The 56,728-nt window shown below is 61.4% G+C and carries 55 protein-coding genes, 1 tRNA gene and 2 pseudogenes (1 of these 58 cut by a window edge); 35 read left to right on the top strand and 23 right to left on the bottom strand.

The annotated features are described in order from the left end of the window. The 4 genes from GWG67_RS04025 to hemB form a co-directional block, all read right to left on the bottom strand. Nucleotides 1-276, bottom strand: partial view of a hypothetical protein gene (locus tag GWG67_RS04025; protein ID WP_275167865.1) — the 5' portion only. It extends 81 nt beyond the left edge of the window; the window shows 276 of its 357 coding nt (coding positions 1-276); it begins with the start codon at nt 274-276; the stop codon falls past the left edge of the window. A gap of 66 nt (nt 277-342) precedes the next feature. Next, entirely contained in the window at nt 343-1,119 is a 777-nt protein-coding gene (locus tag GWG67_RS04020; RefSeq protein WP_007603416.1) for an arginyltransferase, read from the bottom strand. A gap of 149 nt (nt 1,120-1,268) precedes the next feature. Further along, nucleotides 1,269-1,802 carry an RDD family protein gene (locus GWG67_RS04015; RefSeq protein ID WP_275167864.1) on the bottom strand — a complete coding sequence of 178 codons (534 nt, stop codon included), beginning with the start codon at nt 1,800-1,802 and terminating at the stop codon, nt 1,269-1,271. 297 nt (nt 1,803-2,099) lie between these two features. Continuing rightward, nucleotides 2,100-3,161, bottom strand: coding sequence for a porphobilinogen synthase (hemB, locus tag GWG67_RS04010; protein WP_275167863.1), 1,062 nt, complete (start codon nt 3,159-3,161; stop codon nt 2,100-2,102). Between the two features lie 135 nt (nt 3,162-3,296). On the opposite strand from hemB, the gene GWG67_RS04005 reads away from it, so the two are divergent. The 12 genes from GWG67_RS04005 (at nt 3,297) to GWG67_RS03950 (ending at nt 13,936) form a co-directional block, all read left to right on the top strand. After that, entirely contained in the window at nt 3,297-3,794 is a 498-nt protein-coding gene (locus GWG67_RS04005) for a DUF6163 family protein (protein ID WP_275167862.1), read from the top strand. Between the two features lie 498 nt (nt 3,795-4,292). Next, on the top strand, nt 4,293-4,811 hold the full coding sequence (locus GWG67_RS04000; protein WP_007603420.1) for a transcriptional regulator LdtR: 519 nt from the start codon (nt 4,293-4,295) through the stop codon (nt 4,809-4,811). Nucleotides 4,812-5,013: 202 nt separating this feature from the next. Beyond that, nucleotides 5,014-5,250 (top strand): hypothetical protein, encoded by a 237-nt coding sequence (locus GWG67_RS03995; protein WP_275167861.1) that lies wholly within the window; start codon nt 5,014-5,016, stop codon nt 5,248-5,250. Between the two features lie 37 nt (nt 5,251-5,287). Then, entirely contained in the window at nt 5,288-5,509 is a 222-nt protein-coding gene (locus GWG67_RS03990; protein WP_007603423.1) for a hypothetical protein, read from the top strand. 271 nt (nt 5,510-5,780) lie between these two features. Further along, entirely contained in the window at nt 5,781-7,079 is a 1,299-nt protein-coding gene (gene glyA / locus GWG67_RS03985; RefSeq protein WP_275167860.1) for a serine hydroxymethyltransferase, read from the top strand. Nucleotides 7,080-7,108: 29 nt separating this feature from the next. Further along, nucleotides 7,109-7,591 (top strand): transcriptional regulator NrdR, encoded by a 483-nt coding sequence (gene nrdR, locus GWG67_RS03980; protein WP_007603426.1) that lies wholly within the window; start codon nt 7,109-7,111, stop codon nt 7,589-7,591. Beyond that, nucleotides 7,588-8,736, top strand: a complete 1,149-nt coding sequence (ribD, locus tag GWG67_RS03975; protein ID WP_275167859.1) for a bifunctional diaminohydroxyphosphoribosylaminopyrimidine deaminase/5-amino-6-(5-phosphoribosylamino)uracil reductase RibD — start codon at nt 7,588-7,590, stop codon at nt 8,734-8,736. The genes nrdR and ribD overlap by 4 nt, the downstream gene beginning before the upstream one ends. Then, a complete protein-coding gene (locus GWG67_RS03970) occupies nt 8,736-9,359 on the top strand; it encodes a riboflavin synthase (protein ID WP_275167858.1) in 624 nt (207 codons plus the stop codon). Before ribD ends, GWG67_RS03970 begins: the two co-directional genes overlap by 1 nt. A 110-nt stretch (nt 9,360-9,469) precedes the next feature. Next, nucleotides 9,470-9,961 (top strand): 6,7-dimethyl-8-ribityllumazine synthase, encoded by a 492-nt coding sequence (gene ribH, locus GWG67_RS03965; RefSeq protein WP_275168397.1) that lies wholly within the window; start codon nt 9,470-9,472, stop codon nt 9,959-9,961. Between the two features lie 2 nt (nt 9,962-9,963). Then, entirely contained in the window at nt 9,964-10,461 is a 498-nt protein-coding gene (nusB, locus tag GWG67_RS03960; protein WP_007611091.1) for a transcription antitermination factor NusB, read from the top strand. A 119-nt stretch (nt 10,462-10,580) separates the two neighbouring features. Further along, nucleotides 10,581-11,579, top strand: coding sequence for a thiamine-phosphate kinase (gene thiL, locus GWG67_RS03955; RefSeq protein WP_275167857.1), 999 nt, complete (start codon nt 10,581-10,583; stop codon nt 11,577-11,579). A gap of 236 nt (nt 11,580-11,815) precedes the next feature. Next, complete coding sequence (locus GWG67_RS03950) at nt 11,816-13,936, top strand: sodium-translocating pyrophosphatase (protein ID WP_275167856.1); 2,121 nt, start codon at nt 11,816-11,818, stop codon at nt 13,934-13,936. Between the two features lie 207 nt (nt 13,937-14,143). On the opposite strand, the gene GWG67_RS03945 is transcribed toward GWG67_RS03950, so the two are convergent. Both GWG67_RS03945 and GWG67_RS03940 read right to left on the bottom strand, forming a co-directional pair. Beyond that, nucleotides 14,144-15,145: a tripartite tricarboxylate transporter substrate binding protein gene (locus GWG67_RS03945; protein WP_275167855.1), complete on the bottom strand. Its 1,002-nt coding sequence runs from the start codon at nt 15,143-15,145 to the stop codon at nt 14,144-14,146. A 78-nt stretch (nt 15,146-15,223) separates the two neighbouring features. Then, complete coding sequence (locus tag GWG67_RS03940; protein ID WP_275167854.1) at nt 15,224-15,709, bottom strand: outer membrane protein assembly factor BamE; 486 nt, start codon at nt 15,707-15,709, stop codon at nt 15,224-15,226. A 98-nt stretch (nt 15,710-15,807) separates the two neighbouring features. On the opposite strand from GWG67_RS03940, the gene GWG67_RS03935 reads away from it, so the two are divergent. The 9 genes from GWG67_RS03935 to GWG67_RS03895 all read left to right on the top strand — a co-directional run bounded on the left by GWG67_RS03935 (nt 15,808) and on the right by GWG67_RS03895 (nt 22,452). Next, nucleotides 15,808-16,359, top strand: coding sequence for a ubiquinol-cytochrome C chaperone family protein (locus GWG67_RS03935; protein WP_275167853.1), 552 nt, complete (start codon nt 15,808-15,810; stop codon nt 16,357-16,359). Beyond that, a complete protein-coding gene (locus GWG67_RS03930) occupies nt 16,356-16,919 on the top strand; it encodes a DUF177 domain-containing protein (RefSeq protein ID WP_275167852.1) in 564 nt (187 codons plus the stop codon). Before GWG67_RS03935 ends, GWG67_RS03930 begins: the two co-directional genes overlap by 4 nt. A gap of 298 nt (nt 16,920-17,217) precedes the next feature. Further along, nucleotides 17,218-18,279 carry a phosphate acyltransferase PlsX gene (plsX, locus tag GWG67_RS03925; protein ID WP_275167851.1) on the top strand — a complete coding sequence of 354 codons (1,062 nt, stop codon included), beginning with the start codon at nt 17,218-17,220 and terminating at the stop codon, nt 18,277-18,279. Beyond that, entirely contained in the window at nt 18,276-19,256 is a 981-nt protein-coding gene (locus GWG67_RS03920; RefSeq protein WP_026233249.1) for a beta-ketoacyl-ACP synthase III, read from the top strand. Before plsX ends, GWG67_RS03920 begins: the two co-directional genes overlap by 4 nt. A 133-nt stretch (nt 19,257-19,389) precedes the next feature. After that, nucleotides 19,390-19,731: an integration host factor subunit alpha gene (locus GWG67_RS03915; protein WP_018456841.1), complete on the top strand. Its 342-nt coding sequence runs from the start codon at nt 19,390-19,392 to the stop codon at nt 19,729-19,731. 27 nt (nt 19,732-19,758) lie between these two features. After that, complete coding sequence (locus GWG67_RS03910; RefSeq protein WP_275167850.1) at nt 19,759-20,337, top strand: MerR family transcriptional regulator; 579 nt, start codon at nt 19,759-19,761, stop codon at nt 20,335-20,337. A 109-nt stretch (nt 20,338-20,446) separates the two neighbouring features. Next, nucleotides 20,447-20,524: transfer RNA gene (locus GWG67_RS03905), tRNA-Pro, on the top strand. A 466-nt stretch (nt 20,525-20,990) separates the two neighbouring features. Next, a complete protein-coding gene (locus GWG67_RS03900; protein ID WP_275167849.1) occupies nt 20,991-21,245 on the top strand; it encodes a hypothetical protein in 255 nt (84 codons plus the stop codon). A 70-nt stretch (nt 21,246-21,315) separates the two neighbouring features. Beyond that, nucleotides 21,316-22,452, top strand: a complete 1,137-nt coding sequence (locus GWG67_RS03895; protein WP_275167848.1) for a hypothetical protein — start codon at nt 21,316-21,318, stop codon at nt 22,450-22,452. Between the two features lie 1,228 nt (nt 22,453-23,680). Here GWG67_RS03895 and GWG67_RS03890 read toward each other — a convergent pair. The 3 genes from GWG67_RS03890 to GWG67_RS39075 all read right to left on the bottom strand — a co-directional run bounded on the left by GWG67_RS03890 (nt 23,681) and on the right by GWG67_RS39075 (nt 24,695). Further along, complete coding sequence (locus tag GWG67_RS03890) at nt 23,681-23,848, bottom strand: hypothetical protein (protein ID WP_275167847.1); 168 nt, start codon at nt 23,846-23,848, stop codon at nt 23,681-23,683. Nucleotides 23,849-24,051: 203 nt separating this feature from the next. After that, nucleotides 24,052-24,276, bottom strand: coding sequence for a hypothetical protein (locus GWG67_RS03885; RefSeq protein ID WP_275167846.1), 225 nt, complete (start codon nt 24,274-24,276; stop codon nt 24,052-24,054). Nucleotides 24,277-24,284: 8 nt separating this feature from the next. Further along, nucleotides 24,285-24,695: a phosphatase PAP2 family protein gene (locus GWG67_RS39075; RefSeq protein ID WP_369335500.1), complete on the bottom strand. Its 411-nt coding sequence runs from the start codon at nt 24,693-24,695 to the stop codon at nt 24,285-24,287. A gap of 786 nt (nt 24,696-25,481) precedes the next feature. On the opposite strand from GWG67_RS39075, the gene GWG67_RS03880 reads away from it, so the two are divergent. After that, a complete protein-coding gene (locus tag GWG67_RS03880; protein WP_275167845.1) occupies nt 25,482-26,447 on the top strand; it encodes a TIGR03885 family FMN-dependent LLM class oxidoreductase in 966 nt (321 codons plus the stop codon). A gap of 535 nt (nt 26,448-26,982) precedes the next feature. Here GWG67_RS03880 and GWG67_RS03875 read toward each other — a convergent pair. After that, nucleotides 26,983-27,216: a hypothetical protein gene (locus tag GWG67_RS03875; protein WP_275167844.1), complete on the bottom strand. Its 234-nt coding sequence runs from the start codon at nt 27,214-27,216 to the stop codon at nt 26,983-26,985. A 407-nt stretch (nt 27,217-27,623) separates the two neighbouring features. Here GWG67_RS03875 and GWG67_RS03870 point away from each other — a divergent pair, with 407 nt between their 5' ends. Both GWG67_RS03870 and GWG67_RS03865 read left to right on the top strand, forming a co-directional pair. Next, complete coding sequence (locus tag GWG67_RS03870) at nt 27,624-28,475, top strand: RNA ligase family protein (RefSeq protein WP_275167843.1); 852 nt, start codon at nt 27,624-27,626, stop codon at nt 28,473-28,475. 1,667 nt (nt 28,476-30,142) lie between these two features. After that, entirely contained in the window at nt 30,143-31,786 is a 1,644-nt protein-coding gene (locus GWG67_RS03865) for a winged helix-turn-helix domain-containing tetratricopeptide repeat protein (protein WP_275167842.1), read from the top strand. Nucleotides 31,787-31,927: 141 nt separating this feature from the next. Here the strand turns inward: GWG67_RS03865 and GWG67_RS03860 are convergent, their stop codons facing one another. The 10 genes from GWG67_RS03860 to GWG67_RS03815 form a co-directional block, all read right to left on the bottom strand. After that, nucleotides 31,928-33,190 (bottom strand): MFS transporter, encoded by a 1,263-nt coding sequence (locus GWG67_RS03860; protein ID WP_275167841.1) that lies wholly within the window; start codon nt 33,188-33,190, stop codon nt 31,928-31,930. Between the two features lie 99 nt (nt 33,191-33,289). After that, nucleotides 33,290-33,757, bottom strand: coding sequence for a MaoC family dehydratase (locus GWG67_RS03855; protein WP_275167840.1), 468 nt, complete (start codon nt 33,755-33,757; stop codon nt 33,290-33,292). Nucleotides 33,758-33,765: 8 nt separating this feature from the next. After that, entirely contained in the window at nt 33,766-34,935 is a 1,170-nt protein-coding gene (locus tag GWG67_RS03850) for an NAD(P)/FAD-dependent oxidoreductase (RefSeq protein ID WP_275167839.1), read from the bottom strand. Between the two features lie 9 nt (nt 34,936-34,944). Beyond that, a complete protein-coding gene (locus tag GWG67_RS03845; protein WP_275167838.1) occupies nt 34,945-36,189 on the bottom strand; it encodes an NAD(P)-binding domain-containing protein in 1,245 nt (414 codons plus the stop codon). Between the two features lie 27 nt (nt 36,190-36,216). Then, the gene (locus GWG67_RS03840) at nt 36,217-36,789 is read right to left on the bottom strand and encodes an OsmC family protein (protein ID WP_275167837.1); all 573 of its coding nucleotides are present in this window, start codon (nt 36,787-36,789) and stop codon (nt 36,217-36,219) included. A gap of 876 nt (nt 36,790-37,665) precedes the next feature. Next, nucleotides 37,666-38,865: an adenylate/guanylate cyclase domain-containing protein gene (locus GWG67_RS03835; RefSeq protein WP_275167836.1), complete on the bottom strand. Its 1,200-nt coding sequence runs from the start codon at nt 38,863-38,865 to the stop codon at nt 37,666-37,668. After that, nucleotides 38,826-39,560, bottom strand: a complete 735-nt coding sequence (locus tag GWG67_RS03830; RefSeq protein WP_275167835.1) for a cache domain-containing protein — start codon at nt 39,558-39,560, stop codon at nt 38,826-38,828. The genes GWG67_RS03835 and GWG67_RS03830 overlap by 40 nt, the downstream gene beginning before the upstream one ends. Further along, nucleotides 39,557-40,429 carry an ABC transporter substrate-binding protein gene (locus GWG67_RS03825; RefSeq protein WP_275167834.1) on the bottom strand — a complete coding sequence of 291 codons (873 nt, stop codon included), beginning with the start codon at nt 40,427-40,429 and terminating at the stop codon, nt 39,557-39,559. Before GWG67_RS03825 ends, GWG67_RS03830 begins: the two co-directional genes overlap by 4 nt. Before the next feature lie 616 nt (nt 40,430-41,045). After that, nucleotides 41,046-41,822: a YsnF/AvaK domain-containing protein gene (locus GWG67_RS03820; protein ID WP_275167833.1), complete on the bottom strand. Its 777-nt coding sequence runs from the start codon at nt 41,820-41,822 to the stop codon at nt 41,046-41,048. Between the two features lie 36 nt (nt 41,823-41,858). Beyond that, a complete protein-coding gene (locus tag GWG67_RS03815) occupies nt 41,859-42,191 on the bottom strand; it encodes a hypothetical protein (protein WP_275167832.1) in 333 nt (110 codons plus the stop codon). 434 nt (nt 42,192-42,625) lie between these two features. Here GWG67_RS03815 and GWG67_RS03810 point away from each other — a divergent pair, with 434 nt between their 5' ends. The 4 genes and pseudogenes from GWG67_RS03810 (at nt 42,626) to GWG67_RS03795 (ending at nt 49,376) form a co-directional block, all read left to right on the top strand. Beyond that, nucleotides 42,626-42,829, top strand: coding sequence for a CsbD family protein (locus tag GWG67_RS03810; protein WP_275167831.1), 204 nt, complete (start codon nt 42,626-42,628; stop codon nt 42,827-42,829). 865 nt (nt 42,830-43,694) lie between these two features. Beyond that, a pseudogene (locus tag GWG67_RS03805) lies at nt 43,695-44,726 on the top strand (IS110 family transposase). A 389-nt stretch (nt 44,727-45,115) separates the two neighbouring features. Further along, the gene (locus GWG67_RS03800; RefSeq protein ID WP_275167830.1) at nt 45,116-48,469 is read left to right on the top strand and encodes an adenylate/guanylate cyclase domain-containing protein; all 3,354 of its coding nucleotides are present in this window, start codon (nt 45,116-45,118) and stop codon (nt 48,467-48,469) included. A gap of 478 nt (nt 48,470-48,947) precedes the next feature. Beyond that, nucleotides 48,948-49,376 carry a hypothetical protein gene (locus GWG67_RS03795; protein WP_275168396.1) on the top strand — a complete coding sequence of 143 codons (429 nt, stop codon included), beginning with the start codon at nt 48,948-48,950 and terminating at the stop codon, nt 49,374-49,376. Between the two features lie 192 nt (nt 49,377-49,568). Here GWG67_RS03795 and GWG67_RS39070 read toward each other — a convergent pair whose 3' ends face one another. Then, the gene (locus tag GWG67_RS39070; RefSeq protein ID WP_369335501.1) at nt 49,569-49,910 is read right to left on the bottom strand and encodes a c-type cytochrome; all 342 of its coding nucleotides are present in this window, start codon (nt 49,908-49,910) and stop codon (nt 49,569-49,571) included. Nucleotides 49,911-50,776: 866 nt separating this feature from the next. Here GWG67_RS39070 and GWG67_RS03790 point away from each other — a divergent pair. Beyond that, a complete protein-coding gene (locus GWG67_RS03790; protein ID WP_275167829.1) occupies nt 50,777-51,397 on the top strand; it encodes a hypothetical protein in 621 nt (206 codons plus the stop codon). A gap of 70 nt (nt 51,398-51,467) precedes the next feature. After that, entirely contained in the window at nt 51,468-52,226 is a 759-nt protein-coding gene (locus GWG67_RS03785; protein WP_275167828.1) for a tetratricopeptide repeat protein, read from the top strand. 128 nt (nt 52,227-52,354) lie between these two features. Here the strand turns inward: GWG67_RS03785 and GWG67_RS03780 are convergent, their stop codons facing one another. Next, nucleotides 52,355-52,789, bottom strand: a complete 435-nt coding sequence (locus tag GWG67_RS03780; RefSeq protein ID WP_275167827.1) for a hypothetical protein — start codon at nt 52,787-52,789, stop codon at nt 52,355-52,357. A gap of 193 nt (nt 52,790-52,982) precedes the next feature. Here GWG67_RS03780 and GWG67_RS03775 point away from each other — a divergent pair. The 4 genes and pseudogenes from GWG67_RS03775 to GWG67_RS03760 form a co-directional block, all read left to right on the top strand. Next, a pseudogene (locus tag GWG67_RS03775) lies at nt 52,983-53,138 on the top strand (transposase); the annotation flags it as partial. Between the two features lie 236 nt (nt 53,139-53,374). Next, on the top strand, nt 53,375-53,722 hold the full coding sequence (tnpB, locus tag GWG67_RS03770) for an IS66 family insertion sequence element accessory protein TnpB (RefSeq protein WP_275167826.1): 348 nt from the start codon (nt 53,375-53,377) through the stop codon (nt 53,720-53,722). A 68-nt stretch (nt 53,723-53,790) separates the two neighbouring features. Beyond that, nucleotides 53,791-55,443 (top strand): IS66 family transposase, encoded by a 1,653-nt coding sequence (locus tag GWG67_RS03765; protein WP_275167825.1) that lies wholly within the window; start codon nt 53,791-53,793, stop codon nt 55,441-55,443. Next, a complete protein-coding gene (locus tag GWG67_RS03760) occupies nt 55,440-55,679 on the top strand; it encodes a hypothetical protein (RefSeq protein WP_275167824.1) in 240 nt (79 codons plus the stop codon). The genes GWG67_RS03765 and GWG67_RS03760 overlap by 4 nt, the downstream gene beginning before the upstream one ends. A 202-nt stretch (nt 55,680-55,881) precedes the next feature. Here the strand turns inward: GWG67_RS03760 and GWG67_RS03755 are convergent, their stop codons facing one another. Next, complete coding sequence (locus GWG67_RS03755; RefSeq protein WP_275167823.1) at nt 55,882-56,070, bottom strand: hypothetical protein; 189 nt, start codon at nt 56,068-56,070, stop codon at nt 55,882-55,884. Nucleotides 56,071-56,483: 413 nt separating this feature from the next. Here GWG67_RS03755 and GWG67_RS03750 point away from each other — a divergent pair. Continuing rightward, the coding region (locus GWG67_RS03750; RefSeq protein ID WP_275167822.1) for a hypothetical protein at nt 56,484-56,728 on the top strand (245 nt) is incomplete at its 3' end.

Raw genomic sequence — 56,728 nt, 5'->3', positions numbered from 1 at the left:
GCATTGTTGGCGCTTGCGATGTCTCGAGCCCGCGTGCCATTTCCCCCTCTGAAGCGCGACCTTCGTCATCTCCGCCAGCTTAAAGCACTTCCAGGCCCCTCCGGGCGCCAAGCCTTTGCTGGAACTGCCGCCAAACTGGAAGGCGAGCGTTCGTTCCTCGCCATCGGTATGGCCCAGTATTGCGGGGCAAACTGAACGCGGGTGCCCTTGATAGAAACAGAGCACCTGCTGGCGCTCGACCATGCCCCGCGCGATCAGATCATAGATACTCGACAAGCAAAACCTCCGGCGCTGGTCCCATCTCGCAGTACGAACTGCCGGCTTATTAGATCGGCGCGCCGATCAATCCTGCGGCTCGGACGCCGCATCGCCTTGCGCGTCGATGCGCAGCCAACCTGACGGCGCGAGGCGCTGCTGCGGCAGGAAGCGGGCCTTGTAGTCCATCTTCTTGGAGCCCTCGATCCAGTAGCCGAGATAGACGTAAGGCAACCCTTGCCGGCGGGCGCGGGCGATGTGGTCGAGGATCATGAAGGTGCCCATCGAGCGGCTGACTTCGCCGGGCTCGAAGAACGAATAGACCATCGACAGGCCGTCGCTGAGCACGTCGGTCAGCGCGACCGCGATCAGCTCTTCGCCCCGGCCGGTGATGCCGCTGTCGGGGCCGCGCTTGCGGTACTCGATGATGCGGGTTTCGACGTGGCTGTCCTCGACCATCATGGCGTAGTCGAGCACGGTCATATCGGCCATGCCGCCGTGGCGGTGACGGGAATCGAGATAGGCGCGGAACACCGAATATTGCTCGGAGGTCGGCACTGCGCTGCGCTGCTCGCCGATGATGTCGGCGTTGCGCGCGATCACCTTGCGGAAGTTGCGGGAGGGGCGGAACTCGTTGGCGATCACCCGGACCGAGACGCAGGCGCGACACTGGTCGCAGGCGGGACGGTAGGCGATCGATTGGCTACGACGGAAGCCGCCATGGGTCAGGAGGTCGTTGAGATCACCGGCGCGCTCACCTACGAGGTGCGTAAACACCTTGCGCTCGTGCCGGCCCGGCAGATAGGGGCAGGGGGAGGGCGCCGTGAGGTAAAATTGTGGGGTATCGCGCGAGTGCTGGGTCAAGGGACGTCGTGGGCCTCCAAAATGTGCATCAGCATCGCGCTACGAAAGCCCCCGGTCAATCGGTCTACTCGGCAGGTCAGGTCGGACAGCATAGCGGGTCCAGGTTGATAGGTTCTTGATCCAGGTTGGTTGATCAGTAGGTCCTTTGATCAGTAGGTCCTGGCGCCTTGAGGCACCGGCGCACGAACGGAATTGTTGATCACGACCGTTCCCAGCACGAAATCGTGCAGCAAGCGCCTGCGGCCGTTGAACAGGCCGACCAGGACCACGAAGGGCGACAGGAACGAGAACGTCACCCAGAACAGCACCGCGTGGGTGGCGCCCAGCACGAAATACCCGGGCGCGCCGTACCAGGTGCGGAGCTCCAGATCCATCACGCGCATTCCGATGGTCGCGGACGACGGACCGCCGATGCAGGCGCCGTAATAGACGATGGCCCAGATCACGGAGGCAGGCCAGGCCAGCCAGAACAGCGCCCAGCCGATGCCGAGCGTGACCACGCCGAACACCGCAATGAAGAGGTAGCCGAGGATCACCGGCACCGAGATCACGACCATGTCGATCAGGAAGGCGAACACCCGTCGCGTCGCAACGCCGCGGAACAGTTCCGGGTGCAGATAGGGATCGTAGGCGTGAGCCGCACCATCACTGCGCCAGGCATTGCCCGAGTCTGAATACGACATGACCGTCCTCCCGAGGGGAAACTCCCGTGGCAGCACATGGGAATAGGCCGTCCGCGTGCCAAGGGTGCCGGGATTAACAAGCCGAAATATTCCGGCGATTCGGGGGCGGCGGTAGCCGCGAGGAGAGGGAGCTGACGCCACAGCAACAGTGTCGTCCCGGCGAAGGCCGGGACCCATAACCACGCAGAGCAGTTTGGCGAAGACTTAGGGGTTGATCGCTTCCCCGGTACCAATACTGCGCGCTCTCGTTGGATCACGCGGTATGGGTCCCGGCCTTCGCCGGGACGACATTGGGGCCTACACCTGCGTCCGCAGCTTCTCCGCGGCCTTCGGTGCAAAGTAGCTCAGCACACCGTCGGCGCCGGCGCGCTTGAACGCGAGCAGGCTCTCCATCATGGCGCGCTCGCCGTCGAGCCAGCCGTTGTTGGCGGCTGCGGCGATCATCGCGTATTCGCCGGACACCTGGTAGGCGAAGGTCGGCATCGCGAACGTGTCCTTCACGCGGCGGACGACGTCGAGATAGGGCATGCCGGGCTTGACCATCACCATGTCGGCGCCCTCGGCGATGTCGAGCTCGACCTCGCGCAGCGCCTCGTCGGTGTTGGCGCTGTCCATCTGGTAGGTGCGCTTGTCGCCGGTGAGCGTCTTGGCCGAGCCAATGGCATCGCGGAACGGGCCGTAGAAGGCGGAAGCGTATTTTGCGGCATAGGCCATGATCTGCACGTCGAGCAGGCCGGTACGATCCAGGCCCTCGCGGATCGCGGCGACGCGGCCGTCCATCATGTCGGAGGGCGCGATGATGTCGCAGCCGGCTTCGGCCTGCACCAGGGCCTGACGCACCAGCACAGCGACCGTCTCGTCATTCAGGATCTTGCCGTCGGAGATCAGGCCGTCATGGCCGTGGCTGGTGAAAGGATCGAGCGCGACGTCGCAGAGAATGCCGATCTCCGGAAACTCCTTCTTGATCGCGCGCACCGCCTGGCAGACCAGATTGTTCGGGTTGGTGGCTTCCGAGCCCTCCTCGTCGCGCAGGGACGGATCGGTGTAGGGAAACAGCGCGAGGCAGGGGATGGTGAGCTTCATCGCGCGTTCGGCGTCGCGCACGGCCTGGTCGACGCTGAGACGCTCGACGCCCGGCATCGAGGCGATCTGCTCGCGCTTGTTGTTGCCGTCGATCAGAAACAGCGGCCAGATCAGATCGTCCGTCGTGAGCACGTTCTCGCGTACCATGCGCCGGGCCCATTCGGCCTTGCGGTTGCGGCGCGGGCGGACGGTCAGATCGAGGGCAGGGGAGGCCGCAGTGCCATCCCGGCGCGAGACCTCGCGCAATTCGATCGGACGTCCGTATTTGATCGCCATCACTCTTCCTCCGGCTGGAATTATTCTTATACCAGCTCGCATGGTTCCCGTCACCGCGGCTTGAGCTGCCGCAAGGCAATGAACTGATTGGGCGCAGCCGATTGATTTTACGGGGCAAAGCAGCCAGAAGGGGGCATGTCCGAGATATCCACCCGCGATGCGGCCCGCGACAGTGCCAGGGACGCCATCCGAGACAATGCCAGAGACAGTGCAATGTCGGTGGCGGCGATCTCGTCGGAGCGGGCTGAGTCCGACGACAATGTCTGGACGCGCCGGCTCGTGCTGTTCCTGCGGGTGATGGCGCTGCTCTCGATCCTCAAGGGCCTTTATCATTGGGCGCAGGTGACGGGCTTCGTCGGCGGCGAGGACGAAGCCTTCGAGAACCAGTCGATGGCCTGGCAGGCCTCGACCATCTACTTCGCCGTGATCGAACTCGTTGCCGCGGTTGGGCTGTGGCTGGCGACGCCCTGGGGCGCCGTGGTGTGGCTGACGACCGTGGTGTCGATGGCGGTGATCGAGCTGATGTTCCCAGGCATCTACGGCGGCAGCCTGATTGTGGTCGGCGTCGAAGCCTTCATGCTGGCCGCCTATCTCGCGCTCGCCTGGATGGCCGCACGCGAACGGCCGCCATAGCAAACTCTCGTGCCCCGGACGCAATGCAGCGCGCCGCACGCGCGGCGTGATGCGTTGCAGAGCCGGGGCCCATTTCTCCGCGATCTCGTCTCTGGCCTTCTGGGTCCCGGCTCTGCGCTCCGCTTCGCTGTGCTGGTCCGGGACACGAGAATGTCGTGCTTGGTTGACGGTTGGTTGCGTAAAATTCGACGTAAGTTTTCGCTAACCAGCGTGTTCCGCCACAGCTCTTACGCGGCCGTTTCGAAACGGGGCGGGGTTGTTCTGGAATGCGACAATCGCGGCGGACGGAGGGTGAACAGGACCTTGCGAGAGTCAACAGACTATTGCGAAAAGTGCTTGTGGCACAGGCTTAATCCGCAATTCACTGTCTTAAATTCATGATCTCTTTATTCTCTTATTTAAGCCGATCTTCAAACGAGCCCCTTAAGTTGCACCTATCAGACGGGACACAAGTTTCGTCGAATGAGTGTCGATAAAAACGACAACAGGGGAAGTGTCATGATGAAAGCCGTCGCAACTGCGGCAGATACCGCAGAGCGCGTCTCCGGCCAGCAGGGTTCGGTGCAGACGCTCTATCTGGAAGCTTTGACTCTGGTGGAGCGGCTGCATCGCCGGCTGCTCGACGTCATCAAGGACGAGTTCGATCGCCGCGGCCGTGCGGACATCAACTCGGTGCAGGCGCTGCTGCTCTACAACATCGGCGACAAGGAGCTGACCGCGGGCGAACTGCGCACGCGCGGTTATTACCTCGGCTCCAACGTCTCCTACAATCTGAAGAAGCTCGTCGAGCTCGGCTTCCTCGATCATCAGCGCTCGCGCGTCGATCGCCGCTCGGTGCGCATCCGCCTGACGCCGCAGGGCCAGGAAGTTCGTCGCATCGTCGACTCGCTCTACCAGAAGCACGTCAAGACGGTCGAGCAGGTCGGCGGCATCTCGGGCGAGGAGTTCTCGACCCTCAACAAGTCGCTGCACCGCCTCGAGCGGTTCTGGACCGACCAGATCCTGTATCGTCTCTGAGCTCTTTCGACGGGATTTGGCCAAGCCGGCCCACAACAAGACCGGCAAGCCTCCCGAACGTGCCTGAGCTTCCCCAAGCGCGCCGGCCCGGCTGTGTCCGGACCGGTGCGTTTTTTCCATTTCGCGGTTGCGAAAAAAATCCCCAGGCGCAGGGAACGAGTTCCCGGTTCGGTGCTTATCCCCTTCGATCGGAGGGCGGACGATGCTGGTCGAGCGTGGCGTGGGGGTGATGAACGTGGAACTCGTGAGCGAGGCCTATGCCATCGCCGCGAACTATCTTCGCCGCTCCGGCGCGATCCGGGACACCCTCGTCACCGACGAACGTCTGCTCGAGATCGTCATCAAGCTGCTCCAGCGCGGCGAATTCAACAAGATCAGGCTGGCCAACAAGGCCATCGTCAGGTTCGAGGCGCAGTCCGAGGCCAAAGCAGTTGCCTGATCTCAACTCCCAAACGCGGCAAGAACCAGAGGGTGCCATGGAAGCTGCCATCGACCGGATCATGCATACCTACGATTTGCTCGCCAACCGCACGTCTGCGGCGAGCGCGGAGGCGCGGGAAAAGGTCACCAACTATCTCAATACGTTGATGGAAGCCGGCGAGAAGGACACCCACAGGTTGACCGTCTGCGGCCTGACATATCTGCGGCAGCTCGACGGCAGCGTGGATCCCGTGAAGGCGGGGTATACCGGCCTGTGAGGGGCCGCTGGCCTCGGCCAGCGGGTCCAGCCGGAAGTTTGAGGCCCAAAGCGGCCTTATTCCTGAGGGTCGAATACGGGGCGATTCCATAGAACCGCCCCGGTGTCGAAAATCTTCGATCCCCACCATATCTTGCATAAATCTCAGGCCCGACCCGCAAACCCTTGGCCTGTTGCGGGCGATGTGGTAGATCGCGCTCGCCGCTTCCGATCGCCACACCAGACCCGCCCGTAGCCCGCCAAAAGGCTGCGGCGGTGGAGATATTCGCAAGATGACCTTCGCCAAAACCGCCTCCGCGCCCGATTCGTTTTTCACCGCCTCGCTCGAGCAGGCTGACCCGGAAATCGCAGCCGCCATCAAGGGCGAGCTCGGCCGCCAGCGTCATGAGGTCGAGCTGATCGCTTCCGAGAACATCGTCAGCCGTGCCGTGCTGGAAGCGCAGGGTTCGGTGATGACCAACAAATATGCCGAAGGCTATCCCGGCGCGCGCTACTACGGCGGTTGTGAGTGGGTCGACGTTGCGGAGAACCTCGCGATCGATCGCGCCAAGAAGCTGTTCGGCGCCAACTTCGCCAACGTGCAGCCGAACTCCGGCAGCCAGATGAACCAGGCGGTGTTTCTGGCGCTGCTTCAGCCGGGCGACACCTTCATGGGCCTCGATCTTGCGGCCGGCGGCCATCTCACCCACGGCTCCCCCGTCAACATGAGCGGCAAATGGTTCAAGGCCGCGCACTACACCGTGCGCCGCGAGGACCAGATCATCGACATGGACGCCGTCGCCAAGCAGGCCGCGGAGGTCAAGCCGAAGCTGATCGTGGCCGGCGGCTCGGCTTATTCGCGCGCCTGGGACTTCAAGCGCTTCCGCGAGATCGCGGACAGCGTCGGTGCGTACCTCCTGGTCGACATGGCGCATTTCGCCGGTCTCGTCGCCGGCGGCGTGCATGCCTCGCCGGTACCGTATGCCCACATCACCACCACCACGACCCACAAATCGCTGCGCGGTCCGCGTGGCGGCCTGATGCTGTGGAATGACGAGGCGCTGACCAAGAAATTTAACTCGGCGATCTTCCCGGGCCTGCAGGGCGGCCCCCTGATGCATGTGATCGCGGCGAAGGCGGTCGCCTTCGCCGAGGCGCTGCGGCCGGACTTCAAGGTCTATGCGAAGAACGTCGTCGAGAACGCCAAGGCGTTGGCCGAGACGATGAAGAGCCACGGCTTCGATATCGTCTCCGGCGGCACCGATAACCATCTGATGCTCGTTGACCTCCGGCCGAAGGGCCTGAAGGGCAATGCTTCGGAGAAGGCGCTGGTCCGCGCCGCCATCACCTGCAACAAGAACGGCATTCCTTTCGATCCCGAGTCGCCGTTCGTCACCTCCGGGATCCGGCTCGGCACCCCGGCTGCGACCACGCGCGGCTTTGGTGTCGCTGAATTCCAGCAGGTCGGCGGCATGATCGCCGAGGTGCTGAACGCGATCGCGCAGTCCGACGACGGCAAGGCGCCGCTGGTGGAAGCCGCGATCAAGGAACGGGTCAAGGCGCTCACCGACCGTTTCCCGATCTATCAGTAAGGCTCAAGAAAACCGATCAAGGTCCACGGATGCGCTGCCCGAACTGCAACAGTCTCGATACGCAGGTGAAGGACTCGCGTCCGACCGAGGACTCTTCCGTGATCCGCAGGCGGCGCGTGTGCGTCGCCTGCAATTTCCGCTTCACCACCTTCGAGCGGGTGCAGCTGCGCGAGCTCACGGTGATCAAGCGCAACGGCCGGCGCGTGCCGTTCGACCGCGACAAGCTGATGCGCTCGGTCTCGATCAGCTTGCGCAAGCGGCAGGTCGAGCCGGAACGGGTGGAGAAGATGGTCTCCACCATCGTGCGCGAGCTCGAGACCGGGGGCGAGGCCGAAATCTCCTCGGAGGTGATCGGCGAGACCGTGATGGAGCATCTGCGCACGCTCGACGACGTCGCCTATGTCCGCTTCGCCTCGGTCTACCGCAATTTCCGCGAGGCCAAGGATTTCGCCGACGTGCTCGGTGAGCTCTCCGGTGAGGAGGAAGCGCGGCTCGCCGCGATCCGCAAATGATCTTCCGCATCCTGGAAGATCAATTCGCGCAAAAGGCGCGCGAGTCCAGGGATGCCGACCGGCGCTTCATGGAGCTTGCGCTGGCGCTCGGCAGGCGCGGGCAGGGACGCACCTGGCCCAATCCCGCCGTCGGCGCCGTCATCGTCAAGGACGGCATGATCGTCGGCCGCGGCTGGACCCAACCGGGCGGACGGCCGCATGGCGAGCCTGAAGCGCTGCGGCGCGCAGGCGAGGCCGCACGCGGCGCCACGCTCTACGTCACGCTGGAGCCGTGCTCGCATTTCGGCAAGTCGCCACCGTGCGCCGACGCAGTGATCGCTGCCGGCATCAAGCGCGTGGTGGCCGCGATCGAGGATCCCAATCCGGAAGTCGCCGGTCAGGGCCATGCGCGCCTGCGCGCCGCCGGCATCATGGTGGATGTGGGTCTGTGCGCGCGCGAAGCCGCCTTCGACCACGCCGGGCATTTCCGCCGCATCAGGGATCACCGCCCGCATGTGATCCTGAAGCTCGCGGTCTCGCCCGACGGCAAGATCGGCGCGGCCGGAGGCAAGCCGGTCGCGATCACTGGCGAGGCAGCGCGCGACCGAGTGCATCTCCTGCGGGCGCAAAGCGACGCCATCCTGGTCGGCATCGGCACGGTGCTGGCGGACGATCCGCAGCTCGACTGCCGCCTGCCGGGCATGGCGGCGCGCTCGCCGGTGCGCGTGGTGCTCGATCAGAGCCTGCGCATTCCCGGCGCGAGCAGGCTCGTGGGCTCCGCGCGCGAGATTCCGCTGTGGGTCATGGGTTCTGAGCTCGCGGAGGCCGCGGCCGCCACGCGGCTCGGTGCTGCCGGCGCGCAGGTGATCCGCGTGCCGCCCGGCAACGCCTCGGGACTCGATCTTGCGGCCGTGCTGCATGCATTGGCCGCCAAGGGCATCACGCGGCTGATGGTCGAGGGCGGCAGCCGCGTTGCGGCGTCCTTTATCGCCGCCGACCTCGTTGACGAGATCTGGCTGTTCCGCGGCGCGGAGGCGGTGGGCACCGACGGGGTGGATGCGCTCGCTGCATTGCCCCTGTCGAAAATCACGCAGTCGCAGGCCTACAAGGTTCATGCTAGCGAAACCTTCGACAAGGATACTCTCACCATCTACGAGCGCGCGTAATGTTCACCGGCATTGTCACCGATATCGGCGAGATCGTCGGCTTCACGCCGACGGCGCAGGGCCAGTTGCACCGGCTGCGCATCGCCTGCCGCTACGACCAGACCACCATTGCGGACGGCGCCTCGATCGCCTGCAACGGCGTCTGCCTGACCGTGGTTGCTTCCGGCGTCGAAGCCGGCAAAGACTCTGCTCAAAGGACCTGGTTCGACGTCGATGCCGCGGCCGAGACGCTGGCGCTGACGACGGCCAAGCACTGGAGGGTCGGCACCAGGCTCAATCTCGAGCGTGCGCTCAAGATCGGCGACGAGCTTGGCGGGCATATCGTCGCCGGCCATGCCGACGGCATCGCGACCCTCGTCAGCCGCGAGGACCTGCCCGACATGGCGCGGTTCGAGCTCTCCACGACCCGGGAGCTGGCGCGGTTCATCGCGACCAAGGGCTCGATCACGCTCGACGGCGTCTCGCTGACGGTTAATACGGTGAAGGACGTGACCTTTTCGGTGCTGATCATTCCGCACACCCTGACGGTCACGACGATCGGCGGCTGGAAGGCGGGGAACGAGGTCAATATCGAGGTCGATCTGATGGCCCGCTACGCGGCGCGGCTGACGGAAATGAAGTGACGGTGATGAAACTTCGTCATGCGCGGGCTTGACCCGCGCATCCATGCTCTTAAGAGGTCCTGACCCAGGGATTGCCGGGTCAAGTCCGGCAATGACACAGTAGGCTTATGATGGCAGACGCGCGGCGCGCACCCCTGAAGGACCAGACCGACATCTCCGGCGCACGCGCGCTGATTGTCGAGGCACGGTTTTATGACGATCTCCAGGACGCCATGCTCGAAGGCGCGGTGGCCGAGCTGAAGGCGGCCGGTCTGACCCACGACGTCATCACGGTTCCCGGCGCACTGGAGATTCCTGCGGCGATCGCCATCGCGGTTGATGCCGCGGCCGCCAATGGCAGGCCCTATGACGCCGCGATCGCGCTCGGCTGCGTGATCCGTGGCGACACCATCCATTTCGAGATCGTCTCGCAGGAATCTTCGCGCGCGCTGATGGATCTGTCGGTGGCGCGAAAGCTGCCGCTCGGCAACGGCATCCTCACCGTCAACACCGAGGCGCAGGCCTGGGCGCGGGCGCGCGCCAGCGAGCTGAACAAGGGCGGCGATGCCGCGCGGGCCGCGATTGCGATGCTGCGCATAAAGCGCCGGCTGGCGCGGGCTTGATCATGGCCGATAACAACAAGAAGCCGCCGGCCGGCACGGAGAAGAAAGCGAACCGGCGCGGTGCGGCGCGGCTCGCAGCCGTGCAGGCGCTGTATCAGATGGATATCGGCGGAGCAGGCATCAACGACATTTTTGCGGAGTTCGAGAGCCACTGGCTCGGCAACGAGGTCGAGGGCGACACATATCTCCCGGCGGAAGCGGCGTTCTTCCGCGATGTCGTCTCCGGTGTCGTGCGCGACCAGAAGAAGCTCGATCCGCTGATCGACGAGGCGCTGTCGAAGGGCTGGCCGTTGAAGCGCATCGAAGCGATCCTGCGCGCGGTGCTGCGGGCAGGGGCCTACGAATTGGAACACCGCAAGGACGTGCCGGGCCGCGTCGTCGTTTCCGAATATGTCGACGTCGCCAATGCCTTCGTCGACCGCGAGGAGACCGGCATGGTCAACGCGGTGCTCGACCAGATCGGCCGGCAGTTTCGCGGTGACGAGTTCGGGCGGGGGTAGTTATGGGATCGTCATTGCGAGGAGCGTAGCGACGAAGCAATCCAGACTGTATCTCCGGAGGCAGTCTGGATTGCTTCGCTTCGCTCGCAATGACGGCGGGGAGATTACGGATCGAGCTAATGACCAGCCCGCACAATCCCTCCCCCGAAGACTCGCTCATCGCGCGCTATTTCAAGCCGCTGGCGACTGATCCCGGCGCGCTGGGGCTGGTGGACGATGCCGCCATCCTGCAGGCACTCGGCGGCGACATCGTCGTCACCACCGACGCGGTGGTGGAGGGCGTGCATTATCTTGCCAGCGATCCGCCCGATACCATCGCGCGCAAGGCGCTGCGGGTGAACCTGTCCGATCTCGCTGCCAAGGGGGCCATGCCGGCCGGGTTCGTGCTGACACTGGCGCTGCGCAGCCAGGAAGACGCCTGGCTCAGGCCGTTCGCGAACGCGCTCGGCGAGGATGCGAAAACCTTCGCCTGTCCGCTGCTCGGCGGCGATACGGTGTCGACGCCGGGGCCGCAGATGATCTCGATCACCGCCTTTGGCCGCGTACCGCAGGGGCGGATGGTCGGCCGCACCGGCGCCAAGCCGGGCGACCGTATCCTGGTCACCGGGACGATTGGCGACGCCGCGCTTGGCCTCGATGTGCTCACGGGCGGCGCGGTGGCGAATGCGCTGGCCTCCGATCCGCACGCGCGCGAGACGCTGATCTCGCGCTATCGCGTGCCGCAGCCGCGCAATGTTCTCGCGCAGGCCGTGCGTGACCATGCGACGGCTGCGATGGATGTCTCCGACGGCCTTGCCGGAGATCTGACCAAGCTCTGTGCGGCATCAGGCGTCTCGGCCACGATCGACGTGATGAGCGTGCCGCTCTCGGCCGCTGCGGCCGGCCTGATCGCGGGCAACGTCGTTTCCCTTGAAACGTTGTTTGCCGGGGGTGACGATTACGAGGTGCTGTGCACCGTTCCGCCGGCGCAAAGCGACGCGCTGATTGCCTTGGGGCGGGCGGCAGGCCTTGCCGTCACGGCCATCGGCACGATCGTCGCGGGCCATGAGCGGCCGCGCTTCCTGGACGGGCAGGGCCAGGAGCTGGTCTTGAAGCGGCTCTCCTACAGCCACTTCTAGGAAATGCTCCAAACCGGCGTCGGGACTCCCAGACCAGCCTAAATACCTGCCGAGATCGGCCTTTTCGGCCTCATCTGGCGTTGCACCCTCAATTTGATTTTGGCAAGGTCGTGACCGACTAGGGCCGCGCCTTCGGGCAAGGGGCGGCCTTTTTCAAATCAAGGCGCCGCACCGCACGACGGAAAAACAAAAGGCGCCGGGGGTACGTTCATCAAGGATCTGAGGCAAAAAATCACATGACAGCATTATGGTTGATTGTGCTCTGCGGAGTGCTTTCCGTCGTCTACGCGATCTGGGCGACGTCTTCGGTGTTGAGCGCGGATGCGGGGTCTCCGCGCATGCAGGAAATCGCGGCAGCGGTGCGCGAAGGCGCACAGGCCTACCTGCGGCGTCAGTACACCACGATCGGGATGGTCGGCATCGTCATCTTCGTGCTGCTTGCCTATTTCCTTGGGCTCTATGTCGCGATCGGTTTTGCCATCGGCGCGATCCTGTCGGGGGCGGCCGGCTTCATCGGCATGAACGTCTCGGTCCGCGCCAATGTGCGCACCGCCCAGGCGGCGACGACGTCGCTCGCAGGTGGTCTCGAGCTTGCCTTCAAGGCGGGTGCGATCACCGGCATGCTGGTTGCGGGTCTCGCGCTGCTCGGCGTGACCCTCTATTTCGGCTTCCTGGTCCATTCGCTGAAGCTTGCGCCTGACAGCCGGGTCGTCATCGACGCCATGGTGGCGCTCGGCTTCGGCGCCTCGCTGATCTCGATCTTCGCCCGTCTCGGCGGCGGCATCTTCACCAAGGGTGCGGACGTCGGCGGCGACCTCGTCGGCAAGGTCGAGGCCGGCATTCCCGAGGACGATCCGCGCAACCCGGCCACCATCGCCGACAACGTGGGCGACAATGTCGGCGACTGCGCCGGCATGGCCGCCGACCTGTTCGAAACCTATGCGGTGACCGCGGTCGCCACCATGGTCCTGGCGGCGATCTTCTTCGCCAAGACGCCGATCCTCGCCGACATGATGACGTTGCCGCTCGCCATCGGCGGCATCTGCATCATCACCTCGATCATCGGCACCTTCTTCGTGAAGCTGGGACCGAGCCAGTCGATCATGGGCGCGCTGTACAAGGGTCTGATCGCAACCGGCGTCCTGTCGCTGGTCGGCATCGCCGGCGTGATCTATTACCTGATCGGCTTCGGCAAGCTCGCCGGCGTCGATTATACCGGCATGGCGCTGTTCGAGTGCGGCGTGGTCGGCCTCGCCGTCACCGCGCTGATCATCTGGATCACCGAATACTACACCGGCACCGACTATCGTCCGGTGAAGTCGATCGCCCAGGCCTCGGTGACCGGCCACGGCACCAACGTGATCCAGGGCCTCGCCATCTCGATGGAATCGACCGCGCTTCCCGCGATCGTCATCATCGCCGGCATCCTGGTCACCCACAGCCTCGCCGGCCTGTTCGGCATCGCGATCGCGACCGCCACGATGCTTGCGCTCGCCGGCATGGTCGTCGCGCTCGACGCGTTCGGCCCAGTGACCGACAACGCGGGCGGCATTGCCGAGATGGCGGGCCTGCCGAAGGAGGTTCGCAAGTCGACCGACGCGCTCGATGCGGTCGGCAACACCACCAAGGCGGTGACCAAGGGCTACGCGATCGGCTCCGCCGGTCTCGGCGCCCTGGTGCTGTTCGCGGCCTACAATGAGGATCTCAAGTTCTTCATTGCGGACTCCGCGCACCACGCCTACTTCGCCGGCGTCAAACCGGACTTCTCGCTCAACAACCCCTACGTCGTGGTGGGCCTGTTGTTCGGCGGTCTCTTGCCGTATCTGTTCGGCGCGATGGGCATGACCGCCGTGGGCCGCGCGGCGAGCGCGATCGTCGAGGAGGTCCGCCGCCAATTCCGCGAGAAGCCGGGCATCATGCAAGGCACCGACAAGCCGGATTACGGCAAGGCGGTCGACCTTTTGACCAAGGCGGCGATCAAGGAAATGATCATCCCCTCGCTGCTTCCGGTGCTGTCACCGATCTTCGTCTACTTCGTGATCTATGCGATCGCGGGGGGCGGGGCGGCCGGCAAGTCGGCGGCGTTCTCGGCCGTGGGCGCGATGCTGCTCGGCGTGATCGTGACGGGCCTGTTCGTCGCGATCTCCATGACCTCGGGCGGCGGCGCTTGGGACAACGCCAAGAAGTACATCGAGGACGGTCATTTCGGCGGCAAGGGCAGTGACGCCCACAAGGCGGCCGTGACCGGCGACACGGTCGGCGATCCCTACAAGGACACGGCAGGTCCCGCGGTGAACCCGATGATCAAGATTACGAACATCGTGGCGCTGCTGCTGCTCGCGGTGCTCGCGCACTGAGGAGCGTCGGCCCGAAACACAAAACCCCGCGGCGAAAGCCGCGGGGTTTTTGTTTGGTGGGTTGGACGCCCTCACCACGTCATTGCGAGGAGCTCTCGCGACGACGCAATCCAGGGTCGTTCCACTAAGGAATTCTGGATTGCTTCGCTTCCGCCGTCGCTCTTCGAGCTATGGCGGACAAGTCGCTCGCAATGACGGAAGTAGCGCCTACTGCACGTCCATCTGCAGCCCTTCCTTCTGGATGATGCCGGCGAACTTCTTCGTCTCGGCGTCCACGAAGGCGGCAAACTGGTCGGGCGTACCGTAGTCGGCACGGGCGCCCATGGCCATGATGTTCTTCTTGATGTCGTCGCGCTCGAGCATCGCCTTCACTTGAAGGTTGAGCGCTTCGAGAACGGCGGGCTGCACACCCTTCGGCAGGAACACCGAGAACCACGACGAGACGTCGAAAGCCGCAAGCTCCGGCGCGCTCTCGCGCATGGTCGGCAGGTTCGGTGCGAGGTCGCTGCGCTCCGTCGTGGTGACGCAAAGGCCGGTGAGGGTGCCGTTCTGCACCTGCGGCAGGCTCGGATAGAGATTGTCGAACAGGATCTGGATGTCGCCTGCGAGCGCCGCCTGGAGCGCGGGACCGGCGCCGCGGAACGGGATATGCGTCATCTTCAGCCCGGTGAGCTGCAGGAACCAGGCGCCGGTGAGGTGAGGGCTCTGGCCGACTCCGGAGGAGGCGTAGCTGAGCTTGTCCGGATTGGCCTTGAGATACGCGACCAGCTCGGCGATCGACTTGATGCCGGTCTTGGGATGCGCCGAGACGATGTTCGGGATCCGGATCATGTTGGAGACCGGCTGGAGCTGGTCCGGCTTGTAGGTGAGGTTCTTGAAGATGCTGTAGGCGATCGCGTTCGGGCCGGGATTGCCGATCAGGATGGTATGACCGTCCGGCTTGGCGCGGACCACCTCGGCGGTGCCGATCGTGCCGCCGCCGCCGGAGCGGTTTTCCACCACGGCCGATTGGCCCCAGGCGGTCTGCAGATGCGCGGCCAGAAGCCGACCCATCACGTCGGTCGAACCGCCGGCGGCTGCCGGCACGACGAGGCGGACGTTTTCGGTGGGCTTCCAGTCCGCCAGGCTCGATCGCGGCAGGATCGCTGCGGCCGAGATGGCGGCAGCGCCGGTGAGCACGCGACGGCGGGACAGCAATTTATTGGGCACGAATCCACTCCCTGCATCTTGTTTTGCAGGAGCGTATGGAAGCGGATGCGCAACGGCAAGCCGCACGAAGCCGCAGGCTCAGTTAAAGCTGAGTAGCTTGAAGATCGGCGTGAGGTAGCTCATCTCCTGGCCCGACGTCGGAGTGGTCCGGCTGATGAAGTCGAAGATCTTGCCGTCCTGGAGGCCGTAATTCGCAAGCCGGCGCACGCGTCGGTTCTTGTCGAAATAGACCGCGATGACGCGCTGGTCGACCACCCTCTGGTTCATGAAGGCGACCATGCGCTCGGAGCGCTGCGAGATGTAATAGAACACCTCGCCGTCGAGGGTTGCGACCGTGGAGGGGGTGCCCATCACGATCAGCACCTGGTCCTGGCTCGCACCGATCGGGATCTGCTCGAGCGCGTTGGGCGGCAGGATATAGCCCTTCTGGAACTGCTCGCCGGTGCAGCCCGCAAGCGCAGCACCAACCAGGGCCGCAGCCGCGAACAGGCGCAAGCCGCGCCAACGTGCTTGAAGGCCGCGCCGCTTGTTTGCACGCAGGCTGGTCTGGTTCGTTATCGTCATAGCGGAACTGATTCCGTCCCCTTGCGTCGCGCGAGGCGCTGAAGTACCGGGCGGAGGCTCTGAATGCAACACGCGCGCGCCCGCTTGCGGAAACCACAATGCTTTGGCCGTTCAATCACTTCAGGAAACCCCGCCTAGCCTCGCCGGGCACCATTGAAGCCATCTATGGCATGATCGTGACGCAGGCGCGAGAACCCATATTTTACCGCGACTTGGGCGTGCCGGATACCGTTAACGGGCGTTTCGATCTGTTGCTGCTGCACCTCTGGCTGTTGCTGCGCCGCCTGCGCACGGTCCAGAGCGCCACCGAGCTGTCGCAGGCGCTGTTCGACCGCTTCTGCGAGGACATGGACGACAATCTGCGCGAGATGGGGATAGGCGACCAGACCGTGCCGAAGCGGATGCGGGCCTTCGGCGAGGCGTTTTACGGCCGGGTCCAGGCTTACGATCAGGCCATGGAAAGCGGCGGCGAGGCGCTGGCATCGGCAATCTGCAAGAATATCTTGAATGGGGCCGGCATGGACCAGGCGCAGCGGCTCGCGGCCTATGCCAGGGCTGCCGAGGCCGACCTCGGCCGCACCGGCGAGGCCGCACTGCTGGGTGCGTCCTTCAAGTTTCCCCCAGCGCTCCCTGAGGATGTCACGCCATGAGCCGACCGATACCAGCATCCGGGCCCGATCCCTGGCGGGTGCCCGTCATCGTTGCACAGATCCCGGACACCGGCCTGCATCGCAAGCTCGAGGCCTCGGCCGCCGAGCGGCAAGCCATGGCCGAGACGGCAGGTTTGCGCGAGGTTGTCTCGGTCCAGGCCGATTTCGATATCGTGCCGAAAAGCGGCGACCGGATCCAGGTCACGGGGCACGTCCGCGCCAGGATCGGCCAGACCTGTGTGGTCACGCTTGACCCCATGGAGAGCGAGATCGACGAGGAGGTGGACCTGATATTTGCCCCCGAGGCCGAGGTCCGCCGCCTGGCCGATCTGATGGAGGAGGGCAAGGACGATCAGGAGCAGGTCGCCGACCCGCCGGAGGCGATCGTCAATGGGATCATCGACCTCGGCCGGCTCGCCACCGACGCTCTGTTCCTGGCGGTCGATCCCTATCCGCGGAAGCCGGGGGTAGTGTTTGAGCCCGAGGTCTTCGCCCCCGATCCGGAGGACCATCCCTTTGCGGTCCTGAAGGCACTCCAGGACAGAAAGAAGGACAAATAGGCGCCGTCTTCCCCGGAGGACCGCTTTGCTACGGGGCGTGAGGTGTTTGCGATGATGGTTTGAAGGGTCAAATTATCTATTTGAGTTTCATGTATTTCTTGTGAATTAGTCCGTCCGCAGCCCGATGTTCCAGAATGCAAAAGGCTGGGGGCAAGAGGTTGTTTCGGGGTAACAAAACGCTATTGTCGCGCCCCGGTCCGGGTGCGGCGTGGCGCTTGACCGACCGCCATGTTCGTGGCGAACCCATTTGCGGCCCCGCTCGTTCAAGACCGCACCAGACCAGGTTTCCAGGACTTTTATGCCAAGCAAGGTTCGCATCGCGCTTGACGCCATGGGGGGCGACGCCGGCGCCGCCGTGGTCATTCCAGGCGCCGCCATCTCGCTCCAGAGGCATCGCGAGATCGAATTCCTGCTGATCGGGGACCGCGCCAAGATCGAGCCCGAGCTCGACCGCCACCCCGCGCTGAAGGCCGCGTCGAAGATCATCCATACCGATGTCGCGGTCAGCGGGGAGGACAAGCCGAGCCAGGCGCTGCGACGCGGCCGCAGGACCTCCTCGATGTGGCTTGCCATCGATGCGGTGAAAAAGGGCGAGGCGGATGTTGCGGTGTCCGCCGGGAATACCGGCGCGCTGATGGCGATGTCGCGCTTCCACCTGCGCACGCTGCCGGGCATCGACCGTCCCGCCATCGCCGGCATGTGGCCGACCAGGCGCGGCGATTCCGTCGTTCTCGACCTCGGCGCCAGCATCGGCGGCGATACGCACCATCTGGTGTCGCTCGCCATCATGGGCGCAGCGATGGCCAGCGTGTTGTTCAACAAGACGCGTCCCACGGTCGGCCTGCTCAATATCGGGGTCGAGGAGATCAAGGGGCACGAGGAGATTCGCGAGGCCGGCGAAATCCTGCGCGCCAGGAACCTGCCCGAGCTCGACTATGTCGGCTTCGTCGAGGGCGACGGCATCGGCAAGGGGGTCGCGGACGTCATCGTGACCGAAGGCTACGCCGGCAACATCGCTTTGAAGGCCGCGGAGGGAACCGCGCGGCAGATGGCGGAATTGCTCCGCAACGAGATGAAGCGGGGCTGGCTGTCAAAGCTCGGCTATCTCTTTGCGCGCAACGCCTTTCAGGCCCTGCGCAACAAGATGGATCCGAACAAATCCAACGGCGGCGTGTTGCTGGGGTTGAACGGGATCGTGGTCAAGAGCCATGGCGGAATCAGCTCCGAAGGCTTTGCCTATGCGATCGATGTTGGCTATGAGATGGTCAAATTCGATCTCCTCAACAAGATCAATCAGATGCTCAACCGCGAAGGTGGTGCACTCAATTCCGTGCAGGCCGCGCAGGAGGCTGTTTCGTGACTCAAATTCGTTCGGTCGTGCTGGGCTGCGGCTCTTATTTGCCGGAGCAGGTGGTGACCAACGCCCAATTGGCGGCGCGCATTGACACGTCCGACGAGTGGATCGTGCAGCGCACCGGCATTCGCGAGCGGCATATCGCAGCCGAGGGCGAGTTCACCTCGCATCTGGCGCTCAAGGCCGCGCAGGCTGCGCTCGCCGATGCCGGCGTGGACGCGCAGTCGATCGACCTGATCGTGCTCGCGACCTCGACGCCTGACAACACCTTCCCCGCGAGCGCGGTCGCCGTGCAGCACGGACTCGGCATCAACCATGGCGCCGCCTTCGACCTTCAGGCGGTGTGCTCGGGCTTCGTGTTCGGGCTCGCCACCGCCGATAATTTCCTGCGCACGGGCGCCTTCAAGCGCGCGCTGGTGATCGGGGCGGAAACCTTCTCGCGCATCCTCGACTGGACCGATCGCGGCACCTGCGTGCTGTTCGGCGACGGCGCCGGCGCGGTGGTGCTGGAGGCGCAGGAGCAGCCGGGCAATGCCGCGACCGACCGCGGGATCGTGACCACGCATCTGCGCTCCGACGGCCGCCACAAGGCGAAGCTGTTCGTCGACGGCGGCCCGTCCTCGACCCAGACTGTCGGCCATCTGCGCATGGAGGGCCGCGAGGTCTTCAAGCACGCGGTCGGCATGATCACCGACGTGATCGTCGACGCCTTCAAGGCGACCGGGCTCAATGCCGATAGCATCGACTGGTTCGTGCCGCACCAGGCCAACAAGCGAATCATCGACGCGTCCGCGCACAAGCTCCATATCGCGCCGGAGAAGGTGGTGCTGACGGTGGACCTTCACGGCAACACCTCGGCGGCCTCGATCCCGCTGGCGCTGTCGGTGGCGCGCAAGGACGGCCGCATCAAGCGTGGCGACCTGGTTCTGCTCGAAGCCATGGGCGGCGGCTTCACCTGGGGCTCCGCGCTGGTGCGCTGGTAAGCCACAGTCGATAAAATTTTGCCCGAATCAGATCGGATTATCGATGCGCCTGCATTGATGAGCGCTGTTGACCGCCGTATCGTAAGCTCATAATTTCAGACAACAATTGTTCGCCGTGATGTGGGGCAGGGCGATGACCGATCAAAGTAAAACCGTAACGCGTGTCGATCTGTGCGAAGCCGTCTACCAGAAGGTGGGGCTGTCGCGCACGGAATCGTCTGCCTTCGTGGAACTCGTGCTGAAGGAGATCACCGATTGCCTTGAGAAAGGCGAGACGGTGAAACTGTCCTCGTTCGGCTCCTTCATGGTCCGCAAGAAGGGTCAGCGCATCGGTCGCAACCCCAAGACGGGCACCGAGGTGCCGATCTCGCCGCGCCGGGTCATGGTGTTCAAGCCGTCCGCGATCCTGAAGCAGCGGATCAACGCCCAGCACCGCACCAATGGCGACGCCAGCAAGGCGCAACCCGAGGCGTAATCCGCCCTCCGGATAAGGATTTGGCATTTGGACAAGGCGCCGGATGCGTTCCGAACCATCAGCGAAGTAGCGCAGGAACTCGACATTCCGCAGCACGTGCTGCGGTTCTGGGAGACCCGATTCTCCCAGATCAAGCCGATGAAGCGCAGCGGCGGCCGCCGCTATTACCGCCCCGACGACGTCGACCTGCTCAAGGGCATCCGCCGGCTGCTCTACGGGGAGGGCTACACCATCCGCGGGGTGCAGCGGATCCTGAAAGAACACGGCGTCAAATCGGTGCAGGGCCTCGCCGACAGCGCGGCCGCGGTCTCGTTCGGCGCCATCGAGGACGCCGTCGGCGCCAGCCTGATGGAGCCCGAGGAGGAGACCGGTGTCCGCGGCGCCCGCGACAGCGACGATGACGACTACCAGGGTGAGGAGGAGGAGGGCATCGACTTCCGCTTCTCCGAGACCGACGACGAGGAAATCCTCACCACCTTCCGCAAGGGCGGCACCCCCTCAGCGCCCGCCGGCCCCAGCGCCATCGACCGGGAGCGCCTCGGACGGGTGCTCGCCGAGCTCATCGCCTGCCGCGAGATGCTGGATCAGGCGCTGAAGGACGCCTGACGCCGGATCTCCTCGGCTTGGGGCCAGTTCCGGGCCTTTCGGTAGAGGCACCAAAATGGTGTGAGCTCGCCTTGCGCAAACCGGCGATCCTAGCTAATGGAACGACGTTCGGAGCGTGGCGCAGCCCGGTTAGCGCACTAGTCTGGGAGACTAGGGGTCGGAGGTTCAAATCCTCTCGCTCCGACCAATAAAATCAAAGACTTATCCGGAAGTCTGAAGGCTGGCTACAAATTTTGTAGCCAAGGTGTAGCCAGTTAGGCGCGCCCCGCAATTTTCCCCGCAGCTTTGCCGTGCCGACCACCATATTTGTTTAGGTCAGCCCTTAGTGATCTGCGGCTGCACCCGCAATAGTAGGTACATGCAACGCCAGCCACGGGAGGCGACCTATGGCGAATATCAGGGTTCAAGAGGCGGCCGAGTACCTCGGCGTTTCGAAATCTTTCTTGGATAAGGCCAGATGCTACGGGACCAACGGTCCTGCGTTTATGCGTTTCGGAAAAGCAGTCGTTTACAGCACCGATGAATTAGATCGTTGGGCGCGGACGTGCACGGTCGCTAACGACAACAAGCAGAGTGGCGTTCAAGCCGCCTAGCTCGATCGGCCTTTAGCCGAGAGCATCGCCCAATAGGGCAGCCCCAACAGGGGACTCCACTTGCAAATACTCGACATCAGACCGAGCCCTCCAGGCTCGACGACGCTTGCGCGTTTCGACCTGCAGCTTAACGATCACCTGCGTCTCTACAACCTGGGCCTTCGTCAGAGCGGCAAGGGCCGCTGTTGGACGGTCGCACCCAACGCCTTCAGCGAGCGCACCGCCGCGTTTGGTGAACAATTCAACCGCGCGATTTCCGACATGGCCCTCGCGGCCCTCATGGAGCTTCCCGCCGATGAACCCAGCGCAGCCTAAGATCGCGGACTCGCCCGCGTATTGGACGCACAAGATCGGCGACCCTACTGGCCCGGTGGCGATTGGAAGAATGTCCCAGTTGGTAGACTTCGATCCTCGGCTGTCGGAAACGGCAAGGCTGGTCTACCGATTTCTGATCAATTGGTATCACCACGAACACGGCGATGCCTTGCTCTCGCAACGACATGTTGCCACGGTCATGAAGAAGCGCGCGCCCGATGGAGCAGAATGCCCGTCACGTTCGGCGGTTTCGCGCGCGATCATATTGCTACTGGAAACAGGTTGGGTTGCGCGCACCTATCGCGGCAGGGGACGCAACCAGAGCGCCAGCCGATACATTCCCGTTTTCAACGTGCTCGATTTGGCGGAGCAAGGGCGGTTTCCCGAACTGGCCCAGCAGGTGGGCCAGTTTGATGATCCACAGAACCGGCCCACTAGGCGGGCCACCACTGGCCCAGTTGGCGGGCCAGTTCATGCCTCAAGCGGCCCACCTAGCGGGCCAAAGACTCACATACCTGACTCGGGGACAGACCCGAGGACAGGTATGTATCAAGTATCCGCCAGCGGGCCGGACGCTGAGGCGCCGGCCGTGGCGGGAATTAGTTTCGAGCGAATCTGGAAGGCGTACGGCCGCTACGGCAACAAGCAAGCTAGCAAGCAGGCGTTCGAAGGGATCACCAACCCCGACGTCGACTACATTGCCGGCCGAGCTGCTGCGTGGGCTGCAAGCGCGAAACCAGGCCAGCGACGAATGCCCCTTGAGAAGTGGCTGGCCTCCGAGAAATACGACGAAGCCGACCGTAGCGTGAGGCCGCGCGCTGAGGCACCAGAGCCGGCCGAGGAGGGTGATATGGGCAGGCGCCGCTCCAATACCGTTGACGCAGCCGAAGCCGCTGAGCACGAGCGCAAGGTCAGCGGGGCGGCTATTGAGATCAGTGTGCCGCGCGGTGTGCCGCTGACCGTGGTGTCCAGCGTGGAGGTTGCTAGGGGCGGCGATCGTTGGCTCGAAATGCAAACCGACCGAGGCCGCGTTGCCGTCCTCACACAGGGCAGCAATGCTTCTCTGCAGGACGCAGGGCAGGAGCACCTTATGCGGCTCACCATCGCGTGCGGCGACTTCGATGATCCAGCCGAGTTGCACGGTAAGTCCTTCATGATAGCTCGCGACACATTTGCCGCCGTGCCTGAGGTGCAAGATGCGGCCTGACCCTGGGGTATGGGAAATCTCTTCCACAATCGCGCCAGGGACCGACGCCCCCAGCCTCCCTTCCGCGCGTGCAAAACCGGAGGGGAAACATGGTCGGGTAGGGGCCGGCTCAAAGTCCAAGCCGATCTGCTTCCTGCAAACCAGCAACGCGTCAAGGCGATGGTTGCTGCTGTGGAGACATTCAGGCTGCGCGTGACGATACGATGCGATGGTCGATGATCTGGTCGCGAACGATGTTGCGTGGACGAGCTTGGCGCCGAAGGGGGAGGGGTGATTCAGGCTCTCAGAAGTTTCGCCCCGCGCGCCGGCCGTACAGTCATAGAGTTTAGGCCGCAAGTTTCCAAAAAGTGTCACGGGCAAAAAAAGTTGCGAAATCCGCGGCGTCGCGTGTGCAAGTTCAACGGCGGTCGCGGAGGTGAGCGCGCCAGAAGCCTGACCTACCCCTCTGGGGGCGGTCACATCGGCCCAGAGCCGAAAAGCACCAGAGGCCGCGCACACGGTCCTACATCACAGCATGTGGAGGTCTCCATGAAACAAGCAAACGCGAACCAGCCGCTATCGGCCGCTGACTTTACCGGCCTTGCCGCGTGTCGCTCGTCTGTCGAATACCGGGACCGGCAAGTTGAAGAGGAGGGCCGCGGCGTCTCGAAAAGCGGTGAACTGCCTAGCGCTCAACGCGCCTCTGGGCCGTAGCGCGTCCGGCGCCGAGCGAAGCAAACCACGAGCTCAGTTGGTCCGATCGCCGCCCGTGAAGCAACACCTCGCTCCTTGGAGACTTCGGTGGAGTATTAGGTTCGAATCCCGTTCTGCTGGTCGAACTTCCTGATCCAGGATTTGATGTAGCTCGGATCGTCCGGGCAAAGCTGCTAACGAAGGTTCTGCGCTCTGAATTCCACTAAGGTTCTCGGCAATTTGCCTCCTCAAATCCCTGCCCACATCTAGGCTGCTGCATGGGGAAAAAGTGGTCGAGCCAAAAGGGCCCTTGAAAAATCGGTGCCTTGATGCAGCGCCGACAGCGAAAACCCCGCCTGGGGAAGCGGGGCTTTCTGGTGGGGGGAAGCTTAGGGACGCTTCGACTGTATGACGGGCCATCACGGAAAAGGTTCAAAGGCTTAAAAAGCGAACCAAGCTAGTACCGCAATGATCGGGATGATTGCCACCCCGATAAGGACGAGTGGTGCAGGTTCATTGCCGGTCCTGTCGCTCAATGCTGATCCCCCTTTGCGACCTAGTCGGTGGCGCCCAGGCGATCGGCCCGGTGGTTGTTTTCGCTGTTGAGCTGCTCTCGGTATTCCGGCGGCGCCTTTAGAAGGGTCTCGCGTAGCTCATCGTCCGAGGTCTGGGCGGCGAGGGCTTCGGCCCGGTCGGCTTGGTTCTGAAGAGATTCCTTCGTCATCTGCGCTTATTCCCTTTCGTCCTCAGTACATTTGCCTGCGCTTTAAACCCCCGGCCAGAGCCTTCATGGGACGATGCCCATCAGCCAGGCTTGATTTCTTACATGCGTTTCAGACGCATGAGGCTATCCGTTCGGTAGTCCGGAGCGGCCTCAGCCCTGGGTCCTTCCCCCAGGCCTGGGGCCGTTTCATCAATTCCGACGCCTCATTCCGTCGCTCGCAGACCCTGCTTTGTCGGCTCGTAGCGTTGGCCGTGCTGCTCGAGCCAGCCGCCTTCGACCATTTTCCGCGCCAGAGCCATCGTACATATCGGCTGAGTGCCGCCGGGATGGTAGAGCGCGTCTCCGTGCTGAATCAGGTAGCCGTATACACGGGCTACTCGCAGCGGCTCGATCATCCCGGGAAAGAGAACGAAGGGTTTGTCGGTCATTGCTTGTCTCAAAGGCGGCTACTCCCGCGTCGCGCTCCACTGACGCGTCGCGCCGCTCGTTCGATAGTCGCGCCCAAGGTCAGTCCCAGCACGACATCGGTCGTCCAGTGCGCAAGCACGGCCACTCTGGTTGCTGCCAACGCGCCCCCAATCGCCAGGAATACTGCGGCTTTCCTAGGATAGGCCCAACTCAGAGCCGAGACGATCGCACCAATGTGCACACCATGGCCCGAGGGAAAGGAGTCATGCGGCTGGCCTGACGTCTCAACACCGCGTCGGTCCTCGCCTACGACGACTCGGTCCGGTCGTGTTCGATTGATCACTCGCTTCATGACCTTCGGCAACATGACTGCTGCCGTGAGCGATATAGCTACGTGATTTGCGACAAGGTGTTGCCGCCTATCGCCTCCGCGCGACATGATCCAACCTACGCCCGCCAACGTACCGAGTACACGAGCATCAGCCGCCCATGTCATAGATCTCGCAAAGTCCTGAATAACGGGGTTGGTGTGGCGGGCTGCTGAAGTCGCTATGGCTGTATCGATGGGAGTAGGGGGTATTAACAAATGTTTCATGGTCTCTTTTGGTTGATGGCGAGCGCGAGAAACGCGCACCTGTGACGACGCGCCGCACGCTCAGGCGTTCCTACTTGCCAGCGTAGCAAGACGCTGGCCCCGGTGCTTGGAAGCAAACACCATCCTCTATTCGTCATGGGGCGTGGTGAACCCCACGCAAATTGGAAACGTGCAGCTCGTTGGGCGTTCAAAGTACGACCCTGCTTGAGAGGGTCGACAAGTCACAGGGACTATCGTGCGAGATGCGCGGGTAATCTCCGTTGCGCTGCTTGCGCTGCTGATAGCGGGCTTCCTCGTCTCGGAGGCAGTCCGCCACGAGACTGGCGACCGGCTGATGCCAGAGTGCCACCTGCGAAACATCACCGATGGTCAAGCCCGCGAGTGCGCGGTCACGTCACAGATGCAAACCCGAACTCGTTCATTTCAACCAGGCGGGTAATATCCAAATCCAAGAGTTCGCGTCCAAGAGTTCGCGCCTCTCGTCAGCAAAGGAACGGCGGCTTGCGCTGAGGAGTTGCAGCTACACGCCGGCTGCACACGGCCCGCATCTGCATCAGGTCTGCTGTACCTGCAGCAAACCGATGTCGCGCCGACGTGCCGACGGATCTCATCTGCAAGGACCGAAAAGAGATGGCGCGCTTCGGATACCACGTTTCGCACGAGCAGTTTGCGCCTTCGGATCTGCTGCGTTGGACCAAGCGCGCGGAGGAGGCGGGTTTCGACTGCGCGATGTCGTCCGACCATTTCCATCCGTGGAGCGAGCGCCAAGGCCAATCCGGGTTCGCCTGGTCGTGGCTTGGGGCCGCTTTGGAAGGGACCTCGCTACCCTTCGGTGTCATCTCGGCACCGGGCTATCGTTATCACCCCGCCGTAATAGCTCAGGGCGCTGCAACGTTGGCGCAGATGTACCCTGGTCGCTTTTGGCTGGCGCTCGGCAGCGGTGAGGCGATCAACGAATGTATCACTGGTCTGCCATGGCCTGAAAAGAAGGAGCGCAACGCGCGCCTTCTTGAGTGTGTAGAGATCATCAGGGCGCTTTTCGCGGGCGAGACCGTCACTCATCGTGGCCGCGTCACTGTCATCGAGGCAACGCTCTACAGCCGCCCGGAAGAGCCGGTCATGTTGGTCGGTGCCGCCGTAACCGAGAAGACGGCAGAATGGCTGGGTGGCTGGGCCGACGCTCTCATCACGGTCCAGGCGCCCCCGAAGCAGCTTGGAAATCTGGTAGAGGCGTTCCGCCGCGGCGGCGGGCACGGCAAGCCTGTCATCCTGCAGGCGGCGCTATCATGGGCACCGAGCGAGGAGGAGGCTGAAGCCGACGCACTTCACCAATGGGCGCCAAATATCGCCGGCGGAGAGGTGAACTGGGACCTCCGTCGGCCACAGGACTTCGACACAGTCGGCCGCCTTGTGAAGGCGGAGGACATTCGTCAGTCGGTCCTGGTCTCCGCGGATCTCGGACAGCACCGAGCGTGGCTGGCCGAGTACGCCGAGATGGGGTTCGCCGAAATCCACCTGCATCAAGTCGGGCGGCGGCAACTGAGCTTTATCGACGCATTCGGGGCGCACGTGCTGCCGGCCTTGAGAGAGGTTTAAGACGTGGACTCCGCACAAATCCAAGCTGCAAGTCTGGTTGAGCCCCCGAAGCTGGGGTGGGTATTGTAGTAGTTCAGTCACTCGCTCCACGTATCAATTGAGATGGCCAGGTAAAAATAAACTGTCCGCACAATTAGCTTATGTTCCTGCGGCTTTCGTCTACCCGGAGCTACAACTCCCCCAACAACGGAAAAGGGAGTTCAAAGTTGATCAAGCGCAGGCGACGATTCAAGCAAACAGTTTCTCTCGAAACGCGGCTGATGCGGTTCGCCATGAACTTGCGAGAGAAAGCGGACCAGAAGCCTCCAGGGTACGAACGCAGCTCATTGCTGAAGCGTGCCTATAGTGCAGAACGAGCGATCGATCTGGAGCGGCAGCTACGCGAAAACCATTAGGAACGGCCTTCGCCGAGCGTGCATTTTCTGCGCAGGCTGCTGAGGCACCCGCATCGAGCAGTGTCGGGATCTCGCCGCGATGTGGCAGCACGATCGAACAGGTCACATGCAGCAGTATCCCGCGTGTCCGAGGCGGCTGCCTAGTTCCACTCGTTCTCAGGCAATGATCCGGGCGGCGGCTTAAGCTCTTCCAGGCCGGCTTCGATGATAACAAGTTCGTCCTGAACGGCTCGAATGGCGTTCACCGGGTCGATACCCGAGATGGCCTGCAGCTCGCCCAGCATCTTGCGCCGATGCGCGAGCAATTCTGCGAGAGCGCGTCGATCTTTGCCCCTCACATAACCCGCGATAATCAACTCCATCGCTTTCGACATTCCGCATCATCTCCGCAGGCAATCATTGGTGCAAGCAAACTTCCGCCGAGCAGACCTGCGTTCCCGGTACTGATCTCCCGCCGGCGGGGCGCGCCGCAGCGGGGGCGGTACTGAGAAGGAATTAGCACACCGCGTTCGCTCCCTGTTCGGCGGCCGTTCTCGTTGGCGTTGAAAATACAACCTGGAATCGCGATTGCGGTTGTATGAGAGAACGCCTGGGAACGCCGCTTGGGCTTTGCGGTTGGAGACTCTTGAGTAACGTAGGTAGACTGCCCGCCGTCGGCTCCCAACACCGGCGGCGGGCTTTTTGAGAGTAGCGTTAGTGCCAAAGCGTACCCGAGCACCGGCTAAGAAGCCGCGAGCTTCCATGCCGGGGCTTCATCATTCCCCAGCTTGCGACCCTGAAGATGAAGGCTCCTTCGGGGGCTCAGTGGATTCACGAAGTCAAATACGACGGCTACCGCATCCAGCTCCATATTGACGGCGACGACCGTAAGGCCTTCACCCGCAACGGCTATAATTGGATCAACCGGTTTGCCGTCATTGCCGGCGCCTTCGACATCCCAGGTCAGGCTATCGTGGACGGGGAAGTGGTCGTCATCCACGAAGAACGCACCAACTTCTCCGAACTTCAGGCGGACCTCGGTAGAGGTGACCAGGACCGCCTCGTTTTCTTTGCCTTCGATCTCCTGTGGCTGGACGGCGTAGACCTCCGCAAACATGCGCAGCTTGCCCGCAAGGAGCTGCTGAAGCAGCTGATAGAAGAAAACGGTCTGGAAGCCCCCATCTTCTACAGCGAGCACCATGAAGGTGACGGGCAGGCGCTGTTCGAGGCGGCCAGCAAGCTCAACTACGAGGGCATCGTCTCCAAGCGAGTGGGCGCCCCTTACCGGTCGGAGCGGGTTGAGACCTGGCAGAAGATCAAGACCGTCCAGCGCGAGAAATTCCCCGTCGTTGGCTTCGTCAAGGACCCGTCCGGCGTCGCCGCGCTCTACCTCGGCAAGCAGGAAGGGAAAGAGCTGCGGTACATGGGGAAAGTCGGGACGGGGTGGGTCGAACCACGTCACGAAGGATCAGAGACGCCCTTGACACGGTCGTCAGCCCCGAAACAGAGCTCACCAAACCTATCAAAAAGCCCAAGGCCACATGGGTCGAGCCGAAGTTCTTTGCCGACATCGAATACCGGGACATCGCCTTCGGATGGGCTGCTACGCGCAAGCTCGTTCAAGGGGCTAAGCAGAGGAACGCGCGGTTCTTGACAACGTTTGAGTCGATCGATCGCCGCCGTGCGTTGAGTATGCGGCGCCGCGGTCGGAGGGCGCGCGGTATTCTTGCGACCTTTGGAGCAAGGCCCGCGCGCCTATTGAGATGATATGACCACATCGAATTGCCGGAACTGCCAAGACCTAGGCTGGGCCAACGGCCTCTGGTCCTAGCTCTTCGCAGCACCGCCACTGCCTAAGGATTCCGAAGGATTCCAGCGCCCGCAGGTTGCCCTCTACGCCGTTCCAGGGAGTCGCTGACTCGTTCGGGAGCCCACCCTGGTGGCTGCATCGCGGATGGCGCTTCCTGAGGTCTCCTAGAGCCACCTGCGCCATTAAGCGGTTTGCGGGTGGGAACTGACGCGAGTCGGCGCGGCGCAGCCCCACATAATGAATTGAACTATTTGGCTCGCCACCCGTCTGACTCTGCAGAGGCGACACAAATGATGCAGGACCAGATAGACCGCCAAGAGCAAATTGCCGTTCGGTTGGAGCAATCCAGACGCTTGCTGCGAAGCGCGACTAACCCAACGGCCACAGAGCGCATTGGGAAGCGCGCCGTTTGCTGCTCGGCTGAACCGGCGCTTGGGACACCGGGGCTTCTGAGGAAACTTGCGTGTTGGGGAGAGCTACGCGCCGCAGGGCAACGGGAAAACCGAGGCGGCTTACTTCTCTTTCTCGTCCGCTTGCTCATGCTCAAGCTCGCTGATCAATTTGGAGTTTGCCTGGGAGAACTTTGGGCATAGAGGTCCCGCTCGGAAGGGGACCCATTTTCGTTGGAGCGCCTACGGTCATTGGCAAAATGCCGGCGCCCCCGAAGGCGAAGCGGACATGGCCACCGCGCGGCCGCAAGTCTGGAGGTGGCCCAAGGCGCACGTCTATGCTGGCCGAAAGAGAGCCGCCATGGTTAGATTAGGGGTCCAACAGAAGCTTACTCTTCTCACCGCATTACTGTTTTCTTCGGGCTGACTCTGAACTCATTGTCCAAAGATAGTCAGGGACGACGCGATGAAACTTCATCAAGCTGAGTTTGGAATGAGCCAATTGCCTGCAGACGAAGTGGGTCAAGATTTCCCATTGATAATTGCAACGATGCCGGCAAGCTCGCGGCAACGAGCCGCAGCAGTCGGTGTCACCGTCGTTTTAATGGTGGCGGCGGCAGTTATGGCTCCATACGCGAACATGCAAGTCCGCCGAATTGACTCATTCATCCCGGTTTTGCAAACCGTCTTGGCCGTTGCCCATCTCCTCACGGCAATTTTTCTGTTCGCTCAATTTCTATCCAACCGGAACGGGCGTTGCTTGCGCTCGCCAGCGCTTACATATTCAGCGGCTCATTTGCATTCCTGCAGACGCTCGCCTTTCCGGGCGGGTAATCTAACAAAAGATCCTTGCGAGGCGATGGTGATTGACCGGGTTGCGAGCGCTATAGCCGGTCGCCAAATCATAGCAAGGTGAAAACCGCCACCGGGCCATCTGGTGGGCCACGCTGGAGGTGATTGAGGTGAGCCGGTCATGTGGCGTCTCCGGTCTGATTTGGGCTGACGTCTGATTGGGCTGACCGGGTCTTTAGATCGGGCTAACCAAGGACGCTATGCCATCTTCTTGAGACGACGTTTGATTTTGCTTTTCTCTAGGTTGTGCTAACGACCGGTGGAGTGGTAATGAAATACCGATCTTCTGACTTCGAAATTGATATCAGCCAGCATGAACTGCGGCATCGGGGACTTTCTGTTCACACAGAACCCCAGGTTTTTGATCTGATTGTGCATTTGGTGCGCAATCACGACAGGGTCGTCAGCAAGGATGAGTTGATCGAAACTGTCTGGAATGGGCGCATCATCTCAGAAGCCGCGTTCTCCAGTCGGATCAATGGCGCCAGAAGGGCGCTGGGCGACAATGGGACCGATCAGCTCTTCATCCGAACGCTGCATCGGCGCGGATTCCGTTTCGTTGGCGAAGTCAAGGAGATCACCGAGGCAGAGGTCGCCCCCGTTCGACACGTTCCTGACGAGGCCGCGGCAAGAAGCGCGGTCCCCAGCACTGCGATTTCGGCTGAATTATCTCGTCTCGACGATATTGTGTCGGAGGCCGTCAAGGCAGAAGCCATTACGCGACCGTCCGTCGCCGTGCTTCCCTTCGAGAACATGTCAAACGATCCCGAGAATGACTATTTCAGCTATGGCCTGACTGAAGACATCATCCGGCTACTCGCCCGCAATCGCTGGCTTTCTGTCATATCGCGTCATTCGACCATCGGCTTTCAGGGCCGGGTCGTCGACGCGCGTGAAGTCGGGGGGCAGCTCGGCGTGAATTACGTCGTGTCCGGCAGCGTTCGCAAGAGCCAGCACTCGGTACGGATTAACGTAGAACTTGCCCGAGCGGCGGATGGAAAGCAGCTGTGGTCGGACAGGTATGACTTTCAGCTCGAGAATATCTTCGACATTCAAGAAGAGATGGCGAGCCAAATCGCTGCGACGATCGAACCGGAGCTGTCCAAGGTTGAGCAGCAACTCGCGGCGCGCAAGGCACCAGAAAGCCTGGACGCCTGGGATTGTTACCAGCGAGGCTTGTGGAACTTATGGCGTTTCACCTCTCCGGGGTACGATACGGCTGAAGCCTTCTTCAAGCGCTCGATTGCAGCGGACCCGGCTTTTGCGCGGGGGCACGGTGCGCTGAGTTACGTCAACGTTCAGCGGGCGTTCTCTGACGATCCGCGCAATCGCGCTGCGCGGCTGGAGACCGCGTTGCGTCAAGCCCGCACCGCCGTGGCCCTCGACGAACTCGACTGTTTTTGCCACTGCGCGCTTGGACGGGCTCTATGCCTGATGCGGCAGAACGACGAAGCATTTGCTGCGATCGAGCTGTCGCTTGAGCTCAACCCTAGCTTTGCGCAGGGTTATTTCGCGCAAGGCTTCAATGTGTTGTGGCGTGGAAATGCTATCGAAGCGGAAACGCTGCTTGACCGCGCGACAATACTGAGCCCCCGTGACAGCCATGTTTGGAGTTTTCACCACGCGCGGTCGTGGGCACATTTCTCGCTTGGCGAGTACGACGTTGCCGCCGAGTTCGCGCGAAGAGCGACGCGCCAAGCAAATGTGACCCATAGCGCTTTCGTAACCTTGGCGGCTTCGCTCGGACAACTCGGTGACACAACGGCCGCGAACGGTGCGGCGGCCGAATTATTGAGACGCAAGCCCGATTACACCACCGCTACTGCGCGCCAGGAACTGTTCTTCTGCAAGGACCAGGACTTCCTTGATCGCTATACCGAGGGGCTGCGTTTGTCGGGCGTATCAGACGAGTGAGCGCGGCGCTTGTCGCACTCGTACCGGACCGCAATTGAGTTTCTTCGGGGACGGAGACGCGGTAACGTCTGTGTGCTCACCGACGGATTCCATTTTTCCTCGAATGGAGAGCCGATGAAGTGCCAAGTCAGCAGCCTTGCTTCACGCTGCGGAGATCGGGCGTAAATTCCTCGTGGCACCGATCGCGCTGATTACCGCGAGGTTCATAACGCCGGCTACGGCCGCCAGGTCGAACGATGCTGTGTAGCTCCCCGAAAGATCGAACAGCAAGCCGCCCATGTAGCCACCTGCTGCCATTCCGGCCCAGGCGATCATCATGACAGCACCAAGCGCTGTCCCGAAACGCTTTGGCAGCACGGCTTGGCGAACGCAAAGTGAAAGGCAGGTCATGTTCCCCGCAAAGCCGAACCCGAAAACAGCAGAGAGCATCATGAGCGGGACGCTGCTCTCAAGCAGGGGAAAAATGAAGACGCATGCGGCCTGTATCGCGGACGCCAACGCATACGCTCTAAGAGCCCCGATGCGGTCGGCGATGACACCGCAGCACACGCGGCCCGCAGCGCCAAAAATCATCGCAATGACGAGACTTGCAACGCCAGCTCTGGCTGAGCCGCATATCCCGCCGACGAAGTTCGCCAGATGCACGACAGGAACACCCATACAAGCGCAGCAGAGAAAGGCGGCACATGCGAGAAGAGCCACCGTTAGGGTCTCCGATGTGGCGGTGTCGCGGACGTCGGCGAGGTTAACCGATGGCGCTCGCGTTCCCTGTGGCCATCGCAATAGCGGCAGAACGAGCGCGAGTGCGACCATGAAGGTGCAGCCTATTGCTGTAAACGCAAACCGCCATCCGAGAGCAGCGATGAGAAAGCTGGAGAGCAACGGCAGCAAACCTTGTCCGGCTGCACCGCCTGCCGTAACGATTCCCATCACGAGACCGCGCCGCTGCGGGTACCACTCGCCGCTTGTCGATAAGAGCGGCGCGTAGAGCGTGGAAAAACCGCAAGCGCCATATATAAGGTGGGCGACATAGAACACGGGCAAAGATCGGACGGTCGACATCAGAAGCAACGGTCCGGCCATGCCTATGGCACCGAGTATCAGCAACAGACGCACGTCGAGGCGGTCGGACAACCGTCCCCAGAACAGGCCGCCGAGCGCCATGCCGGTTGTTGACAGGCCGTATGCGAGGCTCAAGTCTGCCCGCGACCAGCCAAGGTCCGCTTCCATCGGTTTCATGAAGACAGTGATGAGTCCAAGGCCGCCAAATCCGAGCGCCATTGTCACGGTTGCCGCAGCGACAACCAGCGCGCCTCGATCAATCGTCCCGCCTGCAAACCTGCCACCGGCACGATTGTCCCGTGGAAGGGCGCGAGTTGGTCGAATGGTATCCTGCACAGTCATCGAAATCGGCTGCTCTCAGAAAACTGGTTGAGCGCGGCGAAGTGCCTAAAGACTGCCGCGCTGCGGGTCGGCAGCTGCGAAGTCGCCGCGTGCTACGCGTTATCGTTCGAGTAGGCCCTCCACACGTCGGGACAGCGGCATCGTGTAAGTCGTGGCGGTGCCCACGACGCAAACGTCGCCGTTGCCGTTGCGTACGAGGGTCTCCAGCTTGCAAATGGGCTTGTCGTCACGAACGTGCTCGACCTTGACGCTTGCGGTGATCGTCTCGCCCACCTGCACGGCTTTCAGAAAGCGCCAGTTTGTTTCGAGAAACACCGTGCCAGGCCCGGGAAGATCTTCTGCCACAACGGCGTTGAGAAGTCCCGTCGTGACGCCCCCCTGAACGATGAGTCCGCCGAACGGGGATGCGGTCGCCAGCTCGAGGTCGTAATGGATTGGATTTCTGTCCCCCGTGATTTCCGTGAACATTTCCACGTCCCGCATGGACGTCGTGCGGGTCCTCTCGGCGCCGGACCCCAGTGCGGGTTGGCCGGCGAGCGTTCGTGACCAGGGTGATTCCATCAACATTTTCGCTCCTATGCTGCGAGGGACGGTGCGGTCGACAATTGTGCGATGCGATTGGCCTCAGTCCTCATCACACTGCTCATGGTCGAATGAAGCTGCTTTACCTCGTGGAGGTCCCACGAAAACGACGCGATCTCCTCGGTAACGCGGAGGAACGGCATCGATAGAGCGTCACGTTCTTCTTGATACCGTTCGAGCGCCCGACTGCCGCCAGCTATGATTGATCCGGACAACAATTGTGCGTCGCGCAGAGCATCAGTGATTCCATGCGCAGTGAGAGGGTCCTTGAAGTAGCCTGCATCGCCGACAAGCGCCCATCCTGCTCCCTGGCATTGCCGAAGGTGAGCTTTTGCGCCGGCGAACCCGCGCAACCGTCCGATTTGGTTCGCTCTGCTGACGTCAGTGCGAAGTCCAGAGCTAGTGTTTTCCAAGACTTGGAGGAATCCCTCATGAACATCGCCGCGGAACGTTGTCCCAAACCGAGGTCCAGGAACAGCCACAAATATGCAGTGACACCCGTTCGTCGGGATCACGCCAGCGGCGGCATTCTTTGCGAAGTGCCAGTGCAGGCCCGTCGAGTTCAGTCCTTCGAAGTAGCCATACACCAAACCTGAACAAAATCGGCCCTCAAAATAGGGGCGAGCGTTGACACTTTGTGCGACAGTAGAGTGGCGACCATCCGCACCGACGACCATGTTCGAGCGAACAGTCGCGCAAGCGCCATTGGCATCTCGTAAGGACACGCCGATCACCCGCCCACTTGATGGCGCAAATTCCAGCTCGGATAGCGCTATCCCATGGCAGACGGTAGCGCCGGCCCGCCGAGCCGCGTCGGCCAGCAACGGATCGAGAATGGTCCGTCGAGGCGCGAGAAGGTAATCTACTCCATGCTCAGCCTTTATTTCGACGCGCACAGCTTCGTCGCCGTAGTGGAACGTGGTGGATCGAATCTCGGGACTTCCTGCTTCGAGTAAGCCCCGATCCAGTCCCCAGCGGTTGAGCTGGATGACCGCGCCCCGCATCAGCGCGTGTGTCGAAGTCGTATCCGACCCGTCTGTCTGCCGGTCGACCAGCAATACCTTGGCCCCGGATCTCGCCAGCAGCAGCGCCGTTGCAGCGCCCGCACAACGGCCGCCAATGATCACAGCGTCATATTTAGTCTCAAGATTAAGCGCACTCATTTTCTTCACTCAAGCAGCGGCGCGGGTCAGATTCTGGTTCAGGTGAGCAGCGAGGTCCGCGGCATCATCACCAGCTCCGTCGATGAACGATGATTTGCGCCGTCGCATGAACGGCAGACCCATGACGTACATGCCGGGTGCGGCGACTACGCCTCCGTCGTGTTGGATGCGCCCCTTGCGATCGACGACGGGGACGTCAAGCCAGGAGTAATCCGGTCGGTAGCCGGTCGCCCAAATGACACTGCCAATTCCTGCAGCCATCAAGTTTACGCTGAGCTCCGTGTCGGGCCCAATGTCCGTGGCTGCGGGGCGATACGGCGGCACAGCGAGTTCGTCGATCAAGCCGTTCGATTTCACCCATTCGTCGATGGCGCTGAGCAGTCGATTCATCTTGAGATCGGCCAGTGCGCAAATGTTGGCGAGCGAGCCCGAGAACTGAACGGCACCATCGTGAACTCCGACGATCCGACCCACAAGCCTGACACCTGCCTGACGCAAGCTGTTGAGATCGACCGTCACACGTTCGGGCGTTCCGATGAGCTGGGGCGACGGCAGACGCCGCGCTCTTTCGATGTCCTCCATCGAGTCGTACCGAACATCCATCGCTCCGATCGCATTCATCCACCATTGGATATCCCGTCCGCGATAGGTGCGTGGCATCCGCACGTGTTCTCCAACTGAGAGCACGACGGGACGGCCAGACGCCTGGATTTCACGGGCAAGCTGAATACCGCTCGCCGACGCGCCGACGATCAACACGCCGCCATTCGGCAGTTGATCGGGGTTTTTGTACTGCAGAAGCGAAAGGCTGATCACGGCCGGAGGGAAAGCGGCACTGAGGGATGGGACCGAGGCAACATTGCAGGCCCCGCTCGCGATCACGAGCTTTTGACAGCGCCAGATGCCCAGATTGGTGGAGACCTGGTAGCCGTGCTCCTCCTGTCTGACGCGCAGCACGCGCGTTTCCCTGAGGACCGGAGCAGCTGAAACATCGGCGTACTGTTGAAGGAAGCTGATGACTTCCGACTTGGTCATGAAGCCATCCGGATCATCGCCTGCATAGCCGTAGCCGGGCAAACGGGTCTGCCAGTTCGGTGTCAGAAGGCGGAGCGAGTCCCACCGCTCCGTCCGCCACGAATTCGCTACCTGGCCGCGCTCGAGCAACACGTGGTCGATCGAGCGGGCGGTCAGATGCTTGCTCATGGACAACCCGGATTGGCCGGCGCCAATGATGATGGTGGTCGCGTATCGCACGAGACTCGCTCCTTGATCCTGACGTCTTTAGTTGACCGTGACGAATACGTTGGTCGGGTTGGTGATGATGTCGAACACAGCCGATCGCTTCTGCGACTGTGCGACCAAGGCCTTGATTTCGTCCTCGCTGGCATCGGCGAGAATATCGAAATGAACTCGTATGGCGCCGAAGCCATTGCGCACGTCGTCGTCCATTCCGAGAATGCCCTGAATGTCCATCTCGGCTTCGAGAAGCGCCGTCACTTTATGCAGCTGAATGCCGCGTCGCTGTGCGACGGCCGCAACGCCCGCGGTGAGGCAGCTTGCCAGCCCTGACAAGACGATTTCCACGGGGGTCGGAGCATTATCCTCCGCTGCGAAAACTTGCGGGTGGTCCGCTTCCACGGTGAAGGTTTTGTCGCGCGCCTGCTCGGCCGTGAGTCCGAAGAAGTTGCCGATTGTGGAACGGCTGTGCGTTCCGTTAAGCCAGACGCAGCTCGCCCGCCACTTGAATTGTGCCGCTTCGGGTGCGTTGCCCAGAGCCTCGCGGGCAGACAGCAAGGCTTCCACGTTGACTCCGTTGTTCACCGCGGTTGCCGCCGAATTATCGATGGTTCTCATGTCTGTCTCTCCAGTTTGAGTGATGTGCCGGCCCAACTCTGCGGAACGCGTCCGACATCGTGTCTTTCTTTCGCAGGTAGCCGCATGGAAATCTTTCAGAGGAGCTTGGTGCGGCCTTCAGAAATCATTGTTTTCGCAAGGCAGACGGGCGCGTCAGCAGCTCATCTTCCCTGTGGGTGCGCAGTTAGCCGCAAGGTGAAACATCTTGGCCGAGCAAGTGGGGCTACGATGCCGATTTCATTGAAGCTTGTCGCAATGAACTCACCATTGAGTGCAGGCTGCAATCTAGCTCGATCGCGCGGTCGCGGGAGAAAACGAGGCTGGTTGGTGTTGCTCAAGTCAAGGTGATGGGTGACGAGCCCGATTCGTTGAATTTGTTGAACCGACGATGCTTCGTTACGGCGTGGGCATGAAGCGATCTCGCTGGTTTGCCAGCGAAGCGAGAAGAAAGGGCGCGGATCGGATCATAATCGAGGCCGACCCAGGACCGGGCGCTTCCTACCGACCAATGGGCGGCAAAGACTGCTGCATCGCCCTGTTCGGCTCAATACCCGGAAGAACGCTTTCCAAGCTGGTCAGAGGCTATAATCGACAATTCTTGACCCATTCCGGTGCCCGGGACGTCCGGAGTGAGCATTGAACCTTAATCGTTGGACCATAAGGCAAACCCCGACCTGTGACCCGGACACGTCTCCGCTCTGTGCCGTCGCAGCTCACGCCATTAGCAAGCCTGCTTCTTCCAATGCTCGTGATAGTCGATGGAATCAACGGGGGCTTCGAGCAGAAGAAGTTCCTGACGTGCCGCTCGACTGTCAGGCCGAAGTCGCGGGCCGAAGCTAGGCGCCGGTCACCCGTGGGCTTGAGCACCAATCTTGCTCACGTCGCAGCGGGGGTCAACGAAGGCGGATGTTCACTGTCTGCCGCAGCCGAATAGCTCGCTATATTCATTGCCCGACATTGAGTTTGCGGCTGCCGTCGATCTTTATATCCAACGTTTTGCATTCCTGGTGGATTCGCGGCGACCACTGCAAACAGCTTCATCGCTCCCCGATAGCCCTTGATGTTCTGCTCGCTCAGGCATGCTATCGGAACGCTGCTGTGAACCTGCTCTGCCACGGCCTTATCTAGGAGGATCTGCCCATCACCGGCGAGGTCGCAGAGCCGAGAGGCGAGGTTGACGCCGCTCCCGACAGCCGTGTAGTCCAGCCGGCCTTCGTATCCGATCGTTCCAACGGTAGCTAGCCCCATTCCGATGCCGATGCCGAAGCCCATCACACAGCCCTTCTTGGACCATAGGGTCGCAAGCGATTGAACCTCTCGCTGTAGGTCGATCGCAAGCCGAACCGCGCGATGCGCCGGGTCCGCAACGGCCATCGGGGCATTGAGCAGGATCATGACGCCATTACCCGCGAATTGAATCAGGGTGGCCTCGTGCCTGGCAATCACAGCGCCAACTACTTCATAGTATTCCTGCAGTGCTCCAATGATGATCTCGGGCTCGGCGCTCGCCGAGAACGAGGTAAACCCGCGCAGATCGGCAAAGACGGCGACTACGTCCCGCCGGTGGCCCCGCAGCAATCCGTCGGAATTTTCGACCAGTTCGGCAACCTGTGGGGCCAGAAACCGCTTTAGGCGAGCGATGCGTTCCGACTTCTGCTTCGATAGTGAAAGTTCTCTTGCCATCTCATTGAAGCGCGAGGCTAGTCTTTGCAGTTCGTCGCCGCTGGTGAGCCTAATGCGATGGTCAAACTGCCCCCTTCCGATCCGCTTCGCGCCGCACTCCAGCTCTCGGATTGGCCCGGACATGCGTTGGGCGAGTGCGTAGGCCAAAGCAAGCGCAAAGAGAGTACCGACGGTCATGAGGGCCAGCGCACGCCAAGGCGCTGCGCGAATAGAAGCGAATGCTTCGCGGGCCGGCTGTAGAGCGATGACCGTCCACCCCACCTTGGCCACCGGCGTCGCTGCAGCGACCACCAGCTGTTCACCGATATCAGTCGTAATGAGAGCGGATCCCGGCGGATTGTTGAGTGCAAGCTTCAGCCGACGGAAGTCGCCCGAGCCGGCCTTGCCGCGCAACACCTGCTCATGTCGGGATGGGCAATCAGCCGGCCCGTGCCGTCAACCACGATGGCGTGGCCAGTCTCGCCTATCCGGATTGCGGAGATGACATCCCAGATCAGCTTTAGGTTTACATCGGCGATGGCCACGCCGGCAGCGGCAAGGTTTCCCGCGACCGCGATCCGCATATATGGCTCGGAATCGTGCTCGTACCAGACCGGTCCATACCAGACTTTGTCCGCGCGCGCGCCAATCACTGCCTTGTCCGCAGACATATCTTCGCCGGCCCCCATGCGGTTCAGGCGAATCCTGGACACCGAAACGCGCTCGGTTCCACGTTCATCGACCAGCACGATGGAAAGGGTGGCCGGCACTTGCTGCAGCAGCCGCAACGCGTCGATCTTATGGCGGTTATCGCTGCCGTCGGTCCAAGGAAACTGCACTGCCCAGCCGAGCTGATGCCCGATCTCGTCCGCGAAGGCGTCGATCCGTTCGGCGGCCGATCGCGAATGCAACTGCAGCAGCTCAGTCACATGCCGGCTCTGGTCGCGATAGCCAAACCACGCGTCGCAGATGGCGCCCAGCGTCAACGGCAGCACCACCGCCACGAATAGCGTGACAAAATATTTGAAGCTGAGCGATCGGCGCAGCTTCAGCGCCCGCAGATAGCATTGGCGGCGCAGAGACCTCCCCGCCGTGCCGGTCAGGATCATTCGAGCACCTTGTTGGCACGGAACAGGATGGAGGAAAGGTCAAGGTCTTCGCCGAACAGCCGAGCCGTCTTGAGATTGAGGGCGAGCTCGAATTTGTCCGGCTGCACAACAGGGAGATCCGCTGGATGTGCGCCGCGCAAGATGCAGTCGGCGTATTTGGCAAGCAAGAAATACGTATCGCGCTGGTTAGCGCCGTAGCTCAAGAGGCCGCCAGCGTCGCAATACTCGCTCCAGCCGAACATTGACGGCAGCCTGTTGCTCGCCGCAATGTGCGCAACCTTGGTCCGGTTCACCATCGTGACAGGCTCCGGAAAAGTCAGCATTGCATCTGCGCGCACTGCGGAGAGGGCCGACAGCGCGCGGTCTAACTCGCTCGCGCCCGAGAAGTCGATGTAGATAGGCTCCACTCCCACGGCCTTGGCCGCTTCCTGAGTCGCCCGCCATTCGGATGGCTCGCCCGGATGATCGGTGTTGGAAAGCACCGCGAGCCTACGTAGTCGCGGAAAGGCATCCTTCAACTCGATCCGCTTGCCGGCCAGCTCGAGCGAAAGAAACGTGGTGCCGGTGAAATTGGTCCCTGGTTGCGCGAGGCTATTGACGATGCCCAATGCGACGGGATCGCCGCTCTGAGCGAAAAGCACCGGAATGTCCGTCACCCCAACCATGGCTCGCGTCGCCGGGCCGCTCGACACCACGAGATCGACATCGTCACGCTTCAGCTCCGAGACGACCTCACGTAAGCTCTGGGGGTTACCAGGCGCATAGTGCGACCGCAGAACGATGTTCTTGCCTTCGGCATAACCCAGCGCCCGCAGCCCGGCACGGAACCCATCGAAGAACGGGTCCGCGCCCGACGCCGTCAGCGGCAAATGCAAAGAAATCCCGGCGTTTCATGTGAGGGATTATGGCTGAGGACGGGATCCGCGGCTTTCATGGCTGCTTGAGAGACCATTTAGAAATGCTTGTTTCTTTGGCTGACGAAGCGGCATTCCCAACCTGAGCCCGATTTGAATGTTGACGCCGGCTTTGGGCCTATCCGGCTGTTCGCGAAACGCCTCGGCATGTCCGCAGTGGGAAGTTCTCAGCCCTCAGGTATACCGCCGACTTTGACCCGAATGTATGGTCCGGCCGCGCGTTGCAAGAGGTTTCGTCAACCTGGCAGATGCGGTCTTGCATCAATGTATCCGGCCTCTGATTGGAGCGTGTTGTGGTCCGGGCCATCATGCATATCAGCGCGCGTGCGACCTAATTGGCGGACAGGCCTCGATTGGACCATTTGGACCACAGTGTTCGCATGCGCCAGGAAGACCGAACCTCCATCTCGCCTCATCCTGAATGACCGCGACGTGCTTCCGCTTGACGCCGGGGCTCGGTGCGAACGGGTTCTTCGTCCTTGATCTTTTTTGGGCTGCGTGAGAGCGGAACTAAAGCCGCTCTCACTTGTCGCTATCCGAACTTTAACGGGTCTATCAGCGAAGACTGAACTCAGCGCCCGGTCTTGTCGATATCGACCCTGGTCTTCTTCACCGTGTCGGCAACCCGTTCAGTCCGTTCGGTCGCTTCTTTGCGCACCACAAGTTCTTCACCGGCTCGAACATCCTTCTGGACCACGGGTTGTTCATGCAGCTCTCGCACTTCGTACTCGCGTTCCATGGGTTGCCCTGTCGCAGTTCCCGTGGCTGGGCGGCGCTCCAAGACAGTTCGCTCATCGCGCAGTCGCACGTCCTTTTGTACGGGTTCCTCGACTACGTAGGTTCTTACATGCTTGACGGTCTCGGTGGCCCGTTTGCCGACCTTCAGTTCTTCTTCCGGCAGAGGGATGACCTTCTCACGTTCCGGGCCTTGAGAGGCATACCCTCCTTGACTCCCGGCGCTTCCGAATGCTCCGCTTCCGGCCGCTGTCGAACCGTCCCTGTTTTCTTCGTGAATCTCGACTGGATTATATTCTTGCAGCACACCCTCAATACGGTCGAGATCGGCCATGGTCGGGGCATCCACTAACACCGACAATGCGGCACCGCCTCTTTCCATATGGGTTTCATAAAGACGGCGCTCGTCTTCCGGCACATCGCTACCAAACAGCCAGTCCCAGAAACTTTCTCCTTCCGAACTGGCGCTTAATCTTCCGCTGCTTGACGCCTGTGCTGGTTGATTGCTCAGCCTCACATGATCTGCTGGAACTCCTGAACCGACCACCGCACGATACGCTTGCTCCGCATCGTTGCGGGAGTTGTATACTGCTACTACGCATTGTCCTTGCATGCTTTCCTCCTCTATGGACATGCCTCAACGCGACCTTCATCGCATCGTTCTTAAATTTTTTTTGCAAGCAGTAGTCGAGTAGGACCTCACGTTGCACTCGGATGGCAGCTCGGGGAAGGTTGAGTTGGCGATGAGGTTGTCGGCGGTGAAGGGATGGGCGGAGCCATGCTGAGCACAACGATGGATAAGACCTTCGTCTATGATGAGTTGAGGCAGGTCGAACGCGATGTAGTCCAGGGAGAACGACGGCTTGCCGAGCAAGAGAAGCTCGTCCTTGAGTTGACGCGGGAGGGAAAGGATATGGTCGCCGCTGAAACGGAGCTGGCAATCTTGCGCAGAAACCAGCGCGTTCACGATCAGAACCGACAACGCTTTCTTTGGCGGCTACAGCCCTGAAAGGGTGTCACTCTGCGAATAGAGTAATTGAAATTCCAACAGGCCGTCGCTGCGAATCGAATTGGCTCCTTGTCTCTCGCTAGCGCTGCGGTGGCGGGGTAAATTGACAGACCATCAGGGGCAAGAGCGGGCCCCTTAGCTCAACCGGAATGGCATCGATCCGCACCATTGGAGCGCAGCGTTCGAACGAAAGGCAGTCCGCGCGTAAAAAGGCAGTCCGCGCGTAACCCGACGCGAACAAATGTCCATCAGCGGTGTTGTTTGCGCGAGACCGTCGCCCGTCGTTCTGTGACGGCGCTAATTGCGGATAGCCAAAGGTCAACCGCCCGCTTTGCGAAGCGCTCGCGATAGATAGCCAAAGGCGACGGTCTCGGCATTTGAAGCAAAGCCCAACGGAGGAGGCCCACATGGACTGGAACCGCGTCGAAGGGAATTGGAAGCAAATCAAAGGCAAGGTGAAAGAGCAGTGGGGCAAACTCACGGACGACGACTTGGACACCATCGACGGCAAGCAAGATCAGCTCGAAGGTAAACTCCAGCAGCGATACGGCTACCAAAAAGATCAAGCCAAAAAAGAACTCGACGACTGGTTTGGTCGTCAGAAGTGGTAGGAAACTTAAGCCCGCCAACGTCGGCGGGCTTCTTTCTGTTACAGTTCGCGGTTCAAAGCTCTTTGCTTGAGTGACTGGGGAACTCACCTCGGCGATGGTTCATTGCAAGCGCAATGCCGCAGCGGCTTGTGCTTCGAGCTGCTGAGGGTGAGCCTAAGTCCGGTTGTGGCCCTTGGCCGAACAAGGCTGAGTGTCCGCTATCAGCGGTAGCCTGGACGCCAGACGTGCCGCCGCTTGTGACCCGCACCGGACCTCGGGCAACATTTCAATGCCCGAGGCGGCGGGTCTCCGATACACATTTCGTGATTGAACTGCTTAACTCTCTAATCGACTAATAATTATTTCGAGAAAATCATAGGAGCCGCAATGTCCTCTCCAGAAGAAGATGATCGGCGGGAATTTTTAAGATTCTGCGGCAGATTCGCCTCCGTAACACCTCCGACTATTACAGCGTTGCTTTCGACCTCACTTACTAGCACCGCAATTGCCAGCTCCGACGGCCCGCGTCGTGTATGCCTAATAACTATCGCTGAGAGCAGAAGGCCGCCTGAGAGGGGGCCTTAGGCTGTCACCGGTGTTTGCCGCTGGGTAATGAAGCGAGAAGCTGGGCAATCGCGGCGACTTGCACTTTCGGGTTTTGGCCCCGAGCATCGGCCGCATGTGCTCTATGAGCGCGTTCGATTGCCGATGCCTCTCTCGCATTTCCCCGCTGTTCATTGATCAATCAGGTAGGCGGCTGCTTACTCGACCGCATCTTTCCCTTCGGACGCGTCTGCTGATGATGCTGTGGACGGCTCCTCCACGGGCACGAGAGTGCCAAAGACTGGGCGCCGTTTAAGGTTCCCACGATTCGGAGGAACAACCTATGCAGTCAGTTTCAACGATTGGTCTGATATCGCGAAGTCGGTCTTCCAAGTAAATGGGGTCGATGCAGCCGGCCAGGTGGTCATACGCCGTCAGCTCAAGCGCCGCTTCGTGCTGTCCTTCTTTGAGAAGTTGCCGCCGTGTCTAGTTGGGATCGAGGCTTGCGCTTCATCGCACCATTGGTCCCGCGAGCTGCAGGCGTTGGGGCATACGGTGCGTCTGATGCCTCCGGCCTATGTGAAGCCCTACGTCAAGCGGCAGAAGAACGACAGCACCGACGCGGAGGCTTATTTGCGAGGCGGTCACAAGGCCCAACATGCGGTTCGTGCCGACCAAGACGAACGAGCAACAGAGCTGTCTGATGCTTCATCGCGTACGCCATCTCTTCATTCGCCAGCAGACTGCTGTCATCAACTCGATCCGTGCATATCTGGCCGAGTTCGGGATTGTTGCCTCCGTCGGGCGCAGGGGTGTCGAACAGCTGTTGGAAGTCGTCGCCGATCCAGCTGACCGCCGGGTCCCGGAGGTGGCCCGCGCGTGTCTTGCGGCTCTCGGCGGTCAGTTGCGGGTACTGAAGGCTCAGATCCTGGAATTCGATAAGCGCATCATTGCCTGGCATCGATCAAACGCGACGAGCAGGCGACTGGATGTGATCCCTGGCGTCGGTCCAGCACTGGCAACGGCGCTAGTCGCAAGCGTTGCCGATGCCACAACCTTCCGATCGGGGCGGGACTTCTCGGCCTGGTTCGGGCTCGTGCCGAAGCAGAACCCTAGTGGGGGCAAGGACAAGCTTGGCCGTATCAGCAAGCAAGGCGATCGCTATTTACGCAGCCTGTTCACAGCGGGCGCACTCACCGTGATCCGCTATGCCAAGATCCATGGCACGAGCCATCGGCCTTGGCTCACTGCGTTGTTGGCACGCCGCCCCACCAAGGTCGCAGCCATCGCACTCGCCAATAAGCTCGCCGGGATGGCATGGGCGATGATGGCCAGGAACGAACCCTATAAGGAACCCGCCGGCCTTACGGCGTGAACGAGATCACAGCCGGTCACCGGCTGTAACGTAACGGTTGGAAGGGCGAACAGCACTAATGCAGCGCCGGTCGATCCGGCGATCAGGACAACCCACATGGGCCATGGCATCTTCGAATGCGTGCTTTTGATCGGGACCTGATCCGCGGAGGGCGCTGCTCCGACCAACGCGGCAAGTGAAGATTCTCCTTGCCAACCCGGAGCCGTCCACACATGGCCCTTAGCCGGAGGTCGATTGAGCGCGGGTCATGTCGGCTGTCAGGGGCAAACCGGACGCCGATCCAATTTGACGCCCACCGCTGCTTTTGACCCAGAGCGGTCATCGGCATTCCCTAGACAGACAGTCTCCCTTGGGGGATCATGCAGCGGTTGGCACGAGGGAGCGCCGCCATGGACCTCGGAGGTTGGCTGCGGAGCCTTGGCCTCGAACAATATGAGGCGCCATTCCGCGAGAATAAGATCGACGACACGGTCCTGCCGAGGTTGACGCCCGATGACTTGAAGGATCTTGGTGTCGGATTTGTCGGACATCGTCGTAAGCTGCTCGACGCCATCGCAGCCTTGCGCGATGAAGCGAGCGCACTCGCGCCGCTATGCGACGCTCCTCTGGAAACCGACAAAGCCGCCAAGGACACCGCCGAGCGCCGCCAAGTCACCGTGATGTTCGCAGACCTCGTCGGCTCGACGGCGCTCTCCGCACGCATGGACCTGGAGGACCTACGCGAGGTCATTTCGGCCTATCAGACGTGCGTCGCCGAGACCGTGCGCCGCTTCGGGGGCTTCGTCGCCAGGTATATGGGCGATGGTGTGCTGATTTACTTCGGCTATCCGGCAGCGCATGAAGATGACGCCGAGCGTGCAGTGCGGGCCGGCCTTGCGTTGATTGATGCGGTGGCAGCGCTCGCGGCTCCTGAGCCCCTACAAGTGCGGATAGGGGTTGCCACCGGGATGGTGGTGGTCGGGGATCTTGTGGGGTCCGGCGAAGCGCAGGAACACGATATTGTGGGCGAGACCCCGAACCTGGCGGCACGCCTTCAGGCCATCGCCGAGCCGAACACGGTCGTTATTGCCGAGGCCACCCGCAATCTCATCGGCAGTCTCTTCGAACTGCAAGACCTCGAGCCTAAGGACCTCAAGGGGATCGCCGGGCCGGTGAAGGCTTTCGCCGCGCTGCGGGCAAGTTCTGTCCAGAGCCGCTTCGAGGCGATGCACCCCGGTGTCCTGACTGCACTGGTCGGACGAGAAGAAGAGCTTGAACTGCTGTTGCGGCGCTGGGCGAAAGCGAAGACCGGCGAAGGCCAGGCGGTGCTGCTATCCGGTGAGGCCGGGATCGGCAAATCCAGGCTTGCCGCCGCGCTCATGGAGGAAATCGCGGCCGAGCCACACACGCGGCTGCGTTATTTCTGCTCGCCACAGCACACGGACAGCGCCCTTTATCCAATAATTGGCCAGTTCGGACGTGCCGCCGGATTTGCATACGGCGACACTCCGCAAACAAAGCTCGACAAGCTTGATGCGCTACTGGCGCAGACCTCGACGTCCAGGCAGGACGCGGCGCTCTTCGCCGCGCTGTTGTCACTTCCTGACGACGGACGCTACCCCCCTTTGGAGCTTGCTCCCGAACAGCGCCGGCAGAAGACGCTGGAGGCACTTGACCTACAATTGGAAACTCTGGCGCGCTCCAGCCCCGTGCTGACGATTGTCGAGGATGCACACTGGGGCGACCCCACGAGCCTGGAAGCGTTCGGTCGCACCGTGGACCGGGTTGCGAACCTTCCCGTGATGTTGATCGTGACGTTTCGGCCCGAGTTTGAGGCGCCCTGGGTCGGACAACCGCATGTAACAGCTCTTGCCCTCAACCGGCTGGGGCATCGCAACGTCGGCACCATGATCGACCGCGTCATCGGCAACAAGCTGCTGCCGACGAACGTCAGAAAGGACATCATCGAGCGCACCGACGGCATCCCATTGTTCGTGGAAGAGATGACCAAGGCCGTGCTGGAGGCCGGGGGCGAGTTGGAGGCGATGCAGACTGCGGCTGCGGTTCCCTCCCAGGCGCTGGCGGTCCCCGCGAGCTTGCATGCTTCCCTGATGGCGCGGCTCGACCGGCTCGGCCCGGCCAAGGAGGTGGCACAGACCGGGGCGGCGATAGGCCGTGAGTTTTCTCATGCGCTGTTGGCTGCCGTGGTGCGCAAGCGAGAGGCCGAACTCGGCTCGGAACTCGATCGTCTTATCCGCGCCGGTTTGCTGTTCCGGAAAGGCGTGCCGCCGCACGCGGCGTATTTGTTCAAGCACGCCCTGGTGCAGGACACGGCCTATGGCACCTTGCTGCGCCAGCCTAGATGCGCACTCCACGCGCGTATCGCAGACACCCTCGAAATGCAGTTTCCTGACATCGCCGAAGGCCAGCCGGATCTGCTGGCGCGGCATTGCACCGAGGCCGGGCTGATCGACAAGGCCGCGGGTCTGTGGGGCAAAGCAGGATTGCGGTCACTGAAGCGCTCGGCGTTGGTTGAGGCCATCGAGCAGCTTAGGCGGGCCCTCGGACAGATAGCGACTTTGCCCGGCACGCCGGCGCTCCGAGGCGAAGAAATCAGGTTTCAAGTTGCACTCTTAAACCCACTCCTTCAGGTCAAAGGGGGAGCGGCACCGGAAACCAAGACTGCCGCGGAGCGGGCACTTCTGCTGATCGAACAGGCTGAAGGGCTCGGGGAGCCTCCCAAGGATCCACTGCTTCTGTTTCGGGCGCTCTACGGTTTGTGGTTAACGGACCTGACCGCATTCAACGGCGACCTGGCGCGCGAGGGTGCCGCGCAGATCCTGGCGTTTGCCGAGAAACAGGGAGATAATGGCATGCTCATGCTCGGGCATCGCTGCGTGGCCTATGTCTTGGGGATCACGGGCAACTTCGCGCAAGCCCGCGTGCACTACGATCAGGCGATTGCGCTTTACGATCCTGTCGAACGTCGGCCGCAGTGGTTTGCCTACGAACTCCGGTTTCGGTCGATGTTGCTGTGGTTCCTTGGCTATCCTGAGGCTGGGCTCGCATACACAGAACAAGCGCTCAATGAGGCGCGTGAGGCTGGCCCCGCCACACTGATGGCCACGATGGATTACGCATGCTTTAGCCAACTCTTCAGCGGTAACTACGCGACGGCGAAGGCGCTATCGGATGAGCTAATCGCGTTGGCCGAAGAAAAAGGCGCCATTTTCTGGAAGACCCTGGGATTGTTAAGGCGAGCCAATCTTTTGGCCTTAACTGGCAACGCCTCCTCTGCAGTCAGCACGTTCACCTCACTGATCCCCGTATATCGCTCGGGGGGATCATCAGGTGAGTTGGCGTGGCATTTATTCCATTTGGCAATGGCCTGTGGGGAGCTTGGCCAGTTCGATGACGCCTGGAGTTACATTGGGGAAGCAATCACCTTGGTCGAGACAACAAAGGCAAGATGGTGCGAGGCCGAGGTCCATCGCATTGCTGGCGAAATCGCCCTGATGTCGCCAGAGCGGGATGCAGCAAGAGCTGAAGCGTATTTCGAGCGGGCGCTCGCGGTTGGGCGTGAACAGCAGGCGAAATCCTGGGAGCTGCGCGCTGCGATGAGCATGGCGCGGTCATGGCGCGATCAAGGGAAGCGGGATGAGGCCCGAGAACTTCTCGCTCCGGTCTACGGCTGGTTCACCGAGGGCTTTGACACGTTGGACCTGAAGCAGGCGAAGGCCCTGCTCGACGAACTGGCGGCATGATGGCGCACATTCTTGCCATGGAATGTCGGCTCGTGGCCCATCGCTGCCGTTGACGCAGTGCAGCTCTACGTCGGTTCGTTGGGGCAGACCGGAAGTTCGAAACCGAGCGCCAAACCGACGCTATTGACCCATTGCGGAAGTGGTCGGCTTTAAGGGGAAGCGCCTTAAACTTTCGTATGTTCCGCGACACCATTAGATGACGGGACGACTACCGACGTTCAATTGAGTTGCTGATCGCGATCCGTCCTAGGCTGCATGGGTTGGAAAAGCGCACGGGCTCATGAAGTGCGATTGTGAAATAGGATGATCTACGAACAGCTGCGATAGAGCCAAGAGGAGACTATAATGCCCAACTGTTCCGAAAGTCTTAGATCTGGCAGCCGGTGCCTAGATAAAGCCACGAACTAGAATGACAGCTTTTGCTGTTTCGCGCATCACGCAAAACGATCAAATCGGCTTGCGAACCAGGGTAGGGATAATGAAGTTCGTAACGTGTCTGCTTGCGTCAGCACTCCTGCTTGCGGGTCTCGGGGCAAGTCACGCGGCAGTCCGCATTGCTGATGATCGGGGCGGTCAAATCGGAAGCTACGTCAGAAAATTTCAACGTCTGCGTTCATCCGGACAATCCGTGATCATTGACGGTCTCTGTGCCTCGGCCTGCACCATCGTCCTCGGCGCGGTCCCTCATGACAAAATCTGCGTGACCTCGCGTGCGGCGCTTGGTTTCCATGCCGCGTATGATTTCGGCATCAACGGCCGCACCTTCACTAATGGCGAAGCGACCATGATGCTGTATTCGACGTATCCGACGCGGGTGCAGCGATGGATCGCCGCGCGCGGCGGGTTGACGCCCCAGATGATCTTTCTGCGCGGCAAGCATCTGCAGGCGATGTACCAATCGTGTTAATCGGTGCGTTAGGATTTGTTGGACGCTGAGCCTTCAGCTCCAATCAGGTCCCGCCCGCGCCGACGACGTGATCGAGTAGTCCGGCAGTTTGCTGCGGCGCATGTCCGAATGTGGCCCTGAGCCGAAGGTCGCTTGAAGTCGTTTAATGTCGGCTCTCGGAGGCAAGCCGGACGCCGATCCAGCTCTTGGCGTCTATTCCAAAGGCGGCACAGTTCGCAGCCAAGCGACCAATGCGCTCAGGTCGCTTTCGGACATGCCGCAAAAATAGCGGCAGTGGTCCTTCATCGGTGTATTCAGCTCTCGACCGTTGCGGGAAATACCGGTTGTGAGCGCGCGCTTAATTTCGGTGTCGCTCCAAGCTCCAATTCCTGCTTGCGGATGAGACGTAATGTTCGAGGCTATGGCACCCTGCCAAGCGCTGGGGTAGCCCTTCACCAAGGCGATGCTGAAGCGGCTGCCGCCCTTCCCAAGCGAATTCGTGAAATCTGAGATGCCTTGAGTCCGGGGTGTATGGCATCCCATGCAGTGTCCGATCGCCGCCAGATAGGTGCCGCGCCTGACTGGATCGTTCAGCGAGTTGGCTGTAAAACCAGTCTCGGCGTCGGGGTAAGGAGCGGGATTGCGAAACCCTTGTAGTTGGGGCTGGGAAGCTCGTTATGTACCGGCGGGACCGTCTCAGGTACGCAACGATGGCGTCCGCGTCACTTGACAGCAGTGCTTTGTAAAAATGAGATGGCATAATATCTGAGAGCGGCACGCCTGGGAGCCGTGCGTTTACCGGGACGTGCGCCTTCGGTTATGGCCTTTTTTATTTCTGCGTAGTCCAGCTACCTATGCCGGTTTCAATGTCCGGTGTTATGTTCGATGCGGTGCCCGAGAAGTTTGGCGTTTTGAATGAGAGCCCGCCCGACAGATCACGCGAGTTGATGGGCAATCCATGAGCATTCTTGGGTGTGTGGCAGTTTCCGCAAGCGACAATGGTGTTTACCAAGTAGCTTCCGCGCTCGATGGCGGTCTTCGCCAAAGCCAGTTCACCTTTCAAGTCCAGCCAGCACTATGAATGATTTTTTGAAAAAGAGCGGCATAGCGAAATCCGTTGGGGGCTTGCTTAAACAGCTATTCCTTAGATTGCCGATGAACGTGCAGTGATGCAAGTTGTCAGTTCTCGGCCTTCGGCGAAGTGGCAGCATCGCTCCACGAGGTTCGCTTGTTGAGGCGTTGCGGACAAGATTTGCTCAGGTTGAGTTCTTCGCATTGTGACCCAACCCGGACTTCGTAGAAAGGACGATTGTCGAGCGGCGACTTACGAAATGCGGAACTTAGTCAATAAGCTTGACCAACCCGAACTCGCGAAAATCTGCTACTGTTTCAATAAGGCGTGTGCCCTCCAGGAGGCAACGGTGACAAACTCGGAAGTCTCCAAAGAGCCGCCGGACGAACCGGTATCAGATCGCAACTTAAAGAATCGCCTCCGAGCACGAGTGCAGTTTATTAGCGGGGCGCTCGCCTCGATTGCTGCCGTAGGTGCGGTCGTTGGCGGCCTCGCCGGCTATTGGAATGTTTGGAAGACGCTCCGCACAGATGTTTTTCAGGAAGGGCAGAAGACGCAGAGAGAAGCAGCGGCCCGACCCGACATCGCTCCTCGCTTGTCTCTCGTCGTCCTGCCATTCGCGAATCTCAGCGACGATGCGGAGCAGGACTATTTCGCCGACGGCATCACGACCGATTTGATGACCGATCTTGCCCAAATGCCTAGCGCGTTCGTAATCGGACGCGGAACGGCCTTCACGTACAAGAAGAAGCCAATCGATCTCAAGACCCTCGGCAATGAACTCGGCATCCGCTGGGCAGTACAGGGCGCGGTGCGGCGTAACGGGGATCAGGTCCGGGTCAACATATCCCTTACTGAGCTTCCGACCGCTCGCGATGTCTGGTCGGATCGTTTCGACGGCGATCGCACGAATCTCGCGGCCTTGCAGGACCAGATCACGGTCGCGGCTCGCCCGCTCGCTCAACATTGAGCTCATCCGAGCCGAAAGTCGCCGTTACGAAGCAGACCGATCCAGAAATCCGGACTCCGTGGACTTCAGCATGCGCGGCTGGGCAAAATCCTATGAGAACCGGTCGAAGACGGAAATTGCGCAGGCAAAGGGGCTATTCGACAGTGCGCTGCACCTCGATCCGGACAACGTCGATGCAATGATTGGGAAAGCTTGGTGTTTAGCCGCTGCTGTGATCAGTGGATGGTCCGCGTCGGTGGCCGAAGAAAAAAAGACAGCGACTGACCTGGCCGACCGAGCCCTTTCGAAACGCCCGGCAAGCGCGTTGGCGCACAATGTTAAGGGAGACACTCTTCGAGTTGGACACCCTGAGGAGGCCTTGCCTGAATACGACGCTGCAATTGAAATCGATCCAAATTTCCCGGTCGCCTATGCTGGCAAAGGAAGTGCACTTATCTTATCCGGGCGGGCGCGCGAAGCCTTCTCGCCGCTTCAGTTGGCTCTCCGCATCAGCCCGAAAGATCCTGCTGCCTTCGTTTGGCATTTCAACCTCTGCCATGCCCACATGCACCTGCACGAATTCAAAGAAGCCATCGAAGAATGCAGGCGGACGGTCAATATGAACAACTCGTTCTGGTTGCCCTATGTAGATCTGATCGCGGCTTACGGAACCACGGGGCAGTTGGAGGCGGCGCGACAGGCGTTGGCCGAATTGAATAGGGTCCGACCAGACTTCACGGTGAAGTGGTGGCGTCAACTTGTTTATTCATTCTCAAGTAATCCGCAGTTTCGTCGGGAGTTCGACGAACTTCTCGATGGGTTGAGGAAGGGAGGCGTCCGGGAGCAATAAGATAAATGGTTTTGCTTGTCGACGAGGCGGCGATGTCTTCTTGTGGCCCAAATGCGAAGTGCACGATCTCCGCTAGCTAGGTCGCTGTCGAAGGAGAAGCAGACGTCGCACACATTCCGCGGGCGATCTTACTGCGCTAGAAATCCGAATGCGACAACCAGTGCCACCATGCTCGCGAGAATTAGCAGTGCCGGGAGGGATTTTCGGGTCATTGGCCTCGTCGACTGGCGCGCAGCCGATTGACCGGGTTGAGGTCCAGGCGGTCTCTGGGACCGCACGAGTTTGCTCTCTGTCGTAGGCGTCCGAGCCTTTGGTTCCGGCGCAGCGCCTACGCCTCCCATCTCGCTGTAATAAGCGCTGTAGATCTCGCGAACGGCTAGAGCCGTGGACTCGGCCTCGCTCATTGTCTCGAGCCGAGTTTGATAATTTGTCAGAAACCTTCGGGCGCTGGACGGCAGGTCATCGAAACCACCCAGCTTGGCCATCATGAGCCAGGTGGCAAAATCGGCCTCAGCCTTCGTGCGCGCTCTCTTGGCGATACCGGCGTTGGAGCTAGAGGACATGGTGCTCCGATTGGTTTGAACCCGGCCGCGAAGCTGTTCATCGACACTATCCGCGCGGCGGGAAAGGCAATTGGCAATCCAATCACAGTACCGGGAGAGTTCAAACGTATCCCTCCGGCGGCGGCCGCCTTGTTTAGTTTGGGAGGCGGCCCGAGGATTTGACCTTAAGTCTAGCTTTAAGGTCACGTGGCGAATGCAGGTCAATGTGTTGGGCGCCGAACGTCGGCGGCGATGGAGTTACGACGAGAAGGTCCGCCTTGTCGAAGAGACCTTGCAGGCTGGTGAGACAGTCTGCGGCGTCGCGCGCCGGCACGGGATGGCTCACAGCCTGCTGTTCACGTGGCGTCGACAAGCGCGCCAGGGTCGGCTGGGCGGAGATTCCGTGCCAGCTCTCGTTCCCGTCGAGATCACGCCGGTGGCGTCTCCGATCTCGAGTGACGCGCCACAACCGGCCTCTTCCCCGCCGGCGCAGCGCGCAAGGACTGGAATCATCGAGATCGAGTTTGGCGGCGGCTGTCGCGTGCGCGTCGACCGGGACGTAGACACCGAGACGCTGCAGCGGGTTCTTGAAGTTTTGAGACGACGATGATCCCGATCCCAAGCGGCGTCAGGGTCTGGATCGCCACTGGCCACACCGACATGCGTCGCGGCATGCAAAGCTTGGCTCTCACGGTTCAGGAGAGCTTGAAGCGCGATCCTCATGCCGGCGATCTCTACATCTTCCGGGGCCGCCGCGGTGATCTGGTGAAGATTCTTTGGCATGACGGGTTGGGCATGTCGCTGTATGCCAAGCGCCTGGACCGTGGCAAGTTCATCTGGCCCTCGGCGTCGGACGGTGCGGTGTCGATCTCGGCGGCCCAGATGGCTTACATGCTAGAAGGCATCGACTGGCGGAATCCGCAACTGAGCTGGCGGCCACAAAGCGCGGGCTGAGCGCCGAATCTGTAGCTTCTTGCATTTTGGGAATCCCATCGCGTCCAATCTGTGATTCACTGCGTCGCATGCATGCTGATCGCGACGCTGTTCCGGATGAGGTTGCCGCCCTGAAGAAGGCGCCGGCAGTCGAGCGCGCGAAGGCTTTGGAGATCGCCGCCGAGCTCGCGGTCGCCCGCGCGAAAGCGTCGGAAGACGAGGCGCTGATTGCTCAGCAGAAGCTGCAGATCGCCAAGCTGAAACATCAGATCTACGGACAACGGTCGGAGCGCTCGGCGCGGCTGATCGAGCAGTTGGCGCTGACGTTCGAAGAGCTGGAAGCTGACGCTACCGAGGACGAGCTGGCGGCGGAATGGGCCGTGGCCAGGTCGACCACGGTGCGCGGATTTACGCGCAAGCGCGCCGAGCGCCAGACCTTCCCCGAGCACCTTCCCCGGGAGCGGGTAGTGATCGACGGACCTACGGCTTGTGAATGCTGCGGCAGCAATCGTCTTCGCAAGCTCGGCGAGGACGTGACCCGCACGCTAGAAGTGGTGCCGCGCCAGTGGAAGGTGATCGAGACGGTCCGCGAGAAGTTCTCCTGCCGCGACTGCGAGAAGATCAGCCAGGCGCCAGCGCCGTTCCATGCCGTTGCTCGGGGGTGGGCTGGTCCGAGCCTCTTGGCCATGATTATGTTTGAGAAGTTCGGCCAGCATCAGCCGCTCAACCGCCAGGCGGAGCGCTACGCTCTGGAAGGCGTGCCGATCGCACTGTCGACCATGGCAGATGCCGTTGGGGCGGTCTGTGCCTCGCTGGATCCTCTGCTGCGCTTGGTGGAAGCCCACGTGATGGCGGCCGAGCGCCTTCATGCTGACGATACGACGGTACCGGTCCTGGCCAAGGGCAAGACCGACACCGGACGGTGCTGGATCTACATCCGCGACGATCGGCCATTTGGGGGCACGGACCCGCCGGCGGCGATGTTCTACTACTCGCGCGACCGCAAGGGCGAGCATCCCCAAGCGCATCTGGCCCGGTATGCCGGCATCCTGCAGGCCGACGCCTATGACGGGTACAACCAGCTCTATCTGCCGGGACGCCAGGCCGGGCCAATCCGGGAGGCTGCCTGCTGGTCGCATGGACGGCGCCCGTTCTTCGCGATGGCCGACATCGAAGAGAATGCCCGGCGCAGGGCCACCGGCAAAAAGGAAATCCCGCTCTCGCCGATCGCGATCGAGGTCGTGCGGCGGATCGATGCGCTGTTCGAGATCGAACGGTCCATCAACGGCAAGAGTGCCGAGGAGCGCCTTCGGGTTCGGCAGACGCTGAGCCGGCCTCTGGTCGAGGACCTCCAGGTCTATATGCGGGAGCAGCTTGCCAAGCTGTCTCGGGGGCACGACCTGGCTAAGGCGTTCAACTATATCCTGAAGCGCTGGGCGAGCTTCACCCTATTCCTCGAGGACGGCCGCGTGTGTCTCTCCAACAATGCCGCCGAACGGGGCTTGCGAGGCATCGCTCTTGGGCGGAAGTCCTGGCTGTTCTGCGGATCTGATCGCGGAGGGCGGCGCGCCGCAGCTATGTACAGCCTGATCGTCACAGCCAAAATCAACGGCATCGATCCGCAGGCGTGGCTCACGAATGTCCTCGCCCGCATCGCCGCTCATCCGGCTCATCGGCTGGACGAACTTCTGCCCTGGAATTGGACGTCAGCGTCTGCGCTCTCCGCTCGAGCGGCGGCATGACCACCCAGGTCAACAAGGTCCATCACGTCACCACCATCACCAAGGTCGCCAAAGACCTCGGCGAAGACGAAGATTGGCTGTGGGACATCGCCAACGAGATGGAGATCGAGGATGGCATCATCTGGGTCTATGGCGTCGGAGAAGACGGCGTTCAGGCGTTCACCGACTTCGGCATCGACAACCTGATCGAGCTCATCAAGTTCTATAAAGAGAACCCTGGACTACTCAGGCGGTAGCCCTGCGGCCTACGCCGAATGGATACGTTCAAACCCGAACCTTACCAACTAGTCGGCTCCTGGCCTGGTTGAAGGGACTGAGCAGGCTGACTAGGGACCCAACCAGCTCGCCAAGTCGATTATCGACATTGCGACGTGAGCTATGTCGAGGGCGTCCTTGGCTTATGGCACGATTGGGCATGAACCCAACCCGCAAGAGCCGTTAGACATCAGATGCAGCCGTCCAGCGCTCAATCAGGCGTAAAGCGATGCTGGCGAGCAAAATCCCGAGGAACCCGCCAACCACCTTTTCGGACGCATCCAGCAATCTAGCATCGCAATCTGGCGTCAGCTTTTGCAACAATTCCTGCATCACTGCGATTCCAAGCACGAGGCTGAACACCAGCGTCATTCGGTCCCGGTACGCGGCACCAAATGCGAAACCTAGGAACGCAAAGGCCGCGACGTGTTCGATGTTGGCCGAACTGCTTAGTTGAGGCCTGTCGTGGATTGGAGACAGACTTGCGTAGCTGGATAAACGCAAGAGAAGCCCACGCAACTGAAATCTATACAGCATAGTTACGACTGACCCGAGTTGTTGCCGCAATAATTCAGCGCCAACGGGATCTAGCGGCTCGCATTTGCCAAGGTGGTGGCTGCGGTTCTTCACCCTGATCCAGAACTTCTGCCGCCGCTCGGGCAGGGCAGTACGACCAATGGTGGGCGCTCCTGAACGTAACTTTTCGTGATTGAACTAATAAAAAGGATTTAATTTATTTAATCTGGTTTAAGTTAAACAGTTGCAGTAGCCCGAGGGGATACCCGATGCCCACAACAGAAGAAGACGAAGACCGCCGGGAGTTCTTGAAGACCTGTGGCAGGTTTGCTGCCGTAACCCCGCCAGCGATGACGCTACTGCTGTCGACGTCGTTAACGTCAACAGCCATCGCACGTTCCGGCGCCCAAGACGGAGCAGGATATAGCGGCGGAGGCGGCAGCAGTCATTCAGTTTTCGACAATGATCCACACAGCGCGACCGAGGATCACTCGACCAAGGAGCATTCATCAAC

This window comes from Bradyrhizobium sp. CSS354 (assembly GCF_029051725.1).
GTDB lineage: Bacteria > Pseudomonadota > Alphaproteobacteria > Rhizobiales > Xanthobacteraceae > Bradyrhizobium.
This window is presented reverse-complemented; position numbering and strand designations above follow the sequence as displayed.

What these genes read in the sequence shown, in the direction of transcription:
- GWG67_RS03780 (WP_275167827.1), bottom strand. Translation starts at nt 52,789, where the DNA reads ATGTCCTCTAGCTCCAACGCCGGTATCGCCAAGAGAGCGCGCACGAAG.
- GWG67_RS03885 (WP_275167846.1), bottom strand. Translation starts at nt 24,276, where the DNA reads ATGACCGACAAACCCTTCGTTCTCTTTCCCGGGATGATCGAGCCGCTG.
- GWG67_RS03875 (WP_275167844.1), bottom strand. Translation starts at nt 27,216, where the DNA reads ATGTCGAAAGCGATGGAGTTGATTATCGCGGGTTATGTGAGGGGCAAA.
- GWG67_RS03890 (WP_275167847.1), bottom strand. Translation starts at nt 23,848, where the DNA reads ATGACGAAGGAATCTCTTCAGAACCAAGCCGACCGGGCCGAAGCCCTC.
- thiL (WP_275167857.1), top strand. Translation starts at nt 10,581, where the DNA reads ATGACCAGCCCGCACAATCCCTCCCCCGAAGACTCGCTCATCGCGCGC.
- GWG67_RS04000 (WP_007603420.1), top strand. Translation starts at nt 4,293, where the DNA reads ATGATGAAAGCCGTCGCAACTGCGGCAGATACCGCAGAGCGCGTCTCC.
- nrdR (WP_007603426.1), top strand. Translation starts at nt 7,109, where the DNA reads ATGCGCTGCCCGAACTGCAACAGTCTCGATACGCAGGTGAAGGACTCG.
- GWG67_RS03950 (WP_275167856.1), top strand. Translation starts at nt 11,816, where the DNA reads ATGACAGCATTATGGTTGATTGTGCTCTGCGGAGTGCTTTCCGTCGTC.
- GWG67_RS03810 (WP_275167831.1), top strand. Translation starts at nt 42,626, where the DNA reads ATGGACTGGAACCGCGTCGAAGGGAATTGGAAGCAAATCAAAGGCAAG.
- GWG67_RS03970 (WP_275167858.1), top strand. Translation starts at nt 8,736, where the DNA reads ATGTTCACCGGCATTGTCACCGATATCGGCGAGATCGTCGGCTTCACG.
- GWG67_RS03870 (WP_275167843.1), top strand. Translation starts at nt 27,624, where the DNA reads ATGAAGGCTCCTTCGGGGGCTCAGTGGATTCACGAAGTCAAATACGAC.
- ribH (WP_275168397.1), top strand. Translation starts at nt 9,470, where the DNA reads ATGGCAGACGCGCGGCGCGCACCCCTGAAGGACCAGACCGACATCTCC.
- GWG67_RS03995 (WP_275167861.1), top strand. Translation starts at nt 5,014, where the DNA reads ATGCTGGTCGAGCGTGGCGTGGGGGTGATGAACGTGGAACTCGTGAGC.
- GWG67_RS03860 (WP_275167841.1), bottom strand. Translation starts at nt 33,190, where the DNA reads ATGACTGTGCAGGATACCATTCGACCAACTCGCGCCCTTCCACGGGAC.
- GWG67_RS03930 (WP_275167852.1), top strand. Translation starts at nt 16,356, where the DNA reads ATGAGCCGACCGATACCAGCATCCGGGCCCGATCCCTGGCGGGTGCCC.
- GWG67_RS03940 (WP_275167854.1), bottom strand. Translation starts at nt 15,709, where the DNA reads ATGACGATAACGAACCAGACCAGCCTGCGTGCAAACAAGCGGCGCGGC.
- GWG67_RS03755 (WP_275167823.1), bottom strand. Translation starts at nt 56,070, where the DNA reads ATGACGCTGGTGTTCAGCCTCGTGCTTGGAATCGCAGTGATGCAGGAA.
- glyA (WP_275167860.1), top strand. Translation starts at nt 5,781, where the DNA reads ATGACCTTCGCCAAAACCGCCTCCGCGCCCGATTCGTTTTTCACCGCC.
- GWG67_RS03840 (WP_275167837.1), bottom strand. Translation starts at nt 36,789, where the DNA reads ATGAGAACCATCGATAATTCGGCGGCAACCGCGGTGAACAACGGAGTC.
- ribD (WP_275167859.1), top strand. Translation starts at nt 7,588, where the DNA reads ATGATCTTCCGCATCCTGGAAGATCAATTCGCGCAAAAGGCGCGCGAG.
- GWG67_RS03785 (WP_275167828.1), top strand. Translation starts at nt 51,468, where the DNA reads ATGCGCGGCTGGGCAAAATCCTATGAGAACCGGTCGAAGACGGAAATT.
- nusB (WP_007611091.1), top strand. Translation starts at nt 9,964, where the DNA reads ATGGCCGATAACAACAAGAAGCCGCCGGCCGGCACGGAGAAGAAAGCG.
- GWG67_RS03800 (WP_275167830.1), top strand. Translation starts at nt 45,116, where the DNA reads ATGGACCTCGGAGGTTGGCTGCGGAGCCTTGGCCTCGAACAATATGAG.
- GWG67_RS03880 (WP_275167845.1), top strand. Translation starts at nt 25,482, where the DNA reads ATGGCGCGCTTCGGATACCACGTTTCGCACGAGCAGTTTGCGCCTTCG.
- GWG67_RS03915 (WP_018456841.1), top strand. Translation starts at nt 19,390, where the DNA reads ATGACCGATCAAAGTAAAACCGTAACGCGTGTCGATCTGTGCGAAGCC.
- GWG67_RS03820 (WP_275167833.1), bottom strand. Translation starts at nt 41,822, where the DNA reads ATGCAAGGACAATGCGTAGTAGCAGTATACAACTCCCGCAACGATGCG.
- GWG67_RS03830 (WP_275167835.1), bottom strand. Translation starts at nt 39,560, where the DNA reads ATGATCCTGACCGGCACGGCGGGGAGGTCTCTGCGCCGCCAATGCTAT.
- GWG67_RS03935 (WP_275167853.1), top strand. Translation starts at nt 15,808, where the DNA reads ATGCTTTGGCCGTTCAATCACTTCAGGAAACCCCGCCTAGCCTCGCCG.
- GWG67_RS04015 (WP_275167864.1), bottom strand. Translation starts at nt 1,802, where the DNA reads ATGTCGTATTCAGACTCGGGCAATGCCTGGCGCAGTGATGGTGCGGCT.
- hemB (WP_275167863.1), bottom strand. Translation starts at nt 3,161, where the DNA reads ATGGCGATCAAATACGGACGTCCGATCGAATTGCGCGAGGTCTCGCGC.
- tnpB (WP_275167826.1), top strand. Translation starts at nt 53,375, where the DNA reads ATGATCCCGATCCCAAGCGGCGTCAGGGTCTGGATCGCCACTGGCCAC.
- GWG67_RS39075 (WP_369335500.1), bottom strand. Translation starts at nt 24,695, where the DNA reads ATGTCGCGCGGAGGCGATAGGCGGCAACACCTTGTCGCAAATCACGTA.
- GWG67_RS03895 (WP_275167848.1), top strand. Translation starts at nt 21,316, where the DNA reads ATGTCCCAGTTGGTAGACTTCGATCCTCGGCTGTCGGAAACGGCAAGG.
- GWG67_RS03865 (WP_275167842.1), top strand. Translation starts at nt 30,143, where the DNA reads ATGAAATACCGATCTTCTGACTTCGAAATTGATATCAGCCAGCATGAA.
- GWG67_RS03765 (WP_275167825.1), top strand. Translation starts at nt 53,791, where the DNA reads ATGCATGCTGATCGCGACGCTGTTCCGGATGAGGTTGCCGCCCTGAAG.
- GWG67_RS03760 (WP_275167824.1), top strand. Translation starts at nt 55,440, where the DNA reads ATGACCACCCAGGTCAACAAGGTCCATCACGTCACCACCATCACCAAG.
- GWG67_RS03795 (WP_275168396.1), top strand. Translation starts at nt 48,948, where the DNA reads ATGAAGTTCGTAACGTGTCTGCTTGCGTCAGCACTCCTGCTTGCGGGT.
- GWG67_RS03990 (WP_007603423.1), top strand. Translation starts at nt 5,288, where the DNA reads ATGGAAGCTGCCATCGACCGGATCATGCATACCTACGATTTGCTCGCC.
- plsX (WP_275167851.1), top strand. Translation starts at nt 17,218, where the DNA reads ATGCCAAGCAAGGTTCGCATCGCGCTTGACGCCATGGGGGGCGACGCC.
- GWG67_RS03855 (WP_275167840.1), bottom strand. Translation starts at nt 33,757, where the DNA reads ATGTTGATGGAATCACCCTGGTCACGAACGCTCGCCGGCCAACCCGCA.
- GWG67_RS04005 (WP_275167862.1), top strand. Translation starts at nt 3,297, where the DNA reads ATGTCCGAGATATCCACCCGCGATGCGGCCCGCGACAGTGCCAGGGAC.
- GWG67_RS03850 (WP_275167839.1), bottom strand. Translation starts at nt 34,935, where the DNA reads ATGAGTGCGCTTAATCTTGAGACTAAATATGACGCTGTGATCATTGGC.